Here is a 56,548-nt window from a genome sequence, read left to right on the forward strand (position 1 = left end):
CGCGCGAAGGCACCATCCCGCTGATCGCCACGCTCAGCATTCCCGTCGGCGCCGAGCACAAGCAGGCCGCGCTGAAGTTCATCGACTTCTTCCTGGAGAAGTCGAGCCAGGAGGCCTGGGTGTCCGGCTACAAGGTCGGCAGTGCCCGCACCGACATCGTCGTGCCCGAGGCGCTCGCCGCCCGGCAAATCACCTCCGAGGCCGATCTCGACGCCCTCATCCTGCCCGAACCGGGTTGCGCGTCTGACCCGTCTCGCCGGGATCAAGGCTCCGATTGGCTACAAACGCCGTCCAGGCATCTATGGCGGCAGGCCTGCCGTCGCTATCGACAACACGCTCGACCGGCAATTTGAGGTCGCGGCTCCGGATAAGGCCTGGGTGACGGACATCACCTACATCCGCACCTGCGAGGGTTTTGCCTATTTGGCCGTCGTCCTTGACCTCTATTCCCGCCGGGTCATCGGATGGGTGATGCAGAGCCGTCAAACCACCGACGTCGTATTGCAGGCTCTGCTCATGGCGGTGTGGCGACGCAAGCCGAAGGAAAGGTGCTGATCCACTCGGACCAGGGCTCGCAGTTCACCAGCATGGACTGGCCCTCGTTCCTGAAGCACCACAATCTGGTTCACTCGATGAGCCGACGCGGCAACTGCGATGACAACGCGGTGGCCGAGAGCTTCTTTAATCTTCTGAAGCGAGAGCGGATACGTCGCAGCGTCTACCGTTCACGCGATGAAGCTCGCCGGGATGTGTTCGACTACATCGAGATGTTCTACAACCCGAAACGCAAGCACATCAGGAACGGGATGCTGTCGCCCGCCGAGTTCGAGAAGCAGCAGAAAATCTTACCCGAGGGGTTCACTCCAGGGCGTCTACGAAACTCGGGGCTATTCAACCCGCTATTTTCGTGTGGCGCTCCACTCGGCGATGAAACTGAGCGTGATCCTGGTGAAGTCCTTGAGTTCCTCGATCGAGACCTGCTCGTTTATGGCATGCGCATGCCGGAGCTTGCCGGGGCCGAAGATGGCGGCCGGTATGCCTTCATGACCGAACCAGCCACCGTCGGTGACGCTCGGCGACACGCTGAGCACGGCCGGCTGACCGGTAACCGCCTGGTATTTTGAAGCCAGCAGCCGCACGCCCGGATGTGTCGGATCGAGTTCCAGCGAGGGAAAGATTTCTCCTCTGTCCTCGATCATGGATTTCCCGCCCCAGCGGAACTGCGGATGGTTGTCGCGCAGCCAGGGGTCGGCGTCCGCCACCCGACGGATATGGGTTTCGATTTCCTCGACGATCGTCTCGTGATCCTCGTTCGGATAGTAATGCACGGTGATCCACAGCCGGCATTCGTCAGCGATGAAGGCCGCGTGCCTTCCACCTTCGATGACCGCGGGATTGATGGTGGTGGAGCCGAGCGGGCATCCCGGATAGGATTTGGTCACCGCCCAGTGCCGCTCGAGATCCTGCAGGCCCTGGATGATCTTCATCATTTTTTCAATGGCGCTGGCGCCAACGAGCCCGCCGCCCGCATGGATCATCTGGCGGCGAGTGCCGTCGTGGAAGCTTTGCGGACTCTTGATGGTGATCCAGCCGGTAATAACCCCGCCCTGCCCCTCGATCTGCAAGTCGGAGGTGTCGACGACCAGCGCCAGGTCCGCGCTATAGCCGCGCTTGCAGCAGTCGAGCGTTCCGGCTTCGCCCACTTCCTCGCCGATCACGGACTGGAAAGTGATGTCGCCCGGCAAGGGATAGCCGGCCTCGCGCAGAAGCTTGAGGGCAAACAGCGCCCCCGCGAGCCCGCCCTTCATGTCGGCCGTCCCTCTGCCGATCACGACCCCGTCCCGCACGACGGGATCGAAGGGGCCTGTCTCCCAGACCTCGTCCGGGCTGACCTCGGCAACGTCCATGTGTCCGTTGATGATCAGGCTCTTGTAGCCTTCGCTGTCAGTGCCCTTGAGAACGCCAACGACGTTGAAATCGCCGGGGTACATCTCCCACCTGTCGACGGAGAAGCCGAGCTCCTCGAGATATGAGGCCATGAAGGCCTGCGCTTCGCCAGTATTGCGGGCGGGTGGCGCGGGCGTCCGGAAGGAGACCAGCTTGCAGAGCAGGTCCAACAGTTCACCTTCGCGGCTGTCGATCTGGTCAATGAGCGACTGGATATCGGTATTCATCTGGGAATGCTCTCGGTTCTCGGGGAGAAGGGGGCCGGCACGGAGGAAGTCGGCCGGATCCCGAACGATCCGGCCGTCTGCCGATCACTTGAGTTCGACGGCGTAGTCCGCCAGTGGAAGCTCCGCCTTGACCAGCTTGTTCTGGAAAAGGAACTTCCCGTACCCTTCGTAACGCGCGACATCGAGGGCCAGCGGATCCTTGGCGAACATCGGCAGCGTGTCCTTCCAGGCCTGCTTGTTCAGGTTGTTGTCGAGATCCGGATGGGCCTCGGCGAAGGCTTCCCAGGTCTCCTGCGGGTGGGCCAGCAGGTATTCGGTTCCCTTTTTCAGGGCGTCCATGAACTTCCTGATCTTCGGATCGCTGACACTGTCCTTGTTGGCGAGCACGATGAGTTCATCATAGGCGGGAACGCCGAAGTCCTCGACATTGAACAGGACCGGCTCGACGCCGAGATCGCGGATCTCCGTGGCTTCGAAGTTGCGATATCCTCCGATCACGGCATCCACCTGCCCTGCCATCAGCGAACTGACGAGCTGGAAGTTCACGTTGATCATGGAAACATCGTTGAGTGTCAGTCCGCCCTGCTGGAGCATGGTTCCGAGGGTTGCCTCCTCGATGCCGCTCACGGAATAGCCGATCTTCTTGCCCTTCAGGTCGGCCATCGACTTGATGCCGGACGAGCCGAGAACGGCGATGGTGTTGAGAGGCGAGTTGACGATGGTTCCCACGCGCACGAGGGGCAGCCCTTCCTGGGCATACATGTAGAGCTGAGGCTGATAGCTGATCGCGATATCGCCCTGCTTTGCGGCGACGAGGCGCGGCGGCATGCTCGGATCGGCCGGCGGCACGATCTCGACCTCGAGGCCGGCTTCCTTGAAGGCGCCGATCTGTTCCGCAACCAGAATGGGAGCGTGGTCGGGGTTGATGAACCAGTCGAGAAGCACTGTTACCTTCTCGGCGGCTTGCGCCGAACTGATCATCATGGTGAATGCGACGCCGACCATCAGTCTCTTGAGCATGGCTGTTCCTTTCCGGGGTTCGTTATCGTTGTGGATTTTTCGGTAATCAGTCGGCCCGGTTGGCATCCGGAACCCAATAGAGGATGCGCTTCAGCAGGACGTCGACCAATTGCCAAAGGGCGACCGCCATGAGCGAGAGCACGAACAGGGCTGCGAAGCAGACGGCCGTCTGCATGCGGGCATTGGCATTGAGCATCACGTAGCCGAGACCACCGGCCGATCCCACCCATTCGCCGATGACGGCGCCGATCGGCGCGACCGCGGCAGCCACACGCAATCCGGAGCCGAACGCCGGCAGAGCGGCGACCAGACGCACATGGCGAAGCTGCGAGTAGGAGGAAGCGCCCATGGTTCTGGCAAGGTCCATCCATCCCGTTTCCGTGCGGCGAAGTCCGTCATAGAACGAGGCGGCGACCGGAAAGAAGATCACCAGCGAGGCGGCGACGATCTTAGAGGATAGGCCGAAGCCGAACCAGAGGACGAGCAGGGGCGCAAGCGCGAAGATCGGGATGGCCTGGCTGATCACGAGTACCGGCATCAGCCATCGTTGCAGCAACGGTGAGTAGACCATCATCAGCGCGAGAAAGGCCCCGCATGACAGGCCGAAGAACAGGCCCAGCAGGATTTCCGACGCCGTGATCAGCGTGTGTTCGAGCAGGTAGCTGCGACCGTTCCACAGCGCCTCCGCCACGACCGGCGGTGTCGGCAACATGTAGGGTGGCAGTCGGAACAGTACCGCGGCCACCCACCAGAGGCCGATGAGCCCGCAGAATATGACGAGACCGCGGCCGCCGGCTCCGAGATGGTTGAAGAGCTTGCGGTTCATCGGGCATTCTCCACGAAAAGGCGCAGCAGTTCGCCCTGGCTCTTCTGGAGATCAGGATCATCGGGAGATCGCGGCGGCTTTCCTGCCACGGTGATCGGGGTTCCGAGCCTTGCCGGATGTCCGGAAAGGACGATGAGGTGGTGGCCCAGGCGGCAGGCCTCCATGGGATCGTGCGTGATGAGGAGTACCGTTCGGTCCGCGAGCATTTCCGCCGCGAGATCCTGGACCATGGCGCGGGTGATGGCATCAAGCGCCGAGAATGGTTCGTCCATCAGCACGATGGGCCGCCGTTCGTAGAGGGTACGGGCGATTGCCGCGCGCTGGCGCATGCCGCCGGAAAGGGCGGACGGCAGAACCTTGTGCCGGTTGCCGAGCCCGACGCGCTCTAGCAGATGTTCGGCCCAATCCCTGTCCACCTTTTCATGGCGGAGCCGGGCGCCGAGCGTGACGTTTTCAAAGACGTTCAGCCAGGGAAACAAAAGGTCCTGCTGGCCCATATAGGCGATGCGGTTCGCAACTGGCTGGCCATCCGTGCCGGTCACCTTTCCAGCCGTCGCCTTGGCGAGGCCGCCGATGATTTTCAGGAGGCTGCTTTTTCCAACCCCGCTCGACCCCAGGAGCACGACGAATTCACCACCGCCGATCTCGAAGTTCAGGTTCTCGAAGATGGTATGCTCGCCGAAACGCAAGGTCAGGTTCTCGACGCGAATGCCGGGAGTTGCATTCTGCGAGGACTGTCGGGCGCCTGCCGGCGGGCGTATCGTTTGATGTGCGTTCAAGACGGCCTCTCTTGCCTCTGGCGTTTGGGTCGGGTGCCGGATCGCCTATTCGGCGGCGTCCAGCAGGGTGGACGGCCCGGCATTCAGGCCCATCTGCCAGAAATTGGCTTCCAGGCGCGTCGCCGTCCTGAAGATGGTCAGAAGCTGGTCGAAGCGCGCCTCCGCCCCGCGGCGCTGGCCAATCGTATCAAGCGCGTTGATCGCGTCCTGAACGCTCTGCAGATAGTGTTCCCCCTCATAGTTGCGCAGCCAGTCCCCATAAGGGTTGCCTTCCAGCACCGTCGTGTCTTCCGACATCAGGATCTGGCCAATCTCGCCGTAGCCGGCGACACAGGGGATGAGTGCCACCATCAGGTCGAGGATGTCGCCCGAAAGGCCGGCATCGAGCACGAAGCGGGTATAGGTCATCGTCTCCGGCGCTTCCGGTTCCGCCGCCATCATGTCCTCGGTCAATCCCCAGGATGTGCAATAGCCGACATGTACCGGCAGTTCGTCGATGATGGCGTTCAGCGACCGTGTGGCCGAACGGACTTCCTCGATCGAGCCTCCCTTGTAGGCAAGCAGAGCGTAGGCACGGGCGAAATGGATGAGGAAGAGATAGTCCTGCGTCAGGAACCGCCTGAAGCAGGGTTGCGGCAGTTCGCCGGTGCCCAGTTGCCTGACGAAGGGGTGGCGAACATAGGCATCCCAGTCTTCCGCCGCGGCCGCGCGAAGCTTGCCGAACAGGCCGTACTCAAAATCGATCTTCTTCATGTGAAGTTCCCGTTGGTCACCGCGACCGGCATGACCGGCCGCCTGCATTGATCTCTGGTCGGCGTCAGGCCTTGCTGCGCTTGACGACCATCTTGTCCTTGATGCGCCGGAATGCGGCGTTTGCTTCGCGTACGATCTTCTTCTCGTCGACAAGCGTCAGCTCCCGGCCCCGCATCACCACCTTGCCGTCGATGATCGAGGTGTCGACGACACTGCCGTTCGAGGCGAAGACGAGATGGCTGGTCATGTGGACCGCGGTATCGCGAAGGAGCGGCGTGAAGATCGCGCTATTCGTCTCGACCAGGATGATGTCCGCCTTCCGCCCGACGGAGAGTTGCCCCGTCTGGTGACCGAGCGCCCTGGCGCCGTTGTTGGTCGCCATCCGCAGCACGTCCTTGGCCTGCATGAGGCTCGCATCGACCCGGCTCGCCCGCTGCAGCAGCGACGCATATTTCATGACCTCGAACATGTCGGCGCTGTTGTTGCACTCCACGGCATCGTGTCCGAGGCCGACATTGATGCCGGCGGCCAGCATTTCGGGAACGCGGGCAATCCCGTTTCCGAGTTTGGCGTTGGAGTTGGGGTTATGGGAGATGTGGGTACCGGTCTCGGCCATCATCTCGATCTCGCGATCGCTCAGCCATACGCAATGAGCGGCGATCGTATCCGGTCCCAGCAGCCCCGTGTCGTAGGCGAGCTCCGTCGGACGGCGGCCGAATTTTTCCAGGCAGAAGTCGACTTCGGTCTTCGACTCGTTCAGGTGGACATGGACACCGCATTTCAGGTCGTTGGCCATGGCCCTCGCCTCGCGGAGCAGGTCCGGCGAGGCCAACGGCAGCCATTCGATGCCGACGCGGACCTCGACGCGGCCATTGGCCTTGCCATGGTTGCGCTGGTAGGCGTCGTAATTGTCCTGTAGGCTGTCGAGGTCGTGCTCCTTAAGCGCGACATCATTCGAGAGCACCGCACGGATGCCGATGTCCTCGGCGGCCTGTGCAAGCGCATCGAGCTGCCGGTACATGTCGTTGACGGTGGTTGCCCCGGACTTTACCGATTCCGTATAGCTCGCAAGCGCCGCCCAATAGGCCGCCTCCGGGTCGAGCGCCCTGATCAGCGGATACCAGCATTCATCGAGATATTCCCACAGCGGCATGTGGTCGTTGAACCCCTTGCCGATGGCTGTGTGGTAATGCAGGTCGATCAGGCCGGGCATGACGATCTTGTCGGTCGCGTCGATGACTTCGTCGGCGCTTCCCTCTTCGACCGGCTGCCCCTCCGGCACGATAGCCGTGATCCGGTCGTCATCGATGATGACGCTTGCCGTCTCGTGGTACGTACCCGCCTCGTCCAGCGTAAGGACCATGCCGTTCTTGATGATGAGCCGCGTCATCTCTTCTTCCCCGATTTCATGAATGAACAGGCGCTCCCGGCTCGCGCCGGAGACACCGCAGAATGCACGCTAGCAGCACGCAGACACCCTTTCGAATCGAGAGTGGTGCTTGGCGCGTTGCCGAAATTCGAACTCCACCCGAACATTTCCGCCTCCTCTCCGGTCGCTGGCCAAATAATCGGCAATTACTCGGTGCGATCGCATCAATTCATTGATTTCAATTGCATTTATCGATGCCTTGAGTGAGGCGTATGCCTATTGAACAGTCACGTTTCCATATATTGCCTCTGGTCGCAGAAGGCGTTGCGGAAAAGGCAATTCCAGAGGTTGCGGTAAGGTCTGCCCGCTGTCTTCCAATGCGGCGAAAGGCACCGCTGTTTCGATCCGTGATGGTGCGGGAGGCGCATCCGCATCCCGTGTCAGAAGCTGTGATACGCGCGGTCGAAATAGATGAGGGGGCGACCGTCCTCCTCGCTGGTCATGTCTTCGACCGCGCACATCAGAACGTCGTGGGTGCCACCGTCGCAGATGGAGACGATCCGGCAATCGAAGGATGCCAGCGCCCCTTCGAGAACCGGTGCACCGGTCGCAAGCGTCGACCAGCGGGCCGCGGCGAAGCGCTGCTCGACGGGTGTCCTGCCGCCGAAGAGGCCGCAGAGTTCCCGGTGCCGGCTGCTGGTGACGTTGACGCAAAGGGTTCGGTTCGCCTTGACCGCGGCATAGGCGGAACTGCCCTTGTTCAGGCAGACCAGCAGGGTCGGCGGATCGTCGGATACGCTGCACACCGCGGTTGCCGCAAATCCGGCCAGCCCTGCCGGCCCGTCCGTCGTGGCAATTGTCACCGCCGCGCCGAGGCGGGCCATCCCGTTCCGATATCGAATACTCTGCAAACCCTGAACCGTTGCCATGGCCCGTGGATCCTCTGTTGCGGTTTGCGCCTGCGAGACCTGCATGTCTCCATCCTTTCAGAACTGTTTCAGCCGATCGTGGCCTGTTGTTCTCGAAGCTCGTCGCGGATTCCCCTGTTCAGCAGAAACGACAGCACCGCGTGATTGAAAGCTTCCGGCTCGCACACCGACGCGGCGTGGGCGCCATAGGGCATCACCTGCAATGTCGCGCCACGAATGCCCCGTGCGAGTTCCTCCGAAGCGTTGAGTGGGGTCAGGATGTCGTCGCGCGCCACCAGTACCAGCGTCGGCGCGGATATGCCGGCCAGATAGGGTGATCCGTCATGACGGATCACAGCTTCGGCCCGGGCCGCCAGGATCGACTTGCTGGTGGTGGTGGCAATCGCCAGATCTATCCCTCTCGCGAGGGTCGACCATTGCTCGCAGACGAAGCGGGGCGGATACAGGAACAGGGGGGAAGCCTTGTGATAGGCTTCCACACCATAGGCATTCAGCAGATCCAGCCGCATTTCCATGCATATTCGCATCTGCTGGCACAGCGTCGACCAGGAGCCATAAAGGACCATGCGTTCGATCCGGTCCGGATGGGTGGCGGCGATGACCTGGCCCACTGCCCCGCCTGTCGAATGTCCGATGAGCGAGGCGCTGGCAATGCCGAGCTTGTCCATCAGGCCGACGAGATCCTGCGTCAGCAGTTCGATAGAATAGGCGCCTTCCGAACGCACGCTTCTACCCGTTCCACGGTGGTCGTAGCGAATGACGGTGAAATGCTTGCTGAGACCCGACAGGTTGGAGTCCCAGTAGGAAGCAACGCCGGCAAGGCCGGTTACCAGGATCAGCGGCGGTCCGTTTCCAGTAATTTCATAGTAGAACTGCGAGCCGTCGACCGTCGCGAAAGGCATTTTCGTCACTCTCCTTCTGTCCGTGCGCCTTACCCGGACAGAATATTCCGGCACGATGCATGGATATATTTCTCGACGCCCGGCCCTTGGGAATGAAACGGCATCGGTTGCGATCGAGACGTGTGCCAGAATGACCTGGCGGCGACGGCTCGACTGTCAACAAGACGCAGCGGTGATGACGGGATCGGCGGGCGACGCATGATGCATAACAACTCCACCGTCGCCGGAAGTAGATCAAATTGATCTTTGGCGCGTTGCTCATTTTAGAACACCCATCGCAACAATTGGCATAGCGCTTGCTTCATCTCCAGCAAATCCAAGGGAGAGCGAAGTGAATCTGAACACTTACCGATATTTCAACGAAGTCGCCGAAACACGATCCATCCGACGCGCCGCGGACAGGCTCCATGTCGCCCCATCCGCCATCAGCCGCCAGATCGCCATTCTCGAGCAGTCCCTTGGAACATTGCTGCTGGAGCGCACCAATACCGGCATTCAGCTGACCTCGGCGGGGCTCGTGCTGGAGCGTTTCACTCGCCATATGTTCCGTGACATGGAGCGCGTCCAGGAGAGCATCCGCAACCTGAAGGGGCTGAGGCTCGGTGAGGTGAAGATCTGGGTCATCGAGGGCCTGATCCTGGATTTTCTTCCGCGCACCATCGCCGATTTCAACGAGCAGTTCCCGGCGATCAAGTTCTCCGTCTATTCGGAATCCTCGGATCGCATCGCCGAGGCGCTATCGCGCGACGAGGCCGACATCGGTATCGTCTATAATCCACGGGGCCGGCCCGGTATCGAGATCGTCGCCCAGTATTCCGAGCCCGTCATGTGCATGGTCAATCCCACGCATGATTTCGCAGGCCGGGAAAGTCTCAGCCTCGCCGAGATCTGCAGCCAGCAGATAGCGCTGCCCATCACCAGCTTCGGCCTTCGTCAGCTTTTCGACCAGGCCATCACCCGGCAGAAGCTGAACCCCGACGTTCTGGTATCGACAAACAATCTGGAGCTGACCAAGGCCATGGCTATCACCGGCAAAACGATCGCGATCGCTCCCGCCATGGCGGCGCGCAAGGAGTTGAGCGACGGCAGGCTCAGGGCCATTCCCATTCAGGAAGGCGAGTTCGTTGATGCCACCTCGGCGGTCTGCGTGCATCGTGACCGGCAGCTTTCCTACGCGGCCAACGAATTCCTCAAACGCCTGGTCAAGACGTTCCAGGCTGCAACCAAGGCTTCCACCCGCCTTACGTGAGAGCCGTGAGTGCTGTTGCCAAACTGGCAACATGACATGGACCACATTCGATTACTTGTCGGAATTTTTTGCTGCTAGCGTCAACTCCATTGGGGCACGCCAATTCCCCGGCCAATCCACGGAATGAAAGAGAGTACGAGAATGAGCGAGACCAAGAAGCCCGTGGAACTGGGCGTTTTCCTGCCGGTGGGCAATGGCGGCTGGATCACCTCGACGACGAGTCCTCAACTGCCTGCGACCTATGAATACAACAAGGACGTTGCCCGCCTTGCCGAGGACATGGGCTTCGATTTCGCGTTGAGCATGGCCAAGTGGCGCGGTTACGGCGGGCCGAGCAAGCACTGGGACGTGACGCTCGAGTCCCTGACCACGATGGCGGGTATTGCCGAGGCGACCAGTCGCATCGGCGTGTGGGGCACCATCCACACCATGATCTTTCATCCTGCCGTCGTGGCCAAGATGGTCGCGGTGCTCGACCAGATCTCCAACGGCCGTTTCGGATTGAACCTCGTGGCCGGCTCCAATCCGGTCGACCAGGGACAGATGGGGTTGTGGCGCGACCTGGACCATGCGGGTCGCTACGCCCTTGCCGAGGAGTGGATCACTGTCGCCAAGCGCCTCTGGACGGAGGACCGTGTCGATCACGAGGGCGCGTTCTACAAGCTCGAGGACTGCATGTCGAACCCCAAGCCACGGAACATACCGCCGATCATCTGCGCCGGCACGTCTGACAGCGGTTTTCGGTTCACCATCAAGAACTGCACCGGCAGCTTCATGCTCGGCAGCAACCGCGATGACTTCGTAAAGACGGGCCTGCGCGCAAAGGAACTGGCGGCCGAGGTCGGGCGGACCGATTTCAAGACCTATGGCCTGTTCACCATCGTGCCCGGCGCCAGCGACAAGGAGGCTGAGGAGCGGGTCGACTACTACAATTCCGGCGTCGACATCGAGGCACTCGACAACCAGACGCGTGAGTATTCTTCCGATCCGAGCGTCAAGCAGAACACGATGGCGAAGCGTTTCATTTCGCAGGGCGATGCGCGCAATTCGATGTCTCCGGCCGCAATCATCGGCTCTCCGGAAACGATCGCCCGCAAACTTGCCGACATTGCGATCAACGCGGAACTCGACGGCATCACCGTGATCGTCCCCGATTTCATCGACGACCTGAAGACCATCGGCACGACGGTGGTCGAGGGATTGCATGAAGCGGGCGTCATGACCAACGCCTACGCCCATCAGCACGGATGAATGCCATGACCGCCATCAATCCTCCGGGGCTCAAGCAACAGGTCTACTACAATCACGCAAAGATCCGGCCCGGAACGCCGGTCTTCGCCACCGGCCAGGTTTCCTGGGACGAGAACGGCGAGGTCGTCGGTGCGGGAGACATCGACGCCCAGGTCGCCCGGACCTACGAGAATATCGGTCTTCTGCTGGCGGGACTGGGCGCCACACCGGACGATATCGTCAAGACCGTCACCTATGTCACCGATCCGGGCTTCGCCGCGGCGATCCATCGCGGACGGCAGGCCTTTTTCGCGGGCTGCGAATTGCCGGCAAGCACCTTCATTCACGTCGCCGGCCTTGCCGATCCGCAGTTGCTGCTCGAGATCGACATCGTCGTGATGGTGAAAACCTGACGCCGGCTTACGGCCGGACTGCATCTTTCTTCAAGACAGACTGCTCACAACAAAAAGGGGAATGACGATGGACTTGACGGACCTCAGGATCCGGCGGCGCATACTTCTGGGCCTTGCCGCGGCTGGCTTCTTCACTGCGGCGACCTTCATGCCCGGCGCGACGCGCGCCGAGGAAAAGGGCGAGGTGGCCGCGCTCTTCACCGGAGCGGTCACGCAGGGCAACTGGGACCCGCCGGGCTACGCCGCCTTCGACAAGATGGTGAAGAAATACGGCTTCAAGTCGTCCTATATCGAGCACGCGACCTACGAGAAGGCCCCTGCCCTGCTGCGCCAGCTTGCTTCCCGCGGCGTCAAGATGATCATCTGCCACAGCTCCGGCTATTCGGCGGCGATCCAGGAAGTCGCCAAGGAATTCCCGGACGTGCAATTCGTTCTTTACAGCTATGCGGCGTCCACCGGTGGCCTCAAGAACTACACCGCCTGGTCGGTGAACTGGGACGAGTATGGCTTCGTTCAGGGAGCGATCGCTGCCGCAGCCAGCAAGAACAAGCATATCGCGATCATTTCCGGCGAGGAAATCCCGTCTGCGAAGCGCACGCATGAATACACACTGCGTGGCGCCAAGGCTCTCGTGCCCGATATCAAGATGGACGCGGTTTTCACGGGCTCCTTCACGGACGTCGCCAAGGCCAAGGAAGTCGCAACGGGCGTCATCCTGCGCGGCGCGGATGTGCTCCTGCCGTCCTCCGACCTTGCCGATGCCGGCATCCAGCAGGCAGCCGACGAGGAAGGTGCGCACACGATCGGTGCCTACATGGACCAGAGCGCGAGCTATCCGAACGCCATCATCACCAGCACGGTGCTGAACTTCGACAAGGCCTATGACCAGATGGGTCAGTTGATGACCGATGGCAAGCTCGACGGCACCATCTACCAGATGGACCTCGCCAATGATGGCTGGACGCTGACCAAGCCGTTCAAGCATGTCGATGCCAAGGTGGAAACCGACGTGTTCGCTCTCATGGACAAGCTCGCCAAGGGCGAAACGAAACCGGACTGAACCTTCATGAGCAACCGCCCGTATGTCGAGCTGACAGGCGTCTCGAAGAGTTTTTCTCCCGGCCATACCGTGCTGGACAATGTCTCCCTAGCCTTTCGCCGGGGAGAGATCCACGCAGTGCTTGGAGAGAACGGCGCAGGCAAGAGCACGCTTCTCAACATCCTGTTCGGTATGCACCAGCCGGATACGGGCGGCATCCTGCTCGAAGGTCGCCAGGTCATTCACCGCAGCCCCGCCGACGCCATCGCCAATCGCATCGGCATGGTTCACCAGCATTTCAAGCTGGTTCCGGGCTTCACTGTGGCCGAAAACCTGCGCCTCGCAACCACACCCGAGACCAGGACCATGCTGCGACGCGATGCCGATATTGCCGGGATCGCCGAGCGCTACGGCCTTCCCATCGATCCGGCGGCCGTCGTTTCCACCTTGCCGCTGTCGCTGCAGCAGCGGGTGGAAATTCTCAAGGTGCTGATCAACAAGGCGGAACTGATCCTTTTCGACGAGCCGACGACCATTCTCAATCCTGGCGAGATCGAGGCCTTCTATGCCGTCGTCCGGCAGATTGCCGCAAACGGCCGCGCCGTCGCAGTCGTCACCCATCATCTGGAGGAAGTGCTCGCCCACGCCACACATGTCTCCGTCATCCGCCGGGGCAAGCTGATCAGCAGCGGGCCGATCGGCACACGAACCCGCGAAGATCTCGTGCAGGACATCGTCGGCCGGGACATTGATCTGACGATGCCGATCGAACGATCCGGTCGCGCGTCTGAGCAGGCCGAATTGACACTGGAACACGTCGATGTCGCCCCGAACGAGTCCTCCTCCGGCCTGCGCGATGCATCGCTTCGCGTGCAAGCCGGCGAGATCGTCGGCATAGCCGGCGTCGAAGGCAACGGGCAGCGCGAGCTTTTCGATGTCCTTGCGGGATTGCGCAAGCCGGACAGGGGAACGATCGAGGTGCGGTCGGTGCATCCGGATGGCCGTGCCGTTGCCGGTCTCGTGCCAGAGGACAGGCACAGCGAAGGATTGGTTCTCGATCTGCCGGTTTCGATCAACCTGCTCCTGAACGTATTCGGCAAGCCGCCCTATACGCGGCACGGACGGCTGTTCCATTCCGAAATCGCCACTGCGGCCGAGGATCTGCGCAGGCAGGCCGACGTGCGCGCGCCCTCGATCAACGTGACACCGCGTACGCTTTCGGGGGGCAACCAGCAGAAGATCGTGCTTGCCCGGGCGCTCAACGAGGATGCCCCGACGGTGATCGCCTACCAGCCTACGCGCGGATTGGACGTAGCCGCCAGCGAGGATGTTCTGCTCAAGCTGCGCGCGGCCGCAAACCATGGCAAGGCCGTCATTATCATCTCCAGCAATCTCGATGAGATCATGCGCGTCAGCGACCGGATCGTCGTGCTCTTCGCGGGACAAACGGTCGGCGACGTGCCGGCCTCCACCCCGCGGGAAGTTATCGGCGAACTGATGACGCTCGGCACCAGAACCGGAACGGATAAGCCATGAGTTCTGTCCCCACCCATCGGCAACCGTCGCTCCCGACACTGGCGGGGCTGCGCAAGACTGCAGGCGCCATTATGGAAAGCAACGCCTTTCTCGTGCTGCTTGCCTTCGGTTCCAGCATCGCGATCGGTCTCGTCGTGCTGTCGTTCCTCGGGGTCGATCCGCTTCATGCGCTCGCGGTGATGCTGGACGGTGCGTTCGGCTCCAGGCGGGCGCTTGCCGACACTCTGGTCTTCATGACTCCCCGTCTGCTGACGGCACTCGCCGCCCTGATTGCGCTGCGCTGCGGCTTCTTCAATCTCGGGGCCGAGGGGCAGCTCCAGCTCGGGGCGATCGGCGCGATACTGCCGGCAACACTCCTGCCGCCGACGCTCGGATATCTGCTGCTTCCGGCTTCAATCCTCTGCGGCGCCCTGTTCGGGGCCTTGTGGGGGTTGATACCTGCCCTGCTCAAGCTCTGGCGCGGCGCCAATGAGATCATCGTCACGCTGATGATGAATTTCATCGGGGTCTATCTGGTGAAGTACCTCGTGCAAGGTCCGCTGCAGCCCGCGGAGTCCAATTTCAACATGTCCGCGAAGATCGCCGACGGTGCGGCTCTGCCGATCATCCTGACGGGGACGCGCCTGCATGGCGGCATGCTGCTGGCGCTTGCTCTGGCCGTCGCCGTCTGGTTCGTTCTCTATCACACGCCTTATGGCATACGCCTGCGAGCGGCCGGGCTCAGTCCGCGCGCGGCCCGCCTTCAAGGCATGCAACTGGCTCGTCTCGTCATCAGTTCCATGTTGATCTCGGGGGGGATTGCCGGTGTGGCCGGCGCCGTCGAGGTGCTTGGCGTGCAATACCGCCTGATCGAGGGGTTCAGTTCGAACCTCGGCTTCGACGGACTGGCAATCGCCTTGCTCGGCAGCCTCGAACCCTTCGGTTCCGTGATCGTCGCCGTGTATTTCGGGGCGATCAATAGCGGTACGCTGGCCCTGCAAAGCACGCTCAGCATTCCGGCCGCGCTCGCCCAGATCATGGCCAGCCTGCCGATCATCTTCCTTGCCTGCATTCACGGCTACCGTTTCCTGAAAGGACGCCCGCTATGGTCTTCGACGCGGTAACCCTCGGTCTTTTCATGGCTTCCGCGGTGCGGCTCGCCGCCCCCATCCTGCTCGCGTCACTGGGCGAGTTAGCGTCGGAGCGGGCCGGTGTCCTCAATATCGGGCTTGAGGGAATCATGCTGCTGGCGGCGTTCGGCGCCGTGTTCGGTCTGCAGGCAAGCGCGATGCCGGCCGTCGGCGTACTGGCCGGCACGGCTTTCGGCATGGCCGCCGCGGCTGCCCTGGCGGTCGCGGTCGCGGTGCTGCGGGCCGACCAGATCGTCGTCGGTATCGGCTTCAACATTCTTGCCCTCGGCTCCACCTCCCTGCTGCGCGAGCTTTTTCTCGATCCGGCCTTTCAGGTGCCCTCCCTGCGAAGCTTGTCTGTCTATCGCCTGCCCTATCTTTCGGAGATCCCCATAGTCGGGCGGGCGCTCTTCTCGCAGAGCCCCATTCTCTATGCGGGCGTGGTGATCGCGGTCCTGTTGTGGCTGACGATCCGCTTCACGCGGGTCGGCCTTGTCGTCCGGGCCGTTGGCGAGGGTGCCGGGGCGGCGGATGCCGCGGGCATTTCCGTGACGGCGGTCCGGTTCGGCGCCATGCTGTTTACCGGGCTGCTTGCGGGTGTCGCCGGCGCATACCTGACACTCGTTGCTTCCGGAGGCATCTTCGTCGACAACATTACCGCCGGGCGCGGTTATCTCGCGGTGGCCGTGGTCATTTTCGGCCGCTGGAACCCCATTCTGGTCATGGTTGCATCCGTCCTGTTCGGCTGCGCGGACGCGCTTCAATATCAGGGGCAAGCAATCGGGCTTTCCATCTCGCCGCCGCTTCTCCTGATGTCGCCCTTCCTGCTTGCGCTCGTCGCCTGGGTGCTGCTGGGCAAGAGCAAGGCGGGACCGAGCGAGATCGGCATTCCGTTCCTGCGCGGCCAGAAATAGGCCGGGAACAGGATTGTCGCCGCATGCTGACCGTAACGACCTTCAACGCCGAGACACTGCATCGGACCGAGCGCCTTGCCGCTTGGTCCTCTCACATGGCTCCGTTCAGATGCACCGTCCTTGCGAATGCCCGCACCGACGACTTCACCGCCCGTATGGGCGCGGCCGTGACAAGCTGGGGTTTTGCGATTGCACGGCTTGAAATATCCGCTCAGCGCCTTCTCTTCGACACGCGTGGCCTTTCCAGCGGCCTGTGGCTTTTGCAGGTGGTGGAGGGCAAGGGCACGCTGAAAACGGAGCGGGGTTCTCACGGGCTCGAGAAGGGCGATCTGCTCTATGGAAAGGCTGCCCGGGAGATGTCGCTGACCTCGCTCTCGCACCTCACTCTCAACTGCGCTTATTTCCCGAGGAACGGCTCCGGGGTACGGCTTGCTTCCGTGCCGACGGCGCTGGTTGCAAGTCCGCTTCTCGTGACCAATGGTTCGGGCGATTTTCTGTCCGGTCTGATGCAAAGCGCTGCCGACAGGATTGCCCGCCTCACCGCCGACGAGATACGCCCGCTCGAGACGGCCATTACCGAATTCCTGTTTGCCGCCGTCGTGACGACCAGCACGGCAAACACCGTCATCGACGGATCGAGAACCCGCAACGCGCTCGTGCTGCGGGCCACGCAGCTTCTGGAGGCCCAGCTTTGCGATCCGGACCTTTCGCCCGCCGCCGCCGCACAGCAACTGGGTATTTCAGTCCGTTATCTGCAGAAGCTGTTCGAGGAGGTCGGGGAGAACGTGAACCACTATATCCGCCGCCGCAGGCTGGAACGCTCCTACGTCGAGCTGATGGACCCGCTCTATGACCAGCAGTCGATCTCGGAGATCAGCTTTCGCTGGGGTTTCAACGATTCCGCCTATTTCAGCCGTTCGTTCAAGGATCTGTTCGGCGTTTCTCCCTCGCAGCACCGGGAATGCGGGCGATGGAGAAACGAAGATCGCCAAGCTTCCACAGCAGCGAAACGCCTGCCGCGCCGCGCCGGGAACCTGATCTTCCACACGCCCTGACCTCTTGCGCAGACGCGTCGACCCGGCCAACGGACCAAACCCTATTCATGACGACAGAACAGATATCCACCACCCCGCCTTCGGAGCAGGCGAAGACTTCGGAAACCCGGCGGGGCATTTTCATCATGCTCTGTGCCGTGATGCTCATTGCCCTGATCGATCCTGCCGCAAAGTACGCCGCGCGTGACTTGCCGGTCCTGCAGGTGGTTTGGGGGCGCTATGCCTTCGCTGCGCTGACAGCCGTCGTGCTTTTCCGGCCACCCCGCAATCCGGCGCGCTGGGGTATCGTGCGCCTGCCCCTGCAACTGGTTCGGGCCAGCCTGCTGCTGAGCGCCACGGCTTTCAATTTCCTCGCCCTCCGCAGTCTTGGCCTGGTGGAAAACCAGGCCATCGTCATGCTGAGCCCGGTCGTCATCACCGCGGTTTCGATCCTTCTGTTCGGAGAAAGGGCGGGGCTCACGACGATCCTGGGATTGCTCGCAGGTCTTGCCGGCGCCCTTATGGTCATCCGGCCCGGCGGCGACATGTTCAAGCTGGGGTCGCTGTTCGCCATCGAGCATGTGCTGAGCTACGCCTTCTACGTGCTCCTTTCGCGCCATCTCCTGAAGACGGACACCGCCCTCAGCCTGAATCTGCTGGCGGTCTTCCTGCCGGCCGTGATCCTGAGCCTGCTCGTGCCATGGGTGTGGGTCTGGCCGGCAAGTTTCTCAAGCTGGTTTGCCCTTGCCTCCGTCGGCTTCGTGGGCGGCACAGGCCACTTCCTGCTCGTTCTTGCCCATCGTCACGCACCGGCGAGCACACTTGCACCATTCACCTACACGCAGCTCTGCTGGGCGCTGGCCGGCGGTTTCATCGTCTTCCAGGAAGTGCCTTCCATCGGAACCGCGCTTGGTGCCCTGGCGATCGTCGGTGCCGGCATCCTGATCCTCGTGACCAGCAGACGCTGAACGGCGAAGAACCGAACGGGAAAGGGCGCGCCGCAGTTTCCGCTTCGGCGCGCCCTTTTATTCCCGGGGATCGGTCTGAAAGGCGTTGGTTAGGAAATGACGGCCGTGGTGGCGATCTCGACCAGGAATTCCGGCTTCACCATTTCCAGCTTCACGCAGAACCGGGCCGGCAGGATTTCGGGAAAGTACTGCACGTAGACGGCATTCATCCTGTCGTAATCCGCCAGATCACGCAGGAAGATCTGGTTGAACGTGACGTCCGCCATGGTGCCGCCGGCCGTCTCGATGACTTCCTTGACGCTGTCGAGAACGCGGCGGGTCTGCACTTCGATGTCGCCGACACCGACGATGCTGCCGTCATGGGGATCGGTCGCCAGCATACCCGCGACATAGATGTGGTTGCCGGCCTTCACGCCCCAGTTCAGGTGTCTGGTGCCGTTCGATGTCTTGCCCTCGACCCAGCCCTTCGGATGAATGGGAGTATTCATGATTTTCCTCGCTTGGAATGCTGCAGCGGGACCGTCCCCGCAACTTCGGGAATGACACTAGAAAGCCCGGCAATGGTGCGCATGGACATATGCGCACGATTTCTTGACTGCTCCGCTTCCGTTGTTTTTCCCGCCGGTGCCACCTGTTAGGACGGGCGCAAGGCTTACCCGTTCTCAGCAGGCTGGAGACAAGGATGAAATACAATTATCTGGGAAAAAGCGGCGTCAAGGTATCCGAACTCTGCCTTGGCGGCATGATGTTTGGCGGCGCGACCGACGAAACCGTATCGCGCCGGATCATCGATTCCGCACGCGATGCTGGCATCAACTTCATCGATACGGCCGACATGTATAACGGCGGCGAGTCCGAGCGCGTCATCGGACGGGCGATAGCTTCCGACAGGCACCACTGGATGCTGGCCACCAAGGTCGGCAATCCGATGGGCGCGGGACCGAACGACAGAGGCATGTCGCGCAAGTGGATCATGCAGGCGGTCGATGCGAGCCTCAAGCGTCTCGGAACCGACTGTATCGATCTGCTCTATGTTCACAAGGCGGATTTCGAGGCTCCGCTATCGGAGATGGTCCTCGCCTTCGGAGATCTGATCCGCTCCGGCAAAATCCATTATTTCGGGGTCTCCAACTTCAAGTCATGGCGGCTTGCAGAGACCGTCCATCTCGCGGCCCAGGCAGGCATGCAGGGGCCGGTTGCCAGCCAGCCCCTCTATAATCTGGTGAATCGGGAGGCCGAGCTGGAACATTTGCCCGCCGCCGCCCATTTCGGGCTCGGCGTCGTGTGCTACAGCCCGCTCGCACGGGGCATCCTGACTGGAAAATACAGGCCGGATGTCGCACCGGATGCCAGCACCCGCGCAGGACGCGGCGATGTGCGGATGATGGAGGCCGAATGGCGTCCGGAGTCGCTTCTCGTTGCCGAAAAGCTGAAGAAATATGCCGCGGACAAGGGCGCCCGTCCCGCGCATATCGCCCAGCAATGGGTCATGCGCAACCGGCTGGTGACCTCCACCATCGTCGGGCCGCGCACATTCGAGCAATGGCAGGATTATCTGGACGCGCTCGAATATGTCTATGATATCGAGGACGAACGCTTTATCGATCTTCTGGTCTCGCCCGGCAAGACCTCCACACTCGCGCCTTTCGACCCCCATCACCCCGTCGAGGGCCGCCTCCTGTTCTGACATCCCGCAAAAGAGGATAAAATGACTGATACCTTCATGGACGCGCTGGTGAAGCGCCGTTCGCAGTATGCGCTCGGAAAGAACCTGCCTGTTTCGGCTGACGACGTGGAAAAGCTGATCCGCAAGGCCGTTCGCCTCGCCCCGTCCTCGTTCAATTCGCAAAGCTCGCGCGCGCTCGTGCTGTTTGGTGAACACAGCGACAAATTCTGGAAGCTGACGACGGAGAAGCTGCGCGAGATCGTTCCCGCCGATGCCTTTGCCTCGACCGAAGCGAAGATGAAGGCTTTCGCCGCTGGAGCCGGCACCGTCCTGTTCTTCGAGGATCAGGACACGGTGAAGGCCCTGCAGGAAAAATACCCGCTCTACGCCGACAACTTCCCGGCGTTCTCTGAGCAGTCGGGCGGCATGGCGCAGTTTGCCGTGTGGACGGCGCTGGCAAGTGTCGGTCTCGGCGCAAGCCTGCAGCACTACAACCCGGTCATCGACGAGGCCGTCGCCGCCGCCTGGGATATCCCCTCGAACTGGAAGCTGCGGGCGCAGATGCCCTTCGGCTCTTCGGAAAAGGAGCTCGGACCAAAGTCGTTTATCGATGATGAGGTCCGCATCCGCGTGTTTCGTTAACGGTGATGTCACGTTGTTTGACTGAAGCCATGCGAAGGACTGGCCGTTGAAGTCAGGCGGTTGCGCCGGTCATGGCCTTCCACTGCGCCATCGTGCGGAGCCGATAATATGAGTGGTCGGGGCAGTGTACTTCTGGTGGGACGGGACGAGGTGATTTCTGACTGCTGAGAACACCGAGACAAATCGCTGCAATCCGCCGGCGGATTGGAAACCCTGTATCATCCGTTCCGATGGCCGTACTTGTGATGCTGGAGGGCGCAACGATTGCCTGTGTCCTAGGATACGATTACGTTCCCGGAAAGCTGAAAGCCAACGCCGTGAATGACATGCACCGGCAATTCCGTACCGGCTTCCCGCGCCTTCACTCGTAACCGTTGCACAACTGCGTCGAGACTGCGCGTGTCCGAAACTGAATCGTACCCCACGGCAAGGCCGAGTTCCGCGCGGGGAACGATGGTCCCGTTTGCTGCCACCAAAGTTGATAGGAGCGTTGCTTCACGTCCGGACAATTTGATTATCATGCCTTGGGGAGAAAGGAGGCGATGGTCGATACGGTCAAGGGACCAATTGCCTGTCGATCGAGGTAACTCCTTGAAGGCCGTCGCCCCCGCTTTTATTCGCCTCGACAGGTTCTTGACCGCGAGAACGATGTCAATCGGCTCGGAATATTGCCCCTTATCGGCGTCCAATATTTGGCCGGACTCATTCTCGATGATGTTTCGGGTTCTACTGGCCTGGTTTCTGGAGGAGAATCAGCGCCATGAAAGCCCATTTTCGACCTTCCGATCTGATCCCTGCCGAGTTGAACGTGGAGGCGGTGCGTCACAGACCCGACGTTATCGTCGTCGTCGTCGCATGTGGTCAGTCCCGAGGTTGCAGGTGTCCCGAATGCGGTACGACCTCCGATCTCGTTCATAGCCGCTATCCTCGGATGATCGCCGATCTGCCGTGTGCGGGCCGAAGGATCGAATTGCATCTGACGGTCCGACGCTTCGTCTGCAATGTCGTCCATTGTCGCCGAAAGATTTTCGCCGAACGTTTCGGTGATGGCGTGATCCGACCCATGGCTCGCCGGACAGCCCGTCTGGACTGCCTAGTTCGGCATCTCGCGCTTGCATTAGGTGGCCGCCCGGCAACGCGGTTCGCAGATCGTCTCGGGTTGCCGGTTAGCAATGACACGCTGCTGCGAACCGTTCGCCGATATGATCGCCCACCGCCGCCGAACGCTTGCAGTATGAGGGATATCTGCGACGAACTCTGTCATTCTTGGACTCATTGGCAAAGGCGTGTCCATCCAAGGAAATCGTGCGTAGAACAGGGCATAGCCGAAAGCTGGTTCGCAGCGTTGTTCGCGGTCAACGGACCGACATCTACCGAATCCGGCAAACGTCACTCGAACCACACCTGCCTTGGCTCGAGGCGCAGTGGGATGCGGGCTTGCGAAACGGCGCTGAACTGTGGCGGCGGCATCGGCTGACTGGGTTTGCCGGAGGTCTCCGCGTTGTCACCGAATGGGCAACGCGGCGAAGGCGTGCCGAAAAGGCCGAACACGGGCTCGGCCACGAGCCGGCGGCATGCTCCATCGTCCGCCTAATGCCCCTTGAACGCAACAATTTGACCAAGGCGCAAACGATGACGGTCGCTGCGATCGAGGAGCAACTACCAGACCTTGTCGAGACCAGAGATGTTGTGGAGAGCTTCCACGAAATGCTGCGTCGCAAGTCTAAAGATGATCTGGACACGTGGATCTACCGCGCAGCAGCAAGCTTGATCTCGCCATTCGCGACCGGGCAGCGGTTCAGAATGCAATCACTTCAGTTTGGTCGAACGGCCAGACAGCGGGCCAGATAACTAAGCTGGAACTTATCAAGCGCCAGGTGCATGGGCGCGGGAAGCTCGATTTGCTTGAGGCACGGATCGTGGGAGCATCCTGATGTCATCGATATTGCGACAGACCCAATATTCCACGCCGAAACACAGGATATTTCCGCAAAAGTAATAAGTTGCCTCCCGACAATCTGCATCATCTATTGTCCGACTACCCCGCCTTGCCAGTGCCGTTAGGGTCTTTCCACTGTTGCCAACATCGCGATACCCATGGCAGGTCACAGTCGTCGATGATGGGCTTTTGGATCCCAACCCGGTCCATTATGTCACCAAGGATCTCCAGCAAGGCGTTGAGAGCGATCCTTTCCGGGTGAAAAAAAGACATGCCCAAAATCGGCGGCTTCCAATCCTTCAAGACAGCACGTCGGACCATCCCTGGTTTCGAAGTAATGCTATGGCTGAAGAAGGGCTTCGGCTTCACCGGCGACGGGACCGTCAATGATCAGAACAATCTGCTAGCGCGCCTGTTCGGACTTCAAAAGGTTAACAAAGCATGAAAATGCAACGGCTCATGGGATCGCTTCAAGCTGCCCGATAGTTTGCGACAAACCCCTTATTCGATAGGCGACTGGCCGCCTCGCCCGCCGACGACAATAGGCACATCCCACAGAGTCCATGAGACCCAGTGGCAACGGTCGAGCAGATAGAGACGCAGGAGCTTAATCAGACTGAACTGACTTCTGCTTCGAGGAGCCCCGAATCAGTTAATGGAGATATCGCAAACGTGGAGTTGCTCTTGCTGAGAGCACCGGGCGCAACGCATCGGTAGCGGCTCTTGTTGCAGCAGAACTCGAAGCGCCGCCTGCAGATCCCGGAGCTTGCGACCAGCACGCGATAACCGTTTACGAACTCGTCGAGAACCTCGAGTTCCCTTCCCCATGCCCAGCCGCCATAACGGGTACCGCGATCCGAACGCAGCACGATTTCGAAGTAGTGCCCTCCACCGGCCTCCCTCATCCTGAACACGAGATCGAGATTGTCTTCATCGCCTGCATCAAATTTTCCCGCAGACAACCTGAGATGGGCGATTTTCGCCTCGGCCAGTGCTCCGATTGGATAAAATGGCTGGCCCCTGAACCACATGAATTCGCTGATCGCGTAACCTACGTCATCGGCACGCTGGTAAGGTTCTGCCTGAAATGAAAACGTCAAATATGAATTATGAAACGGCAAATTATGCATTCTTACTCCTCGGACGGTGAATCCGCCGATCCCGCTCTCCGCGTTTATCCCCCTGTAAATACAACCTATATGATGCAATCATCAAAGCAACGCAAAATCGCATCACAATGCCACTTTCAATTTCTCATATGCCGTTGTTAGATGTCGACTCAAAGGGGTGATGACGTGGCTGACGACGCGGAACCTTTAGTGATCCGGCTCTTTGGCATGCCGCGCTGCGAAGCGGGGCATCAGACATTTTTTCCCATTAAAGGCCTGGTCCTTATTGCCGCGCTTCTCCTGTCGCCCTCCCGCTTCCTGACACGACAGGCGGCGGCATTCCTTCTGTGGGAAAATGCCGAGGAAAAGCGTGCAGCCGCAAATCTTCGTCAGCTTCTGCTCAGGCTGCAACAGCATGCCATTGACGGCGAACCATTCGTCGTTTCGACGATGGCAGGGCTGACCGTCGGTCCAGCGACACGGCGCTCCGATCTCGAGGCGTTCCTGTTGTCGCTTAAGGATGAGGATATCGACAGCAGGCTGAAGGGCCTTCTCGCTGTGACCGGTGAGCTCCTGCAAGGGGTCGAAGCCGGAACTGAACAGTTCGATTTCTGGCTGCTATCCCAACGGAACCGGCTAAACGACCAGTTTTACAGTGCGGTGAACCGCCTGCTCGATGATGTCACCCGATTTGGCACCAGGAAGTCTGTGGACATCGCGACGATCGCCGATCGCGCCTTGCAACTCGAGCCGGACAGAGAAGAGACCTACAGGCTTTTCATGAACGCTTACGCGCGGGCGGGGGACCTGGCTGCCAGCGACCGGATTTTCGACAGACTGATCCGGCACACGCAACTGGACGGAAGATCGCCCGAATCCGAAACGCTGGCGCTCCACCGCCGATTGAGGGCGCGCGTGGAAGCGATTGCTCTCTCTCCGTCGGCATCCTCGGCGGGCGCAACTTGCCGGCGTCCCCGGGTCGCATTCCTGCGCCCGACCAAAATTGATGGAAGTAGTTTCCCGTCCTTCGTCCAGGCTTTCGTCGAGGACATCGCCAACAGCCTGGTTCGCTACCGGACGTTTGCCGTCATCTCTCCCCACAGCAGTTTCCTGACGAGCGACGACGCATCTAACGGGCTATACCGAACGCTACGGGCAGACTATTGTGTCAAGGCGACCGTGTTCGACAACATGCGCCTGTCATTTGCCATGATCGAGGAGGCGACAGGCGAGATCGTCTGGTCGCTCGAGGTCGTCCTGGCGGAGCGTCAGCTCCACTCCGCCTTCAGGATGCTGTCGAAACAGATAGCCGCCGCATTGGCCGAACAGATCGAGCGGCTCCAGCTTGCGCCGGCCCGGCAACATGACGGCGGCGCCTATCATCACCTCCTGTCGGGCCAGCAGCTGCTACGGGGAAAATGCGATCTGCCGCTCCTCCGCAGGGCGCGTTCGGAGTTCCGCAAGGCAATCGAAATCGATCCTCAAATGTCGGTTGCGCGAGCGCGTACGGCGCAATCCCTTCAACTTGAATGGCTTATGCTCGGCGGTGATGACCCGCATCTCCTGCACCGGGCGAAGGCCGAAGCGGAAGCCGCGATCGAGATCGATCCGGCACTCGGCATCGGCCACTGGATGCGCGCAGTCGTAGCACTTTACCAGCGGGATTTCGAGACATCGGCGCAAGGGTTCTTCGAGGCGGAAGCACTGGCGCCCAACTCGGCCGATCTCCTGATCCAGCATGCGGATGCGCTTGCGCATTTCGGGGAAAAAGACCTCGCATGGCAACGCTTCCAGCAGGCGATCGATCTCAATCCGCTGGCTCCGGATATCTACTGGTGGGCGGGCGCCAGCATCGCGCTGAAGCGGGACGACTATCGGACGGCGGTGGATCTCTGCACGAAGATGGAGAACGACGAACCGGCGTTGAGGGTGCTGACCGCAAGTCATGCTCTCAATGGAAATCTGGAGGCGGCGCGAGGATATGCGCGCCGCCTCCAGGAGATCTATCCTGGCCTGTCAGCCAGGGAGATCAGTGGCGTATCGCCAGACAAGGATCCGGCGGCTAACGAGAAACTTTATACGGCATTTCGATTAGCAGGTATCAAATAGGGGTTTTTTACCATGACGAATTCGCAGTTCTACGTCATCGGCAAGAAGGGTTTTGGTGTGCTCGTTTTGAGGACATCGCCGCTTCGCGCCGCAACGGTGTCTCACGAGGTGATTACCGCCTATGAGGCCAGTCATCCAGGCGTCGACGGCTACGCCCGGATTGCCGCGAAGGCCAAGGCCATGATGGCAAGCCAGGACGGCAAGCCCGACACAGCGCTCGACGAGGTCCAGATCCAGGGCATCGAGGCGCTGATTTCCGGCGGAGCCACGGTTTCGGAAGCGGATTTCACACTCGTCGGCGAAGTGGTCGATGCGGGGTGGGATTTCAACCGCGTCATCCAGCTTCCGATCGAGTCTGCACTTCGCGCTGTCGGCCCGAGCGGAACGGCGGCCGGCGACCTGTTTGAGGCAATTCTGTCCGACACGCCCAACACAACTCCGTAAGTGACGATCGAAGCGAGCGGTGCGGGCGTGGAAATCGGTGGCCCCGACTGCGCAGAGGCGCTCGAGCCAGCGGAACCGGCTCCCGAGACGCTCAGGCGCTTCGGGATCACGCGTGTCGGCGACATAACCGGACTGGACACGATCGGTATTCCGGTCTGGTTTGCCATTCGCCCCAATTCTCGAGGCCTTTCCGTTTCCCAGGGCAAAGGCATCACCATCAGGCAGGCACGCCTGTCGGCCATCATGGAAGCGATCGAGGGCGCCGTCGCCGAAGATACGCAACGTCATGTCTGCGAATATGGCTCTGTCAGAACCATGTCGGCGCGGCACACGTCCACAGTTCCGCTGGGACGGCTTTCCCGCGTCGATGTCGATTGCCTCGATCAGGACCGGGAACGGGCGTGGGTGCGAGGTTTTTCCGTTCGAACCGGAGAGGACGTGCTTGCACCCTACGAGCTCATAGGCCTCGACTTCCGCGCAGGCTTCCCATGGGACCGGCGGGCGTTTCACATGAGTTCGCTCGGACTTGCAGCCGGCTTCGATTGCGATCGCACCATATTGCATGCGCTTCTCGAACTCATAGAACACGACGCCTGTTTTCTGATCGATGCGATGGACACCCGCTCCGTCAGGACACGCAGGGTGAGCATTCCGCCTGGTATTGACCCGTCCCTGGATGGTTTGATCGATCGCCTCGACAAGGCGGAACTGAGGGCAGAGTTCCATGACCTGACAACAGGAAACGGTGTGCCGGTCGTCATGGCCAGCATCGAAAGGCATTTTGTGGCGCTGGATGGTCCGGGAATGCGGACGGCTGCCGGTGTGGCCTGCCGTCTCAACCCCTTCGAGGCTGTAACGGCCGCTCTTCTTGAAGCGGTCCAGTCGCGGCTCACCGACATCAGCGGCGCGCGCGACGACCTTTCCACCGGCCGTTATCGCGGCAAGCTCGCCGCATCCATTCGGGAAGAAGAAACGACGCTGCCGGCAATGATGCCCGAAGGGGGCGAGCTTATCTCGGCGGGCGCTTCCGGAGCGCGCTGGCAGCACCTCGCAGCCCATCTCATGGCAAGCGGGGTGGAGGACATATACGTATTCCCGCTTGAAAGCGGGGAACCGGGCATCAAGGTCGCGCGCGTTCTGGCAAGCGGCCTCTCCTCGTCTTCAACTAGATCGATAAGCCGCTTCTCCGTCAGCGCGCTGAACGCGTTCATGGAACCCTAGATCGATGGAAACAATTGTCTTCGCCGGTCCCTCGACCTATGGCCTGGATCTCGCACCCCGCTACAACTTCTCCATCCGGCCGCCGGCCGCCGCCGGAGATATTCTCACGGCAACGCACGAGGGTGCGCGACGAATCGGCCTCATTGACGGGCTTTATGGCGATTGCGCTGCGGTCTGGCACAAGGAGATCCTTTACGCTCTCTCCCAGGGGGTTGCCGTATTCGGCGCGGCCAGTATGGGAGCGCTACGGGCAGCCGAATGTGAGGCTTTCGGCATGACCGGCATCGGCGAGATTTTCCAATCCTACCAGTCGGGAGACAGGGTGTCGGATGCAGACGTCGCCGTCAGCCATGCTCCTCGGGAGCTTGGATATCGGCCCGTGACGATTGCTCTTGTCGATGCCGAGGCAACGATCGAGGGGCTTTCTGCCAGCATGGAACCCGCCGGTACCGCATCCCTGATGGAGGCCGCAAGAGCGTTACATTTTTCCGGGCGAACCTGGAAGTCGATTGCCGGAAAGGCGGGGTTCGGGATCGAGATGGCGCGGACTCTTGCCGAGAATGCCAGGTCGGTCAAACGTGCGGACGCCCTTGAATTGTTGGAGACCCTGAGAGACGATCCGCTACCCGGACTGCAACCGGTTGGCTGGTCGTTGCAGAATACGATTTTCTTTCAAAATCTCGCCGACCGCCTGCGTTGAGAGAGGAAGGTTTCATGCACCCTTCGGGCCGGCAGCCGACATTGGTCGCCGATTGCGGCGGCCTTATCGAGCAGGTCGCTTTCGCCGTTCCTGACGCGTTGGTGGATAGCGCTCGCGGCAGCGACGACGGCCTCCTGCTGCCGATTGGCAATATGATCGCCGCACTTCCCGAGGAGGTGATTGCATTTGTTGTCGTAGGCTCAAACGCACTTCCTGCGGCCAAGACATGGCTGGCCCGGTTGAAACTGGCATGTTCGCTGGCGCTGATCCCGGTTGGCGGTAACACCGGCGGCGCTCCCAGCCCGTGGATCCAGGACTTTTTCCACGTGCGCACGCACGACACCGGAGCCGTCGAGATATTGTCGAGGCCGGACAATGCGGTCGCCAGTCATCTGGCGCGTGCTATCGGTGCAGGCACTGTCCCTGTCGCGTTCGATCTTGCCGGCGGCGACCAGCTTGTCGGTCCGGACTTCCGGCTGGTCGGGTGGTCGAGCATGAAGACGAACGGCCTTCAAACCGGGGATGCCGCGGGTCTTCAAGGGCCGGCCATCCTCACCGAGGTGGATCATCGCCCCATCAGGATCTTCGGCTATCAGGTGGCGGACCTGTCACCGATATCTCTCACGGACACCGGGGGAACCGTCCCATTCTCCGGTCGCCTTCATCAGGTGGGCTTTCATGTCGACCAGTTCGTCTCTGTGACCGGCCTGGAACGCGGTGGCCGACCGCTGCTGCTGGTCGGCGAACCAGACGCACCGGCAAGTCCGGAAAACAGCCTTTTAGTCAATCTGCGGCGTCAACTGGATGCCTCGGTGACCCATCTGATCCGTCAGGGCTTCGCAGTTCTTCGCAACCCGATCCCTCTTGTAATAACCTCCGATAGCGGAAAACGCCTGCCGCGGCTCTACAACAATCTCCTCGTGGAGAACGGACTGCGCCCGGGGCGCCAGAAGCCGCTGGTGTGGCTACCCCAGTTCGGCGATCTGGAGCCCCTTGAAGACTATGACCGGGCAAATATAAGGATATGGGAGGAGCTAAGCTACGATGTCATTCCCGTTTCCGGATGGAGCCGTCTCGCAAGCCGCAATGGTGCCCTTCGTTGCGCGTCCAAGGTTATAAGCAGGCAACGAAACTCACCGGTTATGGACAAGCCCATCTTACGGGAAAGCGTAACACTTTAGTGTAGTCTCCTGCATCGATAGATTGTACTTTCATAAAATTCTCAACGAGGATATCGTCGCCTGGCGTTGCCAGAATGAGGAATAGACATGTCGACCAAAATCCCTAATCCCATCGACGTTCACGTCGGCATGCAGATCAAGCTGCGCCGCAAGATCTTAAGTATCAGTCAGTCGGCCCTCGGCGATCAGTTGGGAATAACGTTCCAGCAGGTCCAGAAGTACGAGAAGGGCACCAATCGCGTCGGGGCATCGCGCCTTCAGGCAATCGCAAAGATCCTTGGTGTCGACGCGGCCTTCTTTTTCCACAGCGCGCCGGGAGCAGCCATTCCGCCCCAGGGGCAGCAGAAATCCGAAGCCAGCGAGTTGCAGACCTTCCTGACGTCGCAGGACGGGTTTGCGCTCAACCAGGCTTTTTTCAAGATCAAGGACCAGAATATCCGTCGGCAGGTCGTTGCCCTGGTCAAGGCTTTCGCGGAGGCGGAAGAAGGTTTGGGCAAGGCGGCCGCTACCGCCGGCGACGCAAAGCATCCCTAAAGGCTCAATCCCTTCTGTATCACGTCACACCCGTGTGACGCTCGCGTGACGCCCTGTGTGCTCTAATTTTGGTACGCGGCATGGTGCTGCGTCCGGACGCACATTGCGAGAGGCCGATATGCGGGTGTTTGAGGTAACTGAGGCGGGCGACGAGGAAGATCTGCTCGCCCTGGGGCGGATGGTGTCTTACGCCTGCCAGCGGGCCAAGACGATGAATCTCGAGTTCTCGACCTATTGTCTCGAGATGGCGATGATTTCGCTGATGCAGGATCTTGCGAGATCCGAGCCGAAACGACCGAAGCCGGAAGAGCGGGCCGCTAAGGTGAGCATCGGGTCAGGGTTCCACTGACCCAACCCGCTGCCGGAGGTTCTCACCCACAAGCCGGGGCATGCATGTTCACCACGTTGCCATGGGCCGAAATCACTAGGCATAGCTCATGAGCCCGCTCTTAACCTGTCGAGGGCCGTCAGGTACTTGACTGGCGGATCGGCGTCCCAACGGTAGATTTCCGATCTCAGGAAATGCAGTTCTTCATCGAGCCTTTCTTCCGGCAACTCCACCCACCAGGATTTCAGGCGAGGATCGGATCCGTCCAACCAGCGATACCGCAAGCCTTGGGGTGATCCTTCTGTCGGGTGGGGCGGCGATCATGGCGGCCCTATCTGACCCGCAATTGCTCGTCCAAGAAATTGAAAACCTCTCCATTTCCCAGGTGCCAAACGAATAGGGGCCGGCGGAGCCGGCCCCTATCTCGCCCGGTTACCGCCGGTAGCGGAGACGTTCCTGCTCGATTTCCGCCGAGCTGTAAGGGTCGAGCCTTTCATCGAACCGCGACCATCCCTCCTTTTCGTAGGACGCGCGGCGGGCCGCCGGATCGACCAAGTGAGATGCCCGCAAGACCTCCTGTGCTTCCATATAGCGGCTTTCGTCGACCCGTGCGGTAACAAGCGTCCCGCCCCGACGAACGCCTTCCGCATAGACATGTGCATGTTCCTCCGAGATCCCAGCGTCGGTCAATGCCCCAATCAGTCCCCCCGCTGCTCCACCTGCCACGGCACCTGCGGCGACACCAGTCGCCGTCGCGGCAAGCCAACCCGCTGCAACCACGGGTCCCACACCCGGAATCGCCATCAGCCCGAGACCTGCCAGCAACCCTCCAACTCCACCGATTGCCGCACCAATGCCGGCTCCCGTGCCGGCACCTTGCGCTGCATTCGATTCATTTTGCGAACGATCGGTATAATTGGAAATGATGCTGATATCTTCGGACGGAAAACCTCGTGCCTCTAGTGCGTTTACGGCGACGCTGGCATCAGAGTAGTCATCGAACAGTGCGGTAACGGTCTTCATAGCTCTCTCCTTGATTAGTTGGTCACGATATTGCCCTGATAGTCGAGCGCGACCATGAAGGCTTTGCCGCCCTTGCTTGCACTTGCCCTCCAGACACCCTTGTCATCCAGCTTGAGACCGGTGATGTCGACGAAGCCGGCATCGGTCAGGCGCTGCTTTACCTGCTCCTCGGTAAAGCTGTTGGCACCCTCCACGGGGGCGGTGGGATTATTACCGTCAGGCGTGGCAACCGCGGGGGTTTCGCCATCGTTCGCCGGTGGTGTGGTCGTGGTCTGGGCAAATGCGGCAATGCTGCAGGCACCCGCAAAGGTTAATGCTAACAAAAGTCTATTCATGGATGTTCCTCTCTTTGAGTTGAAGGCATACACTGACCGAACCGCAGCCATGACGAATTGTTCCGCAAATATTTTCAAAAGGATAGCGGGAGACAGGGGGCCATAGTTAAACCCTGGCCACGCTTTGTCAGCGACGCCAACTCGCCTTTGGAGAGAGCTTAATTCGATACGGCCGTTACTGGTCTTCAGCCTGAGATCACATCGCCGCGCCGACGCCGCCATCGCCAGTATCTCAATCGCAGCCGTGGCGCGATTACCAAGCTCAACAGGACCATCAGAGGAATCCAAATTTTCGCATTGCCTGCAGTGGCAGGGTTGACCAGGACAATGACAGCTCCCAGACTGAACAGCACTGCGTTGATCTGCATGCCGCAAATAATGCGAAGCCAGCGCTGGACGACATGGTCATTCCTCTCATCGTTGATATGACCAAACGAGGAGGCGACGAAATCGTTCCTTAAACCTGCATCGCAGCGGGCTAATGCCCAACGGCAGGGGCCTGCGCATCCGCGGCAGCGGAACAAAGCGGGTCCTCTCTGCGGTCGACATACCGACCGCACATGTAACCGAGGAAAGGTGCGGAGCCATTTTATTGCCTTTTCCTGCCGGAGACGGACGTGTCCGCACGCCTTTCGGAAAAGGCGAGATCAGCCGTTGTCACGACGGGAACGGGATCGGACAGCATTGCGAGAAGAACTTCGCGCGTGATGGAGCCATCTTCCAGGGCTTCGATAACCAGGCTGCGGGTTTCACGCTCCGCCTTGAGGAGACTCGCGAGCGCAAGGATCAATCGATCTCTGGTATCCATGATCAGTTTCCTTCCTTGCGGTGGAACGCAGGTGCTGCCCCTCGAGTTCCCGGTCTGGCTACATCCCGGGTGATACACTGCATGAAACGCGGCCAGGCCGCCGCATTCATCCCGGCGGCGTCGAAAGCCACGTCAGCACAGAGATTTCGTCGCCATCCATCCAGTCCAGCAAGCGGATACTGCGGGCCCTACCCATATTGTGCATTCGAGAAAGCGTTCCTGCTTCGAACTCCTCGAACACGCGTGGATGGATGTAGGAATTTCTGCAAACAGAACGCGTGTTCACCAGCCTTGAGGCGACCCCATCGATAACCGAGTTAATCTGGTGAGCTCTTTCGCGTCGGCCAGGTGCAGCCTCCAGGGCAGCAAGCGCGAAAGCGGCCATACATGTGGCGGCCCATGTGCGAAACTGTCGTGAGGTGAAGTCCTTGCCGGATGCCGCACGGATATAATCATTGACATCCTGAGAGGTCAGTTGCCGGGGGGAACCGTCATCGTCGAGGTATTGGAAGAGGTTCTGCCCCGGCAACTCCTGCAGTCTTTTGAGGACGGCGGCGAGGCGTCTGTCGGTGTGCGAGATATTCCACTCCTTGCCGGACTTGCCGCGAAAGCGGAACTTCACGAGGGAACCTTCGATCTTCACGTGTCTATTTCGTAAGGTGGTAAGGCCGAAGGAACCATTTAGGCTCGCGTATCGCTCATTTCCAACGCGGATATAGAGATTGTCCAGGACGTGCACCACGGTCGCTAGAACCTTTTCGAGCGAAATCTTGCGCGCGCGCAGGTCCCGGTCAACCTGCTGCCTGATGTCGGGCAGGCTTTGGGCAAAGCGTGCGAGGTTGTCGAACTTGGCCTTGTCGCGCTCTGCCGCCCAATCGGGATGATATATGTATTGCCGCCTGCCCCTTGCATCCGTCCCCATTGCTTGCAGGCGGGAATTCGGATCGGCCGAAATCACCACATCCCCGTAGGCGGGCGGTATGGCGAGGGCCGCAAAACGAGCCAGTTCACTCCGCTCGCGTACGCGATGGCCGTCTGCGGTAAAATATAAAAAACCGTTCTTTCCCGGCTTTCGTGAAATGCCACCATCCATGGATGTAATCCAGAGGAGCAGGACAGAACCGGGAGACCGACAATCGACGACTGCGGTTGTTTGCATCGCGCCCGGAACACCCTGTTTCCTCTTGTTCTCTCCTTGTTATGACTTTTCCGACAGCAGGCGGAAAGGCAACCTTTCCCCCCTGATCATGTCGCCCTCCTTGCCTTTGCAAGGCTCCTGATCGCCGGCTCCAGACGACACGCACCGGCGTTATAGTCGCACCACGCAGCCATCTTACGAAGGAGTGCGGGGACAGTTCGAATTGTGAAGCGTTTGGGATCGAGATCGACCCTGACCTGGCTCCAGGTAAGCGGCATCGAGACTGTAGCACCTGGCCGGGCACGCGGAGACAGCGGCGCCACGGCTGTCGCCATGCGGAACCCTCTCCCTCTGGCTCCCAGTAACCCCGGTCCCACAGCATGACAGTACCGCCGCCATACTGGCCCTTCGGGATGGTTCCCTCAAAATCACCTTAGTCCAGCGGATGATCCTCCACCTCGATGGCGAGACGTTTGTCGCGAGGGTCAAGCGACGGACCTCTTGTGACAGCCCAGGACTTGAATACTCCGTCCAACTCCAGTCGAAGATCATAATGCAAGCGTGTGGCGTCATGTTTCTGAATAGCGAAACGTGGACGCTTTGACGGCATCACGTGCGTCTTGCCTCTCGGCTCCCGGGTGCTGCGGAAGTCCCGCTTGTTCTTGTAGGCGCTCAGGATGTCGCCTGCGATGGGAGGCTCCCTCATCGGCCTTGCCGCTCGGATATGAGGACAACAGGAAATTGGGCCCCGCGTCCGGGCCGAACGACGATCCTGCACGCGCTGGAGACGTCCGTGTTGTCGCAAGAAGTCATCACCCTGCGGGTGTGTTCGTTTTCTTCGATCATGATCATTCTCCTCATCGAACCAGGTCCGGAAAAGTAAATGGCCAGACCTTCCTTGTTACCCGGCGCGCTACCGGCGTTCGACCGGTTCTGCGAAGCCCGGCGAGAAGGGCAAGGCCTGCTCCGAGCTGGACGACTATCGCAGGAGCCCCTGTCCGCCATCGACCCAGATCGGAGTTCCCGTCACATGGCGGGCCCTGTCGCTTGCGAGGAAGGCAATAACTTCGGCAACATCGCCCGCCCGCCCCGGCCTGCCATCGGTGATCGGGACCTGGCCCTGCGGCCAGATCACGGGTATCGCGGTCCTGTCCTCGCCGCGAAGATTCGTATTGTCATTGACGGTGCTGGTTTCGGGCGTCGGGTCCCGGTCCGTGGCGGTGGGACTGCCGGCGCCGGCCGGAGGATTATTGTCAAAGGTGCCGACCTGACCGCCGCCTATCGGGGACGTTACGGAGGCGTTGGGTGATGACCTGCCCAAGATCCAAAGAACGAGTACGGCGACACACGCTGCGATAAGGACGAGGCCCACTCGCCACCGTCGTCTGGCGCTCTTCACTTCAGGTTGCTGTTCAGGTGTCTGCGGCATGATCGGTCTCCTGAATCGTCAGGCTGCGCGTGCCCTGGTTCTTCGAGATAGAACTTGTGGGAAGCGCGTTTGTTTCCCGTTCAGCAGGATTTGTTCCGCCGCTCACCCGTTGCGGCGATCAAACCCAGACTGTTTCGCCGATATCGGAGAGCGTGGAGCGACAGGTCGGTCCCCGCCATTTCACTGTTCGGACACGGCGCCCTCGAAACACCTGATCTCCGCAGAAGCGCGAGGCCTTGGCAATTCATCGTTCGACAATCCCGTCACTGGCGCGCCTGCATATGAACATCACCTTCCAAAACGGCCTTCGCGGGAACCAGCGCGGTCGGTCATTCAGCTGCAACCAAGGCCCTGAATTCGGGCCATTGCGAGAAAAAGGAAGGGACCGATAAAAGAACGTTCAACGTCGGGAAGTCTATTGTCGCTGGAATCTGGCCACGGCTGGTGTTGAGGTTGGTCCGTTCTGGCGAGGCCAGATAGTCGTTTGGGGTGCCGGTGGCTTGGGGCACAGCGATGAGCGCGGCCGCACGGTATTGTAGTGACGTCGCCAGTTTTCGATGAGCATCTTTGCCTCCTTGATCGTGTGGAAGATTTCTCCATTGAGTGAGTAGTTCATCGCGGAGTTTCGAATTGAAAGCTCTCGCAATAGCCGTTTTCCCACGGGCTACCGGCATGATGTCGGCGGTCTTGGCACCACGGTAGCGATTCATTTCCGCAAGGCCTTGGCTACGAGCACGCCGGAGCCGGGCATTCTCGGCCTCCAGCTCTTTCAGCTGCTTCACCTGATCGCCCTTCAAGCCGCCGCTTCAGACCGCCACCGGTAGTATGTAGCTTCCGTCACGCCTATCGAACCAATCGCTTCAGCCATCGATTGCCCCTCCCATTTCAGTGTCCTTTCCCGGCTCGATAGCCATACTTCAAGAAGGACTACTTTTCAGGGGGCTGACCACGTTCGACCCCGTTAAAAAAGCGGCGCACGGGCCATTGCGAAGTGGAGAGTCGCGCCGCGGCTTTCGCGGCGCGACAGGTTAGAAAAATGACGAACTTTGCGCAGCGCAGCCCCTCAAGAACCGGAGAAGGGAAAGCCATGCCCAAGACAAGATCACCTGCTCCGCAGAACCTCGCCGGCATGAACCCGGGCGCAGCCGCCATCGACATCGGGTCCCGATGCCTATGGCGGCGACCAATCCGGACAGTGACGACATGCCAATCCGCGCCTTTGGCATCTTCACCCATGACCCGCATGGCTCCGATTTTGCGGTGCCACGAGCGGGGCTTTGAGGTAATCCTGGTCAATGCGCGTTCCGTTAAGAATGCCCGACGTCGTAAGACCGACATCAACGATGCGGCATGACTTCGCCAGTTGCATTCTTATGGTCTGCTACATTGCCCTCAGGATCGAAGACGTGAATGTCTTGCAGGCGTGCTGTGACACGGATATTCTCCTTGCACGCGTAGGAAAGCTCCCCGTCCACCTTGATAAGGAATTTTTCCCTGGCGCCGGGCAGATCCAGATATAGAATCTGCACCTCGCCGAGATGCTCGACAAGATCTACTGTTCCGGCAAACGTCGGGCCGGATCCATCGCCATCGGCGATCCGCGTGTTTTCCGGTCGAATGCCGATGCTGACCGCTTCACCCCTCGAGAGCCTGCCGGGTTCCATCGCCAGCTCAAGTTCGACGCCGCAATCGAGCTGGCAGCGCGCCGATGTCTCGGTGCGCTCGATGACCTCACCTTTCAGAATATTCATCGCCGGCGAGCCGATAAACTGCGCGACGAAAAGGTTAGCCGGTTTGCGGTAGAGATCCGTTGGCGTACCAACTTGCTCGATGTAGCCGTCCTTGAAGACGACTATGCGGTCCGCCAGCGTCATTGCCTCGATCTGGTCGTGCGTGACGTAGATCATTGTCACATCGGGCATGCTCTGCTTCAGCTTGGCGATCTCAATGCGGGTCGCGACGCGTAGCGCGGCATCGAGGTTTGACAGCGGCTCGTCGAACAGGAAGACCCGCGGATTGCGCACGATGGCCCGGCCGATCGCCACCCGCTGCCGCTGTCCGCCGGAAAGCGCCTTCGGCAGACGCTGCAGGTATTTGTCGAGCTGTAGGATTTCCGCGGCCCTGCGCACCCGTGCATCGATCTCGGCTTTCGGCGTTCCCGCGATGCGCAGCCCGAAGGCCATGTTCTCGTAAACAGTCATATGCGGATAGAGCGCATAGGACTGGAACACCATTGAAATGCCACGTTTGGAGGGGGCAACGGCATTCATCCGCGCGCCATCGATGACGAGGTCGCCGGAGGTTATCGTCTCCAGGCCGGCGATCGAGCGCAGCAGGGTCGATTTCCCGCAGCCCGACGGACCGACGAAGACGATGAACTCTCCCGACTTTATATCGAGATCGATCCCGTGCAGGACCTCCATGTCACCATAGGCCTTGCGGATGTTTCTCAGCGACAGATCGACCATCGTTCCATTCCGTTGTTTGATTTCGAAGCGCGCGCCGTCACGGTGCGAGCCCTGCCAGGAACCGCGTGACCGGGCCCGGCTTTCTGTTGAGGATCTCCAGATCGTTCTTGCGCCGGATGGCGTGCCGCACGACCCGCGCGCCGAGGTAACGCAACGGTTCGGGCGGAAGTCGCGTGCGCCTGTCGAGCCCGACCAGCCCACAGCGGCTCCAGGCATCGTCGCGACCAAGAACGAGGCTCGCCATGATGCGACCGGCCACCGGCGTCTGCGCGATGCCCGTGCCGTTGAAGCCCATCGCGTAGAAAATGTTCGCGTGATCCTTCAGATGCCCGAAGACCGGCAGGTGTTGCGCCGTGCAGTCGATCGGGCCGCTCCAGTCGTGGAGCACCGGCACGTCCTTCAGCTCGGGATAGACCCGGCGCATTTCACGGATATTGTCGGCGCCGCCATCGCCGCCGCGGTTGAAGCGCGCATCGATCCGATCGCCATAGGCGATGCCGCCCGTGCCCCGACCAAAGATGACCGTGCCGTCCGGCGTGCGCTGATAATAGAGGACATGATGCTGTGCATCGCAGATCGAGGCGCCGTCCGTCCAGCCAATGCGCTCAAGGATGTCACACGCGGGCGCCGTCGCGACGACCTGGCTGCTGACCACATAGAGATAGGGGTGCAGTTCCGGAATGGCGGAAAGCCAGGCATTTGCGGCAAGCACCACCTTGCTCGCCAACAGCGTGCCGCCGGCGGTGCGCAGCTGCGGCCTCGAGCCGGGCACGATGTCGAGAACCGGGCTGCGCTCATGAACGACGATACCCTTTGAAAGCGCTAGATCGCGCAGTCCAATGGCGAGCTTCGCGGGCTGCACCGTTCCCGCCCGTTCCTCGACAATGCCGGCATAGGAGACGGCTGAGCCGCTGCGGCGCAGGATGTCGTCACGCCGCAGCGGACGGAAGCGCTCCTCGCCGAGCGCGCGGCAGAGCTCGGCGGCCGAAGTCCAGGCCCCTTCCTGCGCGGTCGAACTGGCCGTCCAGAGCCAGCCGTCGAGCCTCAGGTCCATGTCGATGGCGCCGGAGGCTTGCAGACCGTTCAGTTCCTCGATCGCGTTGGCGGTCGCGCGGCACAGCATCAGCGCATCGTCTTCCCCGACAAGCGCGCGCAGCATGTCGATTTCGGCGAACCAGCTATGGACCTGGCCGCCGTTGCGGCCCGAGGCGCCGGAGCCGCAGAAATCGGCTTCGAGCACGGTGACGCGTGTTTCCGGCGACTGTTCCTTGATCCGCAACGCTGTCCAGAGGCCGGCATATCCCCCGCCGACGATGGCCACGTCGCAGTCCGCGCCGCCCTGCAGGGGTCGCGTCACGGCATCCGCCGCGATGCTCTGGAGCCAGAAGGAACGGTCGCCCTTCGCCGCGGCGACGGGCGGCCTCATCGTGATGGTATTCATGTTCCGGACCTCTGCGTGCTGCGAATGACATCGTCATATTTGGCGAGCAGCCATTCGGGAATCGCCCGAATGGGCTGCGGGAACCCACCGAGATGGGTGCAGGTCTCCGACGCGCGTTCGGCGGCATGGTCGAGCGCGGCCTTTCCCGGAAGGTCCGCGAAGAAACGCGACGTGATGAAGCTCGCGATGAAACTGTCTCCCGCGCCGCACGTATCGACGACCGTGACCGGCACCGAGCCCGCCGCCGTTACCCCGGCGCCATCGTCGTAGAAGGAGCCCCGCTTGCCGCAGGTGACGACGACTTGGGACGCGCCCGCCGCCCTGAACCGCGCGATCAGCGGCTCGACGGGCTCGGCCGGATCGTCCGGGCCCGAAGCGAAGACCAGCGGCACCCTATCCAGCGGAAGGTCGAAATGCCGCGTGGAGACATCGATGCTGAAGGGCAGGCCATCCTCGACCAGCCGACGAACGAGCTTTACGCTCGAATTGGTGCCGAGATGCACCCAATCGGCCTGCCTCAGCGCCTCGTAGCGGTCGGCGCTCGGGAAGTAGTCCTCTCCCACGCCGAGGGATTCGAGAAGGAAGCGCCGCTCGCCGGCGTCGTCCGTGAGCAGCGTCACGGCGGACGCGCCGGGACGGATTTCGACGTCGGTGCGATCGAGCCCCACCTCCTCGATGGCGCCAAGCATGATATCGGCCTCCGCGTCCGGCCCCAGCGCGCCGAAATAGCGGGCGTCCAGCCCGCGCCGGCGCCATTGCGCCGCGACATTGAGGGCATTGCCGCCCACGGTGACGAAACCCCTGGTGAGGTAGGCATCGAGGCAGTTGTCGCCGACGGCGATGAGTTTGGGATTGGCCTTCGTCATTCCTGGTCCGCTTGATCGAGATGAGGTCCAATGGCGTCGAGGCATCGCCGCCAGGCGGAAACGGGATCGAGCGCATAGGAGCCGTTGCCGAAGGGCTCGAAGGTCAGCGTGCCGTCGAAGCCGTGAGCCTGGAGATCGGCAAGATAGGTGTCGAGCGGCAGGTTGCCGTCGCCCCAGACCAGATGCCCGCTCGGCGTGCCATCGACGACGTGGACATGCGCGATGCGCTTTCCGAACCGCTCGAAATAGCCGCCGACGCTGTCGCCCGCCGTCGCCATGGCGACGAGATCGAGAACGATGTCGATATCGTCGCCGTCGAGCGCGCGCCAAAAGGCCTGCAGTTCTTCGGCATTGGTGACGATGTTGCTTTCAAGGCGCTGAAGCGGCTCCAGCAGGCAGGAGACGCCAAGCGATCGCGCATGGGCGGCGATGCGATTGATCGACTGGACCGAATGCGCCCAGGCTATGTCCCGGGTTTCGCATTCGAAACCTCGGCCCGGCGTCAGGAAGAGGTATTTTGCCCCGAGTTCCGCACTAAGGTCGGCGGCCCGCATGAAACGCTCGACGCTCGCCGCGCGAAAAGCGCTGTCGCCGGAAGCGATGTTGATCGGATAGATCACCTGCTCCGGCGTGAAGCAACGGACCGTGAAGCCGTTGTCGCCGAGGATCGCCTTTACCTCCGCAAGCCGGGCGCCGGTGTCATAGAAGAGATCAAGATGCGGGGCGATGCCCCAGAACTCCATCCGGCGGAAGCCCAGATCGCCGAGCTTTTCAGCGGTCCAGCGGAAGGGGTGGTGCTGGAAGGAATAATTCGCGCCTATGAGCTGGTTTCTTTTCAACATGGCCGCCGTCCTACTTTCCGATGCCTTCGGCAAGCCCGCGAATGAAGAAGCGCTGGGCCGCGAAAAAGGTGATGACGATGGGAAGCGCCGACAGCGTCATGGCGGCGAAGACGACGGCATAATTGGTGCCATGCTTAGCCATGATGGAGGTGAGCCCGACCGGCAGCGTCTGCAGATCCGCGCCGCTGGTGAAGATCATCGCGAAGAGATATTCGTTCCAGCCGAAGAGCACATGCAGGATGACGCACGACACCAGGATCGGCTTGCACAGCGGCAGCGTCACCTTCCAGAAGATCTGCCCTTCGCTGGCGCCGTCCATGATGGCGGCCTCGTCGAGATCGCGCGGCAGGCCCAGCATGTAGGCGCGGATGAGGAAGGTCGTGAAGGGAATGCGGAAGGCGGTGTAGAGGATGATCAGCGCCCAGTAGGTATTGTAGAGGCCGAGATCCTGCATCATGCGCACCAGCGGGATGACGGCGACCGTCGGGCTGAGCATCAGGCCGCCGAGAACGATGCCGACGAAGAACGACTTGCCCGGCAGTTTCGAGCGGGTGAGGCCATAGGCTGTCCAGGCGCTGATGAGCACCGTGCAAAAGGCCGATCCGAGCGTGACGATGATGCTCGTCGCGATATAGTTGCGGATGCCCTGGTTCCAGGCCGAGATGTAGTTGGCGATGCCGAAGCCGCCCGGCAACGCGAACGGATTGCCGAAGATTTCGGCATTGGTCTTGAAGCCGTTCAGCGCCATCCAGAACAGCGGATAGAGCACGACGATACCGAGGCTGATGAGGAATACGACGAGGCAGACCTTCGCCAGCACCGCGACGAAGTCGGTGCGCTCGCTCTCCCGCGTGTCATGGGTGAGGTTCACAGCTCGACCCTCCGTCTTTTCGTGTACCAGAGCTGCGCGAAGCCGGTGACCAGCGTGATGATGAAGATGACCGACGCGATGGCGGCGCCGTAGCCGAAGTCGTTTTCGATGAAACCCTGCTGGTAGAGCCATGTGCCGAGCACCTGGCTGCTGTTGTTCGGCCCGCCGCCGGTCATCACCATGACTTCGTTGAACACCTGGAAGGCACCGGTAATGGTGACGATCACCATGAGGCCGGTCATTTCACGGGTCAGCGGGAAGGTGATGTTCCACAGCCGCCGCCACGTCCCCGCCCCGTCCATGATCGCCGCGTCATAAAGTTCGCGCGGGATCTTCTGGATCGCGATGGCGAAGAGCAGAGTGGAATAGCCGAAACCCTGCCACTGGCTCATGGCGATAATGGCATAGATCGCGGTCCCCTCCTCGCCGAGCCAGGCCCGGGACCAGTCCGCGAGGCCGATCAGCTTCAGTGCGGAATCCAGAAGGCCGATACGGGGCTGGTAGATGAAATAGAAGAGCAGGCCCGACACGGTGATGGAGATGGCCGAGGGTATGAAATAGACGGCCCGCCAGAAGCGACGCCATTTTTCCTGAGCAAGACCCTCGATCAGCGCCGCCAGCACGAAGGCGCCGAAGACCTGAAAGATGATGGAGATGACGGCATAGAGCGTGTTGTTGATGAGCGAGGTCCGCACGACCGGATCGCCTTGCAGACGGCGGTAGTTCTCCAGTCCGACAAAGGCGGTCTCGCCGGTGAAGATATCCTGGTTCTTCGTGCTGACGACGAAGTTGTCGATGATGGGGTAATAGACGAACCAGAGGATCAGGACGAAGGCGACCAGGACCCAGCGAAACGACAGGATCCCGGCCAGCGGGCCGAACCGGTCGCTTTCAGCCCGGTCCGGCCCGGTGAAGCCGATTTTAACGGCCTCACCCTTTTGCTCATGCTTGATGACAGTCATCTCGGGCCGATCCTACTTGGACGAATCCGCCGCTTCCTTGACCCGCTCCATGACCTCTTCCGGTGTCATCGAGCCGCCGATCAGCGCCTGGAGTCCGGAGAGCCAGGCCGAAGCCACGCGCGGCGGGTTGGCGGTATCGAGCCAGGGCATCAGATAGGATGCGTCGGCGATCACCTTGAGGCCATCGACCACGGCCGGGTTCATGGCATCTGCGGAATAGCCGCCGACCGTCGCGCTCGGCTGGCCGTAGGGCGGTGCGGAGAGATCCCTGCCGTTTTCCGCCGAGGTGACGAAGCGCATGAAGTCGATTGCGAGCGGGATATTCTTGGAGGCCGAACTGATCATGTAGCCTTCCGGCGCGCCTTCCACGGCCTTGGGGTCGCCCTTGGCGTCCTTCGGCACTGGCAGCTGGAAGAAGCCGAAATCCTCGCGCTTCAGCGCACCTTCGGCGGTCGCCTGATCGAACTCGATGATCTCCTGATAGTACATGGCGGACTTGCCGTTGCTGAACTGTTGCAAGGCCGAGGCATAGGAGGAGCCATTGGTGCCCGAACCATCGGAGCATTCGTCGATGAGCTGCTTGAACTGGGTCAGGCTGACCACATAGCCGGGGTCGGCGAATTCGGCGGTGGCCGGGACGAAATCCTTTTCGAGCGTCGCGTGCGGCACGTTATAGGCCAGCAGCTGCCCGGCGTAATGCACGCCCGGCCAGCCTTCCTTGTTGCCGAAGGAGATCGGCGTCACGCCTGATTTCTTCAGCGCAGCGCAGGCGCCCAGCAAGTCTTCGAAGGTCTCGGGTACGGCAACGCCGGCCTTTTCGAACAGGCTCTTGTTGTAGCCCATGAACTTGGCGTCGAGATAAAGGGGAATGCCGTAGAGCTTGCCGTTGTACTGGAAGGCGGAGACGGCGGCGGTGGCTAGCGTCTTGCCCCATTCGGTATCGGGGCCGATGACCTGGGTCAGATCGACCGCGCGGTTGCCGCGCACGAAGTTCTCGCCCCAGCTGCCCGTCCAGGTGAAGTAGACGTCCGGCAGCGAATTGGAGGCGACGAGTGCCTTGGTCTTGCCCTTCACGCTGTCGTCGCTCTCCTGGATGAGCTCGACCTTCACGCCGGGATGAAGCTTTTCATACTCCTTGGCCACATCGACGAAGAAGGGAGAAAGCTGTTGCAGGCCGAATTTGGTCAGCACGCTGACCGTGCCGGAATAGTCGACCAGCGCATCGGGATCCGCAACGACCGGATCGGCGGCGGACGCGGCGCTGACGCTGCCGATGACGAAGGCAGCGGCGGCGATCGCAGCGAGGCTGGTCGTGCTAAAGAACGTATTGGCTTTCATTTCGCAGTTCCTCTCTTTGTTTTCGTTCGTCAGGCATGCACGGCGGGGGAGTCGGTCCGAGGTTGCCGCCGGACCGGAAACCTCAGTATTCAACGCGCTTGTAGTAACGGCGCGTGGTCAGCGGATGGTCGCGCAGCACCTCCAGATGCGCGCTCAGGCGCTCCAGCATGGTGGCCAGGATGACCGGCGAGATGATCCCGCGCGTCTTGGCCGACACGCCCGGAAGGCTGGCGGAGGCCGCGTCGAGAATGCGTACCTTGTCGGTGTAGCGCTTGGCGAAGTTCTCCACCCGGTCCGTCAGCGGACGGAAGGCATCCTCGCCCTTGAAGATGAACAGGCTGACGCCCGGCTCCACCAGTTCCAGCGTGCCATGGAAGAAGTCGGAGGCCTGCACCGGGCGGGTGCGGATCCACTGCATTTCCTCCAGAATGCACATGCCATAGTAATGCGCTTCCGGCCAGGAGGAGCCGGCGCCGGTGAAGATGTGATAGGTCTCGTCCTTGATTTCCTTGGCAAGGGCGGCGGCGTCGGCCTCGTAGCCTTCCTTGACCGAAACCAGCAATTCCGGCAGCAGCTTCAGCTCGGCCACGGTGGCGTCGAAATCGGCATACTCGCCGCGCTCCGCCAGAAGGGCGAGCACGATAAGCAAGGTCTGGAGGTAGAAGGATTCCGAGGAGGTGTCGTCCTCGGCGAAGTTGGTGAAATTGTAGTCGGCGTCGCGTCCGAGCGGCGTGTCCTTGTGGCCGGTAAGCGACAGCGTCTTCACGCCGCGTTCCTTGAGGAAAGCGAGAAGCTGCACGCTCTCCTTGGTGGTGCCCGAAAGCGAGGGCAGAACCACCAACGCCTTCTCGTCGAGGCCCGCCGGCGGCTCGATAACGGCCTGCGCCGAGTAGGCCGCCGAAACCGGGAAAAGCGTCGACTGGCGCGCAAGCTCGATGGCGGGCTGGGTGAGAAACTGCACGCCGCCGGTTCCCATGAAGAAGATGCGTTCCAGACCGCCATTCAGCAGATCGCGCATCAGCACACGCACGTCATCGGCGATTGCAACCGCGCCGCTTTGGATCTTTACAAAGCGATCCTTATCGAAGTTGAGCATTAGAACCTTCCCGTTTCGCGTTTCCGATCGCTTCGCTGTTCGCCAGCGACGTCACGCAAATGATCGTTGAAACAATGTGAGATCGATCTCACACATATTTAGCGCACAAGATTTCCGTGCTGGCAAGTGGGGAAAAATAAAAATATGGGGGACTGTTCTTGCCGTTTAGCCGGCCACGCTCCGGCTGACGGAACCGCGCACTATCAGCTTGGTTTCAAAGCGAATTTTTTCCGGAGGATGGTCTTTTCCGGAGAGCCGGTCGAACAAAAGCCGCGCCGCCGCCCGCCCGATTTCCGAGACCGGCTGCGAGACGACGGTGATCTGCGGATCGGTGAATGTCGCCAGATTGAAGTCATCGAAACCGATCAGCGAGACATCGTGAGGAATGGAAATTCCCATCGAACGGAAGGCAAGAAGAGCGCCCTGCGTCATCAGGCTGTCAACCGTGAAGAGCGCCGTCGGCGGTGTCTTCTGGCTGAAAAGCCGTATCGTCGCATCGACCGCGTGTTCTACCGTGGATTGCGAAACCGCGATCATCCGGTCGTCGGACGCAATCCCGGCGCCGGCAAGCGCCGTCCGGTAACCGGTCATGCGCTCGCGCGAGGTGAAGATGCGCGTGTCGTCCTGCAGCAGGCCGATACGGCGGTGGCCCATCGCGATGAGATATTCCACCGCCTTGCGCGCGCCACCCTCGTTGTCGACCACGACGCTGTCGCAATCGACATTCTCGGCGACACGGTCGATCAGGACCAGCGGCACGTTCTCCGAAATCAGGCTTTGAAGATGGGCATTGCTGGTGGCGGAGGTCGGCGCGACGATGAAGCCTCGTATGGAGAGCGAGCGCAGGCTCGACAGCAGCGAAATCTCCTGGTCGAGTTCCTCCTCGCTGCTGCCGATGACAAGATTGTGCCCGCACTCGCGGGCAAGGACTTCGATATCGTGCGCGATGCGCGCGAAGAACGGGTTCTGGATATCGCCGAGAATACAGCCGACAATCGGCAACTGGCCATTGCGAAGGGCCTGCGCCAGGCGATTGCCGCGATAGCCAAGCTTTTCAGCCGCCGCCTGAACCTTCTGCGCTGTTTCATCGCCGACATAGCCGTAACTGTTCAGGGCACGGGCAGCCGTCGCTCGCGATACGTTCGCAAGCGCCGCCACATCCTTCAAAGTTGCCGGTTTGCGAACCATGTCACCCTTCGATCATGTAAAGCAGCCCCTCCTGCTGCTTCTTTTAGCTTCGGGTTGTCGGTTCGCATAGGCCCTTGCAGCAGCGGAAACGACCGGGCCGGTTGCCACGGCGGGTCGCCCGGCGGAGCGACGAGGCATTCGCCGCCATGGCCGGCGTTGCTGCGGACGCGGCGGACGATGTCCGCTCCCGGTGTCGACCTCGATGTTTATGCCGGGCCCAGGGCCTTGCGCATGGCCGTCACGCACTGCGTCAGCGGCGGTGTTGGATCGACATTGTACTTCCAGTTGGTCAGCTCGACCGTCAGCGAGCCCTCGTAATTTTGACCGCGCAGATAGGCGACCAGCTGGTCGAGGTCGACGATACCCTCGCCCCAAGCCAGATGGCTGCCGCCCGCATCGGAATCGGTGAAATGCACATGCGCGACTCGACCGGCCAGATGGATGAAATAATCCTGCGGCGTCTCATGGGTCATGACCGCGCCGGCGACGTCGTAGACGGCATGCAATGCCGGGCTGCTCAGCTTGTCCATCAACTCACGCATTTCCTTGGCCGAGCGGATAATGTTGGCGAAGGAGTCCGGTAGCGATTCCATCCACAGATCGACGCCGAGCTTCTGCGCGCGATCACAAAGAACGCCCATGGAATCGACGCAACGCTCCAGCGCCTCTTCCGTCGGCTCGTCGCGGTAGCCGCCGCCGGCGGTCACAAGAAGCGCGGGGGCGCCGCATTCGACCGCAAATTCCATCGATTCCAGGAAGTAACGCAACGACCGGTCACGCAGCTCCGGCTCTTTGGCCGATATATTGATAGGATAGATGCATTGTTCCGGGGTGAAGGCGACGATCTCAAGCCCCATTCCGCGGACCTTGCGCCCCAGCGCCTGCGCGTCGGCCAGCGTCTTGTCGCCGATATAGAAATGCGGCGCGGCGGCCCACAATTCGATACGTGTAACGCCGGCATCGCGCACATCGCCCAGAAACCGGTCCAGCGTATGCCGCACATAGTGGAAATTCATCACGCTGATATTTCGTTCGTCAAGTGCCATGACCCTGCGCTCCTTCCAGGCTGTCGATGCAGCAATTTCCCGCTTTTTATGAGAGCGTTCTCTCATAAACTTGCAGGGGGTGTAGCCCATTGTTGCGGACTAATTCCCCTGAAAACTGAATTCCGTGGAGGTCTCATCGAGGAAAGCGGTGACCTGCGCCGCCATGTCCTCCTGCGTCCAGCCGAGATGCGAGGCGGCCAGCCTCGCGGTCGTCTCCGCATGGCACCGGCCGAGATCCGGCCCCCAGCCAACCGAAAGACGGCGGCGCAGGATGTCGGACAGGGTGTGGGCCTGCTCGTTGACGATGGCGTGGGCGACAGAGGCTTCCGTGACCTCGTCCATGTTCGGCAGCGGCGGCAATGGCACATCGAGCGGTCCAGGCGGATCGGAAGGCTTCAGCCGGCGGGCGACGGCGCGCGTCAACCGCCTTCCGGCGTCGCGGTGGGTCATCAGCAGCCCGCCGGTGAAGGTAAAGACATTCGGCAAACCTTCATCTGTCAGATCATGCTCGCGGACGGCGGGCGCGGAACTCTCGCCGTCTTGGCCGAGGCTTCGCGGACGCACGCCCGCCCAGGCGTAAAGAACGTCCTCGCGCTTCAGGCCGAAGCCCGGAAACAGGCGGCCAAGCTGATCAAGAATGGCCAATATTTCCGTCTCCGTCGGGCGGAACCCTTCCGGTCGGCCGTCCGACGCGGAGTCCCACGGCCCGACATAATGAAGCTCGCCCCAGGGGATCAGGTAGAACGGCGCACCGGCTGCGGTTACGGTTTCGAAACCGATGCCGCGCAGGGTTTCCGGTAAGCGCACGACAATATTCGTACCCTTTTCGCCGATGTTCTTGCGAATATGTGGAGCTCCGGCCATGGCGGTGATCTCATCCACCCAGACCCCCGCGCAGTTGACGACCGCACGGGCGAGAACCTCCCTCGAGCCCTGAGCCTCCGTGAGCGTGACCCGCCAGACATCGTCCTCTCGCTTCAGGCCCGACACAGCCGTATGGTTCAGCGCCTCCATGCCGATAGCCCGCGCCTTCATCACCGTATCGACGACGATGCGCTCGGGCCAGTGATACTGGTATTCGGTAAAGCTCATCGCTCCGCGAATGTCCCGCAGTCCCGCCATGCCCTGCAGCGCCGGGTGCGCCCGCGCTTCTTCGGATGACAGCATGCGCAGATCGAGCGGCACCTGGCCGCCGTCGCTCGCCGCCATGAGGCCAAAGGCCAACCGTGCCTTCCAGCGGGGAATGGCATTTTCCGGCGTCAGCGGAATGATGAAGGTGACCGGCTTTACCCGCTCGGGCGCCAGGCGCACGAACTCCGCCCGCCCCTGCATCGAGCGCCGCATGAGGCTGAAACACTCGATCGCAACGCGCGGATGGGCGAGAAAAGCCGAAAGCGATCCGCTGGCGGCGGAAAGATAGCCGAGCCCGCAATGCTGCAGGCGCGAGGTCTTGCTGGACGTGCCCGCGCCATAATCGTCACGCTCGACCAGCAGCGTGCGATAGCCCGCCGCCGCCAGATGCTGGCCGGCCGCGGCGGCGATGATGCCGCCGCCGACAACCACGGTGTCGTAAATCTCGCTCACGCTCGCTCCCCCATCACCGCTGCGACCTCAATATGAGAACGTTCGCAAAATTGTTCCGAGGGTGTCAAGGCCGCTTGACGCCTTCAGGGCTATTATAATACGTATTATAACGTCATACAGAAAGGTCCGATCATGCCCCTCCCCTCCGCCTTTGATGACGGCGTCGTCGCCGCACTCTCCGCCCTTGATGCGAAATCGATAGATCACGTATTCTTCGTCGCTTGCGGCGGCTCGCTTTCGATCATGCATCCGGCCAAGTTCCTGCTCGACCAGCACGCGCCACTGCCCTCGGATGTCTACAATGCCGCCGAGTTCGTCGCCCGCGCGCCGCGCTCGCTCGACAAGAACGCGCTGGTCATCCTCTGCTCGATGACCGGCACGACGAAGGAAACCACCGCAGCGGCAGAATTCGCCCGTTCGAAGGGGGCCACCACGATAGGCCTGACCGTCGAGCCGGTCTCCCCGCTTGCCAAGGCGGTCGATCATGTCGTCGGTTTCGAAGCGCCTTACACCACCGGCGTGCCGATCGACGCGAGGGACAGCAATTATTCGCGGATCTATCAGATCGTCATGGGCCTCGTGGCACTGGCCGGCGGCGAGGATCTGACCGAAACGCTGATCAGCAGCCTCACCGCCCTGCAGCCGGCGATCGATCGCGCGGACGCCCTCTTCGCGCCGATGTTCGAGGACTACGCGCCGCGCTTCGCCAAGGAAGACGTGATCTATACGGTCGCCAGCGGCGCGAGCTACGGCGCGGCCTATTCCTTCGCCATCTGCGTGCTGATGGAAATGCAGTGGATCAACAGCCAGGCGATCCACGCCAACGAGTTCTTCCACGGCCCCTTCGAGGTGCTGGACAAGGACCGCGCCTTCATTCTCCTGAAGGGCCTCGACAGCACCCGGCCGCTCGAACAGCGCGCCGACGAATTCCTGCATCGATTTGGCTCGGCCGAGAACATCCTGGTGCTCGACGCTGAAAAGCTCGATCTCTCCGGCATCGATCCGCAGTTCCGGGGCAATGTCGTACCTCTGATCTTCTTCGACACGCTCTGGCGTTTCGCCTATAAGATCGCCGACCTGCGCGAGCACGAAATGCTTGAGGCACGGCGCTACATGAAGAAGATCAGCTACTGACACAGCCTGGAAGAGCGGATGGAAGATCAAGCAAACCTTTTGCCGCTCTATGAACAGGTCCGGCGCTCGATCCTGGCCGGCATAGAAACCGGCCAGTTCGCCGAGGGCAGTTTTCTGCCCCCTGAACCGGAACTGATGGCGCGCTACGGCGTCAGCCGGATCACCCTGCGGCGCGCCATCGGTGAGCTTTGCACCGACGGCCGCCTGCAGAGGCAGCAGGGCCGCGGCACCATTGTCATGCCGGGCAAGGTGCGCCAGACGCTGGTCTCGTTGTCCGGGTTCTCCGAAACCATGGACGGGCTCGGCCGAAAGGCCGGTCATCGCATCCTCGCGCGCGCCGACAATCCCGACGCCCCAGCCATCCGCGCCCGCTTGCAGGCCGATACGCTGATCCGCTTCGACCGGTTGCTCGAGGACAATGGCCGGCCGATGACGCTCGAAGCGCTCTGGTTCGATGCTTTGCGCTTTCCCGAGGTGATCGCGCCGGTCGCCGCCGGCGGGTCCTTCTTTGCTGCCCTGCGCGACAAGGCGGGCATCGAGCCGGCCCATGCGGAGCGGCAGATCGATGTCGGCCTCGCCTCGCCCGATGAGCGGGCCATCCTGTCCATCAGCGCCGCCCAGCCCGTCTACCGCATCGAAAAGATCGTCACCGATGCCGAGGGGCGCCCGCTCGCCCTGTCGCAGCTCGTCACCCCAAGCCATCTGGTCACCTACACGATCAGGACCTGAAAGGTTCGACATGCATGTCTTCGACGCCGCCGCCGTACACGCGGCACTTCCCTGGCCGTTTCTGATCGAGGCGTTGCGCAAGGCGCATCTCGGCGAAATGCCCGCCTCCGACGTCGTGGTTCAGTCCGACCCCACGGGCGGCGAAGCCCAGTTCGTGACCCTGCCCGGCTGGGCGCCCGGCGGCCCGATCGTCGTGAAGATGGTCGGCGTCTTCCCGCACAACGCCAGCCTTAAGCCGCCGCAGCCGGCGGTCCAGGGACTGGTGGCGCTGTTCGACGGCAAGACCGGCGGGCCGCTGCTGGTCGCAGATGGCGCCGCCATGACGGCCCGCAAGACCGCCGCCGATTCCGCCCTCGGCGCCGCTCTCCTCTCCCGCGAGGACGCGGAAGATCTGCTGATCGTCGGAGCAGGAGCGCTCGCCCCGCATTTCGCCGAGGCGCATCTGGCGGCACGTCCCTCGCTACGTCGGGTCATGATCTGGAACCGAACCGTCGCCCGCGCCGAAGCCGTCGCCGCCCAGCTGCGGGAAAAGGGTATCGATGCCGCCGTGACAGGCGATGTCGATGGCGCCACAGCCCGCGCCGATATCGTCTCCTGCGTGACGATGTCAGACACGGCGCTCATCAAGGGCGCGCTGCTGCGACCCGGTACCCACCTCGATCTTGTCGGTGCCTACTTGCCGACACTGCGGGAGGCCGACGACGCGGCCCTGACGCGCGGCGCGATTTTCGTCGACAATCGCAACAACATGCAGGGCGGCGGCGATCTTTCCCAGGCCGTCGCATCCGGCGCCATCACCTGGGATGCCGTGAAGGCTGATCTTTTCGAACTCGTCCGGGGGGAAAGAAAAGGCCGGACCGGCGCCGATCAGATCACCGTATTCAAGAACAACGGCGGCGCTCATCTCGACCTTTTCACCGCATCCGCGCTGTCGCAGACGCTTGGCTGACGCTCTAAGCGTCAGCCAGTACCCGCGCGAGGAACGCTCGCGTACGATCATGCTGAGGGCGCGTCAGCACGTCGGCCGGCGGCCCCTGTTCCACGATCAGTCCGCCATCCATGAAGATCAGGTGGTCCGCCACGTCGCGCGCGAAACCCATTTCATGGGTAACGACCACCATGGTCATGCCGTCGTCGGCAAGCTGGCGCATCACGGCCAGAACCTCGCCGACAAGCTCCGGATCGAGCGCCGAGGTCGGCTCGTCGAACAGCATCACATCGGGCTTCATCGCCAACGAACGGGCGATTGCCGCGCGCTGCTGCTGGCCGCCGGATAGCTGGGCCGGATAATAGCTCGCGCGTTCCTTCATGCCGACGCGCTCCAGAAGCAACATCGCCTCCGCGACCGCCGCCGCCCGCGACACGCGCTTGACCAGCACCGGAGCCTCGATGACATTTTCAAGCACGGTCTTGTGCGGGAAAAGATGAAAGCCCTGAAACACCATGCCCATGCGCTGGCGCTGGCGGGACAGTTCGTTGAAGCTCATTTCATAGAGCTTGTCGCCCTTCCAGCGCACGCCCACGGGCTCGCCATTGAGGAAGATCGCGCCGCCCGTGGGCTTTTCGAGGTAGTTGAGGCAGCGCAGGAGCGTGCTCTTGCCGGAGCCGGACGGACCGACGATGCAGGTCACGTCGCCGCGCATAACCGCGACATCGATACCGCTCAGCACCTCATGGGCTCCAAAACTCTTGCGCAGGCGCTCGACCTTCAGCAGCGGTTCAACAGACATCTGGGCGTTCATCACAGGGCCTCCTGCTGGCGCGCGAAGAGACGGAAGGGGAAAAGCCGGGCCGCTTTCTTCGCACCCGCGCGATGTTCGGATTTCAGTCGGTGCTCGACGGCGTGCTCGATGACGGTCAGGACGGTAGTGAGCCCGAGATACCAGATGGTCGCGACCAGCAGCAGCGGCACCGTCTGATAGGTGCGCGCATAGACCATCTGCGCGGAATAGAGCAGGTCGGGCAGCGCCAGCACGGAGACGAGCGAGGTGAATTTCAGCATCGAGATGGTGTCGTTGCCGATCGGCGGAATGATGATGCGCAGCGCCTGCGGCAGCACGATGCGCCGAAGTGTCTGCCCGCGCGTCATGCCGAGGGTGGCGGCTGCCTCCGTCTGGCCGGAGTTGACGGCCTGGATGCCGGCGCGGATCATCTCGGCGGCATAGGCGCTTTCGGTGAAGGCCAGGCCCATGATGGCGGCGCTGAAGGGGGTGATGAGTTCATTGGTGTTCCAGGAAAGAAGTTTCGGCCCGTCGAACGGAACGCCGATCGAAATCTCCGGCAGGAGCAGCGCGAGATTGTACCAGAACACCATCTGCACCAGCGGCGGCACGCCGCGGAAGAACCAGATCCAGCCCCAGCTGACCGCCTGGAAGACCCGGCTGGCCGAGAGACGCATGATAGCGAGTACGATCCCGATCGCCAGCCCGAGCACCATGGCGAGCACCGTCAGCAGCAGCGTCATGCCGAGGCCGGAGAGGATAGCCGGGCTGAACATATAGTCCGCGACGACGCTCCATTGCATGTTCTTGTTGGTGACAAGGACCTGAAGGAAGACAACGGCCAAGATGGCAAGGGCGATGCCCCCGATCCAATGACCGATCTTCGGCACCGCGATGGGCCTCACATCATGGATCGAGGGGCGCGAAAGTGGTTTTTCAGACATCGTCATTCCTTGCTGTCCGGAGGCTGTCCGATCCGTCCCGAAGCGTGTCGGGACGGACATGTCTGCGTATGGCGAAACAATTGCCTCAGAGATCGGCCGGATTTTCTTCGGTGATCAGCAGGGCCTTGCTCAGCATGCCGCTGTCATTCAGGCCCCACTTGGCCATGATCTTTTCATAGGTACCGTCATCGATCATCGACTGGATCGTATCCGTCAGCACCTGGCCGAGCGGGTCGCCCTTGCGCACGCCGATGCAGCTGTTGACCGGCGACAGAACCAGTTCGGAGACCTTCAGGTCACCGGTCTGAGCCGCCATATAGGCAAGCTTGACCGATCCGCCCACCGTGGCCTGCGCCCGGTTGGAGCGGACGGCGAGCTCGGCCTGCGCCTGGGTACCGTGCGTCTGCATGACGACCGGGTTGTCCTTGCACTCATTGGCGTTCAGCTTTTCGAGCAGACCGATATCCCAGGAACCGTTGAGCACGGCGACGGTCAGACCGCAGGCGTCGGTGGCCGACTTGATGTCGAGTTCGCTGTCTTTCGGATAGGCGAAAGAAGTGCCGATCCGGCGCTGGGAAACGAAGTCGAGCATCTTCAGCCGCTCCGCCGTCGTGCCGAACGAGGAGAAACCGGCGTCGAAACGTTTCGACTGCAGCCCCGGAATGATGGCGTCGAAGCTGGTGCCCTCGAAGGTGAAGGTCACGCCGAGGCGCTTTTCCATCTCCTTGGCGATATCGACGCTCCAACCCTTGAGCTGGCCATCGGCATCCTGATACTCGTCCGGCGCCCAGTCGTTGAAGACCGCCGCCTTGATGCCATTGTCCTTGTATTCCTGCGGCAGTGCATCGTGCAGGGCGGGAATCACATCGGCCAGCGCCGGCATAGCCAGCACGGCGCTCAGCACACATCCGGCCAGAATGGATTTAAACATAGCATCCTCCTTGTTGTAACGAACCGTCAGGCTCGTGATGGCGTTCCCTGGTTCCCCTTGAAGTCACGAGAACGTTCTCACATATGAGACACGGAGACGGCACTCCCGTCAAGCGTCGTCTTGGCTGGAAAGCGCGTTCATAGCCGTTGAAAACCACCGCCGATCTGTTAACACCTAAAAAGAGCTGCCGTTTACTCCACTCCGTACATGATAAAATTCTCATTTCGACAGCTTAAGAATGTGAGAGGGATTACCAGGTGGCTTCGAAGGGCAAGGCAACGATTACCGATGTTGCACGGGCGGCGGGCGTTTCCACGGCAACGGCGGGCCGCGTACTGGGCGGCTACGGCTATACCAGCGACGACAAGAAGGAACAGGTCCTCAAGGCCGCCCAGAGCCTGGGCTATCGCCCGAATGCCCTGGCGCGCAGTCTGATCACCGGCAAGACCCGAACGCTCGGCGTAGTCGCCGGCGATATCCAGAGTCCGTTCTACGCCTCGGTCCTGCGCGGCATTTCCAATGTCGCGGAAGCTAACGGCTTCGGCCTGCTGATCACCAACAGCGACGAATCCCAGCCCAAGGAGATCCACTCGGTCGAGTTGCTGGCGCAGAAGCAGGTTGACGGCTTGATCGTCACCCCCAGCGATACGCGCAAAGCACGACATTTGCACAATCTGCGGGCTATGAGCGTTCCGCTCGTTCTGATCGACCGCGCTGTCGCCGGCCTGATGGTCGACCGCGTAGCGACCGACAACATTGCTGCAGCCGAACAGGCGGTGCGCCATCTGATCGCAGCCGGACACCGCCGAATCGGCATCGTGGCGGAACTCGTCGACGAAGAAAGCGGCAGCCTGGACACCTTTCTGGCCCGCGCTGTCGCCGGCGATCCGATCGAGAGCGAAACGCTCTATCCAAGTTGGCAGCGCCTACTCGGCTATATCCGTGCGCATCGGATTGAGGGCCTGCCGATCGACCCGCGCTTGACACTACGCGCCGGAAGCTATTCCGCCACGGCCGCACAGACCGTCGTACCCGCACTGATGGCGGCCCCGGAAGCGCCGACCGCGCTCTTCACCACCGACGGCACCATGTCCGAAGGCACGATGCGTGCGCTGGCCGAACTACAGCTTTCTATCCCGCAGGACCTCTCGATCATCTGCTTCGACGACCTTGATTGGATGGGCTTTCACCGGCCCGGCATCACCACCGTTGCCCAACCGCGCCTCGCGATGGGCGAGGCGGCTGCACGAATGTTGTTGGAGCGCATTCGCGGCGAGGATTATCCACCGCGCACCGTGCTGATGCCGGCAGAACTCATCGAGCGCGGCTCCGTCGCGCGGCTCTGATCCTGCCAGACCCGAAAAGCCCTCATGTCGAACGTGACAGGCCAGACTCTCATTGGCTTTTCAATTCGTTTTCCCAAGCATGACGCTACGGCGTCATTCACGACCAGACCGACATTTTCCTATGAATTCCATCAACGGTTCCCATTCCCGGAGCCTTGGATGCGGGAAACCGTTTGCTTTTTTGGACGCGGCCTTATAAATGAGAACGTTCTCAGTTTTCTTCTCAGGAGAGCCCACCAGATGCAGCAGCTGCAGCAGCCCGCCAGAATCCTCGCTTTCGGTGACAATGTCGTTGACTGCTACCGCGACCAGAACCTGATGTTTCCCGGCGGGAACTGCGTCAATCACGCTGTCTTTGCCCGTCGCGCCGGCGCCGAAACCGCTTATGCTGGAGCCATCTGCGACGACGATGCGGGACGCCTGATCCGTCAATCCCTGATCGAGGAAGGCGTTGACATCTCTTCACTGCGTATCGAACCGGGGCAAACCGCCTATTGCGTGATCGAAACGAAGGCCGGCGACCGCGTATTTGTCGGTGCCAATCTGGGCGTGTCGATTATCGCGCCGTCGTTGGCGGATCTTACGCGGCTTGCGGATTTCGACGCCATCCACACCGGTCGGTCGAGCCATGTCGACGCCTGGCTGCCGCGCTTCGCAGAGAAGACGAAGATATCCTACGATCTCGCCACCGTGCATGAACCCAAACGCATCACCCAGGTGGCGCCCCACTGCTTCCTCATCGCCTTCTCTGCCGGCGACATCTCGCGCGAGAAAGCGCTGGCATTGGCGCAGCTTGCCCGGACGGCAGGCGCTCGCTGGAGCCTCGTGACCCGCGGCATCGACGGCGCCCTTCTGGCCGGCGATACCGGTGTCTTCGAAGTGCCGGCCAAGCCCGTCAACGCCCTCGATACGCTGGGCGCCGGCGATACCTACATAGCCAACGTCCTCGTCGGCCTACTGAAGGATCTGCAGCCTGAAACGATCTTGAAAAAAGCCGCGGAAGCCGCCGCGCAAACATGCCTGATACGCGGTGCCTTCGGACATCAGGCACCGATGAGCGTCGACCTCTCGAATATAATGAGCCTCGAAGAAATCTACCGCATGACTCGCCCTGCGGAGGTACCGGGGGAGCTCTGAGAGGAACGCGCTCACTTTCTCGGTTATCGATGGCGTGGCTGCCGCCCTACCGAC

General features: G+C 61.3%; 53 protein-coding genes and 10 pseudogenes. 27 read left to right on the plus strand and 36 right to left on the minus strand.

The features are described 5' to 3' along the window. Positions 1-230: pseudogene (locus H4I99_RS22680) on the plus strand (ABC transporter substrate-binding protein); the annotation flags it as partial. Further along, a pseudogene (locus H4I99_RS22685) lies at positions 229-839 on the plus strand (IS3 family transposase); the annotation flags it as partial. The pseudogenes H4I99_RS22680 and H4I99_RS22685, both read left to right, overlap by 2 nt. 60 nt (positions 840-899) lie before the next feature. Here the strand turns inward: H4I99_RS22685 and H4I99_RS22690 are convergent. The 8 genes from H4I99_RS22690 to H4I99_RS22725 all read right to left on the minus strand — a co-directional run bounded on the left by H4I99_RS22690 (position 900) and on the right by H4I99_RS22725 (position 8,752). Continuing rightward, a complete protein-coding gene (locus H4I99_RS22690) occupies positions 900-2,174 on the minus strand; it encodes an acetylornithine deacetylase (RefSeq protein ID WP_163897133.1) in 1,275 nt (424 codons plus the stop codon). Positions 2,175-2,258: 84 nt separating this feature from the next. Further along, positions 2,259-3,194: an ABC transporter substrate-binding protein gene (locus H4I99_RS22695; protein ID WP_163897131.1), complete on the minus strand. Its 936-nt coding sequence runs from the start codon at positions 3,192-3,194 to the stop codon at positions 2,259-2,261. 46 nt (positions 3,195-3,240) lie between these two features. Beyond that, the gene (locus tag H4I99_RS22700; RefSeq protein WP_163897129.1) at positions 3,241-4,020 is read right to left on the minus strand and encodes an ABC transporter permease; all 780 of its coding nucleotides are present in this window, start codon (positions 4,018-4,020) and stop codon (positions 3,241-3,243) included. Further along, entirely contained in the window at positions 4,017-4,799 is a 783-nt protein-coding gene (locus H4I99_RS22705) for an ABC transporter ATP-binding protein (RefSeq protein ID WP_194362192.1), read from the minus strand. The genes H4I99_RS22700 and H4I99_RS22705 overlap by 4 nt, the downstream gene beginning before the upstream one ends. 45 nt (positions 4,800-4,844) lie before the next feature. Then, the gene (locus H4I99_RS22710) at positions 4,845-5,552 is read right to left on the minus strand and encodes a TenA family protein (RefSeq protein WP_163897127.1); all 708 of its coding nucleotides are present in this window, start codon (positions 5,550-5,552) and stop codon (positions 4,845-4,847) included. Positions 5,553-5,616: 64 nt separating this feature from the next. Beyond that, entirely contained in the window at positions 5,617-6,942 is a 1,326-nt protein-coding gene (locus H4I99_RS22715; protein ID WP_163897126.1) for an amidohydrolase family protein, read from the minus strand. 419 nt (positions 6,943-7,361) lie between these two features. Then, the gene (locus H4I99_RS22720; RefSeq protein WP_163897124.1) at positions 7,362-7,850 is read right to left on the minus strand and encodes a flavin reductase; all 489 of its coding nucleotides are present in this window, start codon (positions 7,848-7,850) and stop codon (positions 7,362-7,364) included. A 68-nt stretch (positions 7,851-7,918) separates the two neighbouring features. Continuing rightward, the gene (locus H4I99_RS22725) at positions 7,919-8,752 is read right to left on the minus strand and encodes an alpha/beta fold hydrolase (protein WP_163897122.1); all 834 of its coding nucleotides are present in this window, start codon (positions 8,750-8,752) and stop codon (positions 7,919-7,921) included. 331 nt (positions 8,753-9,083) lie between these two features. Here H4I99_RS22725 and H4I99_RS22730 point away from each other — a divergent pair, with 331 nt between their 5' ends. The 9 genes from H4I99_RS22730 to H4I99_RS22770 all read left to right on the plus strand — a co-directional run bounded on the left by H4I99_RS22730 (position 9,084) and on the right by H4I99_RS22770 (position 18,244). Next, on the plus strand, positions 9,084-10,001 hold the full coding sequence (locus tag H4I99_RS22730; protein WP_163897120.1) for a LysR family transcriptional regulator: 918 nt from the start codon (positions 9,084-9,086) through the stop codon (positions 9,999-10,001). A gap of 141 nt (positions 10,002-10,142) precedes the next feature. Further along, complete coding sequence (locus H4I99_RS22735; RefSeq protein WP_163897118.1) at positions 10,143-11,252, plus strand: LLM class flavin-dependent oxidoreductase; 1,110 nt, start codon at positions 10,143-10,145, stop codon at positions 11,250-11,252. A gap of 5 nt (positions 11,253-11,257) precedes the next feature. Beyond that, on the plus strand, positions 11,258-11,644 hold the full coding sequence (locus H4I99_RS22740) for a RidA family protein (protein WP_099061086.1): 387 nt from the start codon (positions 11,258-11,260) through the stop codon (positions 11,642-11,644). Positions 11,645-11,711: 67 nt separating this feature from the next. After that, positions 11,712-12,704, plus strand: coding sequence for a BMP family protein (locus H4I99_RS22745; protein WP_206110911.1), 993 nt, complete (start codon positions 11,712-11,714; stop codon positions 12,702-12,704). A gap of 6 nt (positions 12,705-12,710) precedes the next feature. Beyond that, entirely contained in the window at positions 12,711-14,219 is a 1,509-nt protein-coding gene (locus tag H4I99_RS22750) for an ABC transporter ATP-binding protein (RefSeq protein WP_163897116.1), read from the plus strand. Then, on the plus strand, positions 14,216-15,322 hold the full coding sequence (locus H4I99_RS22755) for an ABC transporter permease (RefSeq protein ID WP_206110910.1): 1,107 nt from the start codon (positions 14,216-14,218) through the stop codon (positions 15,320-15,322). Before H4I99_RS22750 ends, H4I99_RS22755 begins: the two co-directional genes overlap by 4 nt. Then, positions 15,304-16,242, plus strand: coding sequence for an ABC transporter permease (locus tag H4I99_RS22760; RefSeq protein ID WP_163897114.1), 939 nt, complete (start codon positions 15,304-15,306; stop codon positions 16,240-16,242). The genes H4I99_RS22755 and H4I99_RS22760 overlap by 19 nt, the downstream gene beginning before the upstream one ends. A gap of 23 nt (positions 16,243-16,265) precedes the next feature. Next, positions 16,266-17,297 (plus strand): helix-turn-helix domain-containing protein, encoded by a 1,032-nt coding sequence (locus H4I99_RS22765; RefSeq protein WP_163897112.1) that lies wholly within the window; start codon positions 16,266-16,268, stop codon positions 17,295-17,297. Between the two features lie 47 nt (positions 17,298-17,344). After that, complete coding sequence (locus H4I99_RS22770; RefSeq protein WP_163897110.1) at positions 17,345-18,244, plus strand: DMT family transporter; 900 nt, start codon at positions 17,345-17,347, stop codon at positions 18,242-18,244. An 89-nt stretch (positions 18,245-18,333) separates the two neighbouring features. On the opposite strand, the gene H4I99_RS22775 is transcribed toward H4I99_RS22770, so the two are convergent. Next, a complete protein-coding gene (locus tag H4I99_RS22775) occupies positions 18,334-18,732 on the minus strand; it encodes a Rid family hydrolase (RefSeq protein ID WP_099060908.1) in 399 nt (132 codons plus the stop codon). Between the two features lie 194 nt (positions 18,733-18,926). On the opposite strand from H4I99_RS22775, the gene H4I99_RS22780 reads away from it, so the two are divergent. Continuing rightward, positions 18,927-19,931 carry an aldo/keto reductase gene (locus tag H4I99_RS22780; protein WP_163897108.1) on the plus strand — a complete coding sequence of 335 codons (1,005 nt, stop codon included), beginning with the start codon at positions 18,927-18,929 and terminating at the stop codon, positions 19,929-19,931. Between the two features lie 21 nt (positions 19,932-19,952). After that, positions 19,953-20,552: a nitroreductase family protein gene (locus H4I99_RS22785; protein WP_163897105.1), complete on the plus strand. Its 600-nt coding sequence runs from the start codon at positions 19,953-19,955 to the stop codon at positions 20,550-20,552. A 52-nt stretch (positions 20,553-20,604) separates the two neighbouring features. Here the strand turns inward: H4I99_RS22785 and H4I99_RS24595 are convergent. Both H4I99_RS24595 and H4I99_RS24835 read right to left on the minus strand, forming a co-directional pair. Further along, a pseudogene (locus tag H4I99_RS24595) lies at positions 20,605-20,792 on the minus strand (IS6 family transposase); the annotation flags it as partial. 35 nt (positions 20,793-20,827) lie between these two features. Further along, entirely contained in the window at positions 20,828-21,073 is a 246-nt protein-coding gene (locus tag H4I99_RS24835) for a winged helix-turn-helix domain-containing protein (protein ID WP_425314408.1), read from the minus strand. A gap of 239 nt (positions 21,074-21,312) precedes the next feature. Between H4I99_RS24835 and H4I99_RS22795 the strand changes: the two are divergent. Both H4I99_RS22795 and H4I99_RS22800 read left to right on the plus strand, forming a co-directional pair. Then, a pseudogene (locus H4I99_RS22795) lies at positions 21,313-22,486 on the plus strand (transposase family protein). Between the two features lie 173 nt (positions 22,487-22,659). After that, positions 22,660-22,936 (plus strand): annotated as a pseudogene (locus H4I99_RS22800) (DDE-type integrase/transposase/recombinase); the annotation flags it as partial. A gap of 166 nt (positions 22,937-23,102) precedes the next feature. Here the strand turns inward: H4I99_RS22800 and H4I99_RS22805 are convergent. After that, positions 23,103-23,591, minus strand: coding sequence for a hypothetical protein (locus H4I99_RS22805; protein ID WP_244625261.1), 489 nt, complete (start codon positions 23,589-23,591; stop codon positions 23,103-23,105). 171 nt (positions 23,592-23,762) lie between these two features. Between H4I99_RS22805 and H4I99_RS22810 the strand changes: the two genes are divergently transcribed. The 7 genes from H4I99_RS22810 (at position 23,763) to H4I99_RS22840 (ending at position 30,138) form a co-directional block, all read left to right on the plus strand. Then, positions 23,763-25,709, plus strand: a complete 1,947-nt coding sequence (locus tag H4I99_RS22810; RefSeq protein WP_186663401.1) for an AfsR/SARP family transcriptional regulator — start codon at positions 23,763-23,765, stop codon at positions 25,707-25,709. A gap of 12 nt (positions 25,710-25,721) precedes the next feature. Next, positions 25,722-26,153, plus strand: coding sequence for a hypothetical protein (locus H4I99_RS22815; protein ID WP_163897484.1), 432 nt, complete (start codon positions 25,722-25,724; stop codon positions 26,151-26,153). Beyond that, positions 26,154-27,374 carry a YcaO-like family protein gene (locus H4I99_RS22820; protein ID WP_246225523.1) on the plus strand — a complete coding sequence of 407 codons (1,221 nt, stop codon included), beginning with the start codon at positions 26,154-26,156 and terminating at the stop codon, positions 27,372-27,374. A 4-nt stretch (positions 27,375-27,378) separates the two neighbouring features. Beyond that, complete coding sequence (locus H4I99_RS22825) at positions 27,379-28,074, plus strand: TfuA-like protein (RefSeq protein WP_163897482.1); 696 nt, start codon at positions 27,379-27,381, stop codon at positions 28,072-28,074. Between the two features lie 14 nt (positions 28,075-28,088). Then, on the plus strand, positions 28,089-29,255 hold the full coding sequence (locus H4I99_RS22830) for an agmatine deiminase family protein (protein WP_163897480.1): 1,167 nt from the start codon (positions 28,089-28,091) through the stop codon (positions 29,253-29,255). Between the two features lie 87 nt (positions 29,256-29,342). After that, positions 29,343-29,789 (plus strand): helix-turn-helix domain-containing protein, encoded by a 447-nt coding sequence (locus H4I99_RS22835; protein ID WP_163897478.1) that lies wholly within the window; start codon positions 29,343-29,345, stop codon positions 29,787-29,789. 124 nt (positions 29,790-29,913) lie between these two features. After that, the gene (locus H4I99_RS22840; RefSeq protein ID WP_163897099.1) at positions 29,914-30,138 is read left to right on the plus strand and encodes a hypothetical protein; all 225 of its coding nucleotides are present in this window, start codon (positions 29,914-29,916) and stop codon (positions 30,136-30,138) included. An 86-nt stretch (positions 30,139-30,224) separates the two neighbouring features. Here the strand turns inward: H4I99_RS22840 and H4I99_RS22845 are convergent. The 21 genes and pseudogenes from H4I99_RS22845 to H4I99_RS22935 form a co-directional block, all read right to left on the minus strand. Continuing rightward, a pseudogene (locus H4I99_RS22845) lies at positions 30,225-30,395 on the minus strand (3'-5' exonuclease); the annotation flags it as partial. 154 nt (positions 30,396-30,549) lie between these two features. After that, entirely contained in the window at positions 30,550-31,140 is a 591-nt protein-coding gene (locus H4I99_RS22850; RefSeq protein ID WP_163897476.1) for a general stress protein, read from the minus strand. 14 nt (positions 31,141-31,154) lie between these two features. Continuing rightward, positions 31,155-31,475, minus strand: coding sequence for a PepSY domain-containing protein (locus H4I99_RS22855; protein WP_163897474.1), 321 nt, complete (start codon positions 31,473-31,475; stop codon positions 31,155-31,157). Positions 31,476-32,064: 589 nt separating this feature from the next. Next, entirely contained in the window at positions 32,065-32,283 is a 219-nt protein-coding gene (locus tag H4I99_RS22860; RefSeq protein ID WP_163897472.1) for a hypothetical protein, read from the minus strand. A 106-nt stretch (positions 32,284-32,389) separates the two neighbouring features. Then, a complete protein-coding gene (locus H4I99_RS22865; RefSeq protein WP_342345177.1) occupies positions 32,390-33,376 on the minus strand; it encodes a DNA topoisomerase IB in 987 nt (328 codons plus the stop codon). Between the two features lie 152 nt (positions 33,377-33,528). Further along, a complete protein-coding gene (ligD, locus tag H4I99_RS24840) occupies positions 33,529-33,756 on the minus strand; it encodes a non-homologous end-joining DNA ligase LigD (protein WP_425314407.1) in 228 nt (75 codons plus the stop codon). 2 nt (positions 33,757-33,758) lie between these two features. Next, a pseudogene (locus tag H4I99_RS22870) lies at positions 33,759-34,112 on the minus strand (DNA polymerase ligase N-terminal domain-containing protein); the annotation flags it as partial. Positions 34,113-34,400: 288 nt separating this feature from the next. Further along, positions 34,401-34,610: pseudogene (locus H4I99_RS24380) on the minus strand (SDR family oxidoreductase); the annotation flags it as partial. Between the two features lie 569 nt (positions 34,611-35,179). Beyond that, positions 35,180-35,519 (minus strand): annotated as a pseudogene (locus H4I99_RS24600) (integrase core domain-containing protein); the annotation flags it as partial. A 70-nt stretch (positions 35,520-35,589) separates the two neighbouring features. Continuing rightward, positions 35,590-35,694 (minus strand): annotated as a pseudogene (locus H4I99_RS24605) (transposase); the annotation flags it as partial. A 493-nt stretch (positions 35,695-36,187) separates the two neighbouring features. Beyond that, on the minus strand, positions 36,188-37,318 hold the full coding sequence (locus tag H4I99_RS22885) for an ABC transporter ATP-binding protein (RefSeq protein WP_163897467.1): 1,131 nt from the start codon (positions 37,316-37,318) through the stop codon (positions 36,188-36,190). Between the two features lie 37 nt (positions 37,319-37,355). Further along, positions 37,356-38,759, minus strand: a complete 1,404-nt coding sequence (locus H4I99_RS22890; protein ID WP_163897465.1) for an NAD(P)/FAD-dependent oxidoreductase — start codon at positions 38,757-38,759, stop codon at positions 37,356-37,358. Further along, complete coding sequence (locus H4I99_RS22895) at positions 38,756-39,625, minus strand: PfkB family carbohydrate kinase (protein WP_163897463.1); 870 nt, start codon at positions 39,623-39,625, stop codon at positions 38,756-38,758. Before H4I99_RS22895 ends, H4I99_RS22890 begins: the two co-directional genes overlap by 4 nt. Next, positions 39,622-40,467 carry a sugar phosphate isomerase/epimerase family protein gene (locus H4I99_RS22900; protein ID WP_163897461.1) on the minus strand — a complete coding sequence of 282 codons (846 nt, stop codon included), beginning with the start codon at positions 40,465-40,467 and terminating at the stop codon, positions 39,622-39,624. The genes H4I99_RS22895 and H4I99_RS22900 overlap by 4 nt, the downstream gene beginning before the upstream one ends. Positions 40,468-40,477: 10 nt before the next feature. Next, the gene (locus H4I99_RS22905) at positions 40,478-41,338 is read right to left on the minus strand and encodes a carbohydrate ABC transporter permease (RefSeq protein WP_163897459.1); all 861 of its coding nucleotides are present in this window, start codon (positions 41,336-41,338) and stop codon (positions 40,478-40,480) included. Next, the gene (locus tag H4I99_RS22910) at positions 41,335-42,300 is read right to left on the minus strand and encodes a carbohydrate ABC transporter permease (protein ID WP_163897457.1); all 966 of its coding nucleotides are present in this window, start codon (positions 42,298-42,300) and stop codon (positions 41,335-41,337) included. Before H4I99_RS22910 ends, H4I99_RS22905 begins: the two co-directional genes overlap by 4 nt. Before the next feature lie 12 nt (positions 42,301-42,312). After that, entirely contained in the window at positions 42,313-43,638 is a 1,326-nt protein-coding gene (locus tag H4I99_RS22915) for an ABC transporter substrate-binding protein (RefSeq protein WP_163897455.1), read from the minus strand. 82 nt (positions 43,639-43,720) lie between these two features. Continuing rightward, a complete protein-coding gene (locus H4I99_RS22920) occupies positions 43,721-44,734 on the minus strand; it encodes an SIS domain-containing protein (RefSeq protein WP_163897453.1) in 1,014 nt (337 codons plus the stop codon). A 165-nt stretch (positions 44,735-44,899) separates the two neighbouring features. Continuing rightward, on the minus strand, positions 44,900-45,922 hold the full coding sequence (locus H4I99_RS22925; protein WP_163897451.1) for a LacI family DNA-binding transcriptional regulator: 1,023 nt from the start codon (positions 45,920-45,922) through the stop codon (positions 44,900-44,902). A 206-nt stretch (positions 45,923-46,128) separates the two neighbouring features. Beyond that, positions 46,129-47,058 (minus strand): sugar phosphate isomerase/epimerase family protein, encoded by a 930-nt coding sequence (locus H4I99_RS22930; protein WP_244625259.1) that lies wholly within the window; start codon positions 47,056-47,058, stop codon positions 46,129-46,131. Positions 47,059-47,067: 9 nt separating this feature from the next. Continuing rightward, positions 47,068-48,552: an FAD-dependent oxidoreductase gene (locus tag H4I99_RS22935; protein ID WP_163897449.1), complete on the minus strand. Its 1,485-nt coding sequence runs from the start codon at positions 48,550-48,552 to the stop codon at positions 47,068-47,070. A 132-nt stretch (positions 48,553-48,684) separates the two neighbouring features. On the opposite strand from H4I99_RS22935, the gene H4I99_RS22940 reads away from it, so the two are divergent. Genes H4I99_RS22940 through H4I99_RS22950 form a run of 3 tightly spaced genes read left to right on the plus strand, consistent with a single transcriptional unit; the run spans position 48,685 to position 51,364 of the window. Further along, positions 48,685-49,686: an SIS domain-containing protein gene (locus H4I99_RS22940; protein WP_163897446.1), complete on the plus strand. Its 1,002-nt coding sequence runs from the start codon at positions 48,685-48,687 to the stop codon at positions 49,684-49,686. Positions 49,687-49,704: 18 nt separating this feature from the next. Beyond that, positions 49,705-50,415, plus strand: coding sequence for a GntR family transcriptional regulator (locus H4I99_RS22945; protein WP_163897445.1), 711 nt, complete (start codon positions 49,705-49,707; stop codon positions 50,413-50,415). A gap of 10 nt (positions 50,416-50,425) precedes the next feature. Then, the gene (locus tag H4I99_RS22950) at positions 50,426-51,364 is read left to right on the plus strand and encodes an ornithine cyclodeaminase (protein WP_163897444.1); all 939 of its coding nucleotides are present in this window, start codon (positions 50,426-50,428) and stop codon (positions 51,362-51,364) included. A gap of 4 nt (positions 51,365-51,368) precedes the next feature. Here the strand turns inward: H4I99_RS22950 and H4I99_RS22955 are convergent, their stop codons facing one another. The 3 genes from H4I99_RS22955 to H4I99_RS22965 form a co-directional block, all read right to left on the minus strand. After that, on the minus strand, positions 51,369-52,157 hold the full coding sequence (locus H4I99_RS22955) for an amino acid ABC transporter ATP-binding protein (protein WP_163897443.1): 789 nt from the start codon (positions 52,155-52,157) through the stop codon (positions 51,369-51,371). Beyond that, complete coding sequence (locus H4I99_RS22960; RefSeq protein ID WP_163897442.1) at positions 52,157-53,080, minus strand: amino acid ABC transporter permease; 924 nt, start codon at positions 53,078-53,080, stop codon at positions 52,157-52,159. Before H4I99_RS22960 ends, H4I99_RS22955 begins: the two co-directional genes overlap by 1 nt. Positions 53,081-53,165: 85 nt before the next feature. Further along, positions 53,166-54,011 carry an ABC transporter substrate-binding protein gene (locus H4I99_RS22965; RefSeq protein WP_163897441.1) on the minus strand — a complete coding sequence of 282 codons (846 nt, stop codon included), beginning with the start codon at positions 54,009-54,011 and terminating at the stop codon, positions 53,166-53,168. Positions 54,012-54,268: 257 nt separating this feature from the next. Here H4I99_RS22965 and H4I99_RS22970 point away from each other — a divergent pair, with 257 nt between their 5' ends. Beyond that, complete coding sequence (locus tag H4I99_RS22970; RefSeq protein ID WP_163897440.1) at positions 54,269-55,357, plus strand: LacI family DNA-binding transcriptional regulator; 1,089 nt, start codon at positions 54,269-54,271, stop codon at positions 55,355-55,357. A 249-nt stretch (positions 55,358-55,606) separates the two neighbouring features. Next, entirely contained in the window at positions 55,607-56,494 is an 888-nt protein-coding gene (locus H4I99_RS22975) for a PfkB family carbohydrate kinase (RefSeq protein ID WP_163897524.1), read from the plus strand. Positions 56,495-56,548: the final 54 nt, after the last annotated feature.

It is taken from the genome of Paenirhizobium daejeonense (assembly GCF_014280875.1).
In the GTDB taxonomy this organism is placed as follows: domain Bacteria; phylum Pseudomonadota; class Alphaproteobacteria; order Rhizobiales; family Rhizobiaceae; genus Allorhizobium; species Allorhizobium daejeonense.

What these genes read in the sequence shown, in the direction of transcription:
- H4I99_RS22690 (WP_163897133.1), bottom strand. Translation starts at nt 2,174, where the DNA reads ATGAATACCGATATCCAGTCGCTCATTGACCAGATCGACAGCCGCGAA.
- H4I99_RS22695 (WP_163897131.1), bottom strand. Translation starts at nt 3,194, where the DNA reads ATGCTCAAGAGACTGATGGTCGGCGTCGCATTCACCATGATGATCAGT.
- H4I99_RS22700 (WP_163897129.1), bottom strand. Translation starts at nt 4,020, where the DNA reads ATGAACCGCAAGCTCTTCAACCATCTCGGAGCCGGCGGCCGCGGTCTC.
- H4I99_RS22710 (WP_163897127.1), bottom strand. Translation starts at nt 5,552, where the DNA reads ATGAAGAAGATCGATTTTGAGTACGGCCTGTTCGGCAAGCTTCGCGCG.
- H4I99_RS22715 (WP_163897126.1), bottom strand. Translation starts at nt 6,942, where the DNA reads ATGACGCGGCTCATCATCAAGAACGGCATGGTCCTTACGCTGGACGAG.
- H4I99_RS22720 (WP_163897124.1), bottom strand. Translation starts at nt 7,850, where the DNA reads ATGGCAACGGTTCAGGGTTTGCAGAGTATTCGATATCGGAACGGGATG.
- H4I99_RS22725 (WP_163897122.1), bottom strand. Translation starts at nt 8,752, where the DNA reads ATGCCTTTCGCGACGGTCGACGGCTCGCAGTTCTACTATGAAATTACT.
- H4I99_RS22735 (WP_163897118.1), top strand. Translation starts at nt 10,143, where the DNA reads ATGAGCGAGACCAAGAAGCCCGTGGAACTGGGCGTTTTCCTGCCGGTG.
- H4I99_RS22740 (WP_099061086.1), top strand. Translation starts at nt 11,258, where the DNA reads ATGACCGCCATCAATCCTCCGGGGCTCAAGCAACAGGTCTACTACAAT.
- H4I99_RS22745 (WP_206110911.1), top strand. Translation starts at nt 11,712, where the DNA reads ATGGACTTGACGGACCTCAGGATCCGGCGGCGCATACTTCTGGGCCTT.
- H4I99_RS22750 (WP_163897116.1), top strand. Translation starts at nt 12,711, where the DNA reads ATGAGCAACCGCCCGTATGTCGAGCTGACAGGCGTCTCGAAGAGTTTT.
- H4I99_RS22755 (WP_206110910.1), top strand. Translation starts at nt 14,216, where the DNA reads ATGAGTTCTGTCCCCACCCATCGGCAACCGTCGCTCCCGACACTGGCG.
- H4I99_RS22760 (WP_163897114.1), top strand. Translation starts at nt 15,304, where the DNA reads ATGGTCTTCGACGCGGTAACCCTCGGTCTTTTCATGGCTTCCGCGGTG.
- H4I99_RS22765 (WP_163897112.1), top strand. Translation starts at nt 16,266, where the DNA reads ATGCTGACCGTAACGACCTTCAACGCCGAGACACTGCATCGGACCGAG.
- H4I99_RS22770 (WP_163897110.1), top strand. Translation starts at nt 17,345, where the DNA reads ATGACGACAGAACAGATATCCACCACCCCGCCTTCGGAGCAGGCGAAG.
- H4I99_RS22775 (WP_099060908.1), bottom strand. Translation starts at nt 18,732, where the DNA reads ATGAATACTCCCATTCATCCGAAGGGCTGGGTCGAGGGCAAGACATCG.
- H4I99_RS22780 (WP_163897108.1), top strand. Translation starts at nt 18,927, where the DNA reads ATGAAATACAATTATCTGGGAAAAAGCGGCGTCAAGGTATCCGAACTC.
- H4I99_RS22785 (WP_163897105.1), top strand. Translation starts at nt 19,953, where the DNA reads ATGACTGATACCTTCATGGACGCGCTGGTGAAGCGCCGTTCGCAGTAT.
- H4I99_RS24835 (WP_425314408.1), bottom strand. Translation starts at nt 21,073, where the DNA reads ATGATAATCAAATTGTCCGGACGTGAAGCAACGCTCCTATCAACTTTG.
- H4I99_RS22810 (WP_186663401.1), top strand. Translation starts at nt 23,763, where the DNA reads ATGTCGACTCAAAGGGGTGATGACGTGGCTGACGACGCGGAACCTTTA.
- H4I99_RS22815 (WP_163897484.1), top strand. Translation starts at nt 25,722, where the DNA reads ATGACGAATTCGCAGTTCTACGTCATCGGCAAGAAGGGTTTTGGTGTG.
- H4I99_RS22825 (WP_163897482.1), top strand. Translation starts at nt 27,379, where the DNA reads ATGGAAACAATTGTCTTCGCCGGTCCCTCGACCTATGGCCTGGATCTC.
- H4I99_RS22830 (WP_163897480.1), top strand. Translation starts at nt 28,089, where the DNA reads ATGCACCCTTCGGGCCGGCAGCCGACATTGGTCGCCGATTGCGGCGGC.
- H4I99_RS22835 (WP_163897478.1), top strand. Translation starts at nt 29,343, where the DNA reads ATGTCGACCAAAATCCCTAATCCCATCGACGTTCACGTCGGCATGCAG.
- H4I99_RS22850 (WP_163897476.1), bottom strand. Translation starts at nt 31,140, where the DNA reads ATGAAGACCGTTACCGCACTGTTCGATGACTACTCTGATGCCAGCGTC.
- H4I99_RS22855 (WP_163897474.1), bottom strand. Translation starts at nt 31,475, where the DNA reads ATGAATAGACTTTTGTTAGCATTAACCTTTGCGGGTGCCTGCAGCATT.
- H4I99_RS22860 (WP_163897472.1), bottom strand. Translation starts at nt 32,283, where the DNA reads ATGGATACCAGAGATCGATTGATCCTTGCGCTCGCGAGTCTCCTCAAG.
- H4I99_RS22865 (WP_342345177.1), bottom strand. Translation starts at nt 33,376, where the DNA reads ATGGATGGTGGCATTTCACGAAAGCCGGGAAAGAACGGTTTTTTATAT.
- ligD (WP_425314407.1), bottom strand. Translation starts at nt 33,756, where the DNA reads ATGGCGACAGCCGTGGCGCCGCTGTCTCCGCGTGCCCGGCCAGGTGCT.
- H4I99_RS22885 (WP_163897467.1), bottom strand. Translation starts at nt 37,318, where the DNA reads ATGGTCGATCTGTCGCTGAGAAACATCCGCAAGGCCTATGGTGACATG.
- H4I99_RS22890 (WP_163897465.1), bottom strand. Translation starts at nt 38,759, where the DNA reads ATGAATACCATCACGATGAGGCCGCCCGTCGCCGCGGCGAAGGGCGAC.
- H4I99_RS22895 (WP_163897463.1), bottom strand. Translation starts at nt 39,625, where the DNA reads ATGACGAAGGCCAATCCCAAACTCATCGCCGTCGGCGACAACTGCCTC.
- H4I99_RS22900 (WP_163897461.1), bottom strand. Translation starts at nt 40,467, where the DNA reads ATGTTGAAAAGAAACCAGCTCATAGGCGCGAATTATTCCTTCCAGCAC.
- H4I99_RS22910 (WP_163897457.1), bottom strand. Translation starts at nt 42,300, where the DNA reads ATGACTGTCATCAAGCATGAGCAAAAGGGTGAGGCCGTTAAAATCGGC.
- H4I99_RS22915 (WP_163897455.1), bottom strand. Translation starts at nt 43,638, where the DNA reads ATGAAAGCCAATACGTTCTTTAGCACGACCAGCCTCGCTGCGATCGCC.
- H4I99_RS22920 (WP_163897453.1), bottom strand. Translation starts at nt 44,734, where the DNA reads ATGCTCAACTTCGATAAGGATCGCTTTGTAAAGATCCAAAGCGGCGCG.
- H4I99_RS22925 (WP_163897451.1), bottom strand. Translation starts at nt 45,922, where the DNA reads ATGGTTCGCAAACCGGCAACTTTGAAGGATGTGGCGGCGCTTGCGAAC.
- H4I99_RS22930 (WP_244625259.1), bottom strand. Translation starts at nt 47,058, where the DNA reads ATGGGCTACACCCCCTGCAAGTTTATGAGAGAACGCTCTCATAAAAAG.
- H4I99_RS22940 (WP_163897446.1), top strand. Translation starts at nt 48,685, where the DNA reads ATGCCCCTCCCCTCCGCCTTTGATGACGGCGTCGTCGCCGCACTCTCC.
- H4I99_RS22945 (WP_163897445.1), top strand. Translation starts at nt 49,705, where the DNA reads ATGGAAGATCAAGCAAACCTTTTGCCGCTCTATGAACAGGTCCGGCGC.
- H4I99_RS22950 (WP_163897444.1), top strand. Translation starts at nt 50,426, where the DNA reads ATGCATGTCTTCGACGCCGCCGCCGTACACGCGGCACTTCCCTGGCCG.
- H4I99_RS22955 (WP_163897443.1), bottom strand. Translation starts at nt 52,157, where the DNA reads ATGAACGCCCAGATGTCTGTTGAACCGCTGCTGAAGGTCGAGCGCCTG.
- H4I99_RS22960 (WP_163897442.1), bottom strand. Translation starts at nt 53,080, where the DNA reads ATGTCTGAAAAACCACTTTCGCGCCCCTCGATCCATGATGTGAGGCCC.
- H4I99_RS22965 (WP_163897441.1), bottom strand. Translation starts at nt 54,011, where the DNA reads ATGTTTAAATCCATTCTGGCCGGATGTGTGCTGAGCGCCGTGCTGGCT.